Source organism: Rathayibacter sp. AY1A3, from assembly GCF_002930975.1.
Lineage (GTDB): Bacteria > Actinomycetota > Actinomycetes > Actinomycetales > Microbacteriaceae > Rathayibacter.
Window position 1 is genome coordinate 1 of sequence record NZ_PSTO01000028.1, and the last position, 48,239, is coordinate 48,239.

Below are 48,239 nucleotides of genomic sequence, written 5' to 3' on the forward strand. Positions count from 1 at the left end.
GCCCCCGCGGGCGCCCGCGAGCCCCGCGCAGCCGCCCGCCTCCGACGCGCCGCGTCAGCCGTCCCAGCCGCCGGGGAGGTCGCGGACCACCCGCCAGCGCGGGTCGAGCTGCGTCGCCGCCCCTCCGTTCCACGCACGGCTGTGGAACCACGGCGCGATCACGTCGGCTCCGCCGTGCACGTGGTCGCCGAGATGCGCGCCCCAGTACGAGAAGGTCGAGTTCGTCAGCACGAGGCGGCGGGACGCGGCCAGCAGGGCGAGCTGCTGCGGCACCGGCGTCCCCGCCCCCGGGAAGCGCACCTCGAGGCCCTCGAGGACGCGGGCCAGCTTCACCCGGCACCAGTCGAGGTCGTCCGACACGATCAGGACGCTGCGCACGGGCTCCCGCTCGCGGGCCAGGGCGAGCGCCGCGTCGACGTACTCGACCACGTCGAAGGAGTAGCGGCCGCGGAACGCCGGGACGCTGTAGTAGTCGCCGCGCCGGATGTTCACGGTGAGGTCCGCCTCCGGTCGCGCCGCCGCCACCAGAGCACTGAAGGGGCCGCCGGGCGGGAGCAGCATCGTCGCGACGAAGTCCGCCAGCTCGTCCGTCGTGAACTCCACGCCGAGCTCCTGGTGGACGCTCCCGAGCTCGCGGGGGCTGAAGAACGACATCTCCGCCGGGGGCACCACGAGCTCCTCGACGACCCGCGGGAAGACCTCCGCCCACTCCGTGGTCCTCCGCGTCGCGCGCACCGCGGTCGGCACCCCGCGGCTCCGACGGGCGTGGGCCTGCAGCCAGAAGTAGGCGAGGTTCCCGACCCCGAACGACTCGCCGGGCAGCAGCACCGTCGTGCCCCGTCGGCGGAGGGGCGCCAGCAGCGTCGAGCGGACGTCGCCGAGCGTCACCACCGCGGGCCTCCCCTGCTCACGAGAGCTCTCCGAGCGCCACGAGCTGGGCGAAGCCGGGGTGCGCGGCCCGCACCTCCTCGAAGGTGCCGGCCCCCTCGATCCGGCCGCCGTCGAGGAAGAGCAGCCGGTCGGCGCCGCGCACGGTCGAGAGCCGGTGGGCGACCACGAGGACGGTCATGCTGCCGTGCAGCTCGGCGACGGCCCGCGAGATCTCGTGCTCCGTGCGGTTGTCGAGCGCCGAGGTCGCCTCGTCGAGGACGAGGACGGAGGGGCGCCGGTACAGCGCCCGGGCGAGGCCGAGCCGCTGGCGCTGGCCGCCGGAGAGGCGGACGCCGCGCTCGCCCACGCGGGTGTCCAGACCCTGCGGCAGCCCGCCGACGAACTCCTCGAGCTGCGCCGTCCGCAGCACCTCGCGCACGCGCCCGTGGTCGACCTCGGCCGCCGGCACCCCGAAGGCGACGTTCGCGGCGACGGTCGCGTCCAGGAGGAACACGTCCTGCGGCACCACGCCGAGCCCCGCGTACCAGGCCGCCGGATCCTCGTCGATCGGCCGCCCGCCGCAGAGGATCCGGCCGCTCGTGGGCGGGAGCAGGCCGAGGACCAGGTCGAGGAGGGTGCTCTTGCCGGCGCCGCTGGATCCGACGAAGGCGGTCGTGGCGTTCCGCTGGATCACCAGCGAGACGTCCCGCACCACGTCCACGTCGGAGTCGGCGTAGCGGTACGTGACGTGCTCGAGCGCGATGTCGCCGGAGTAGCGGCCGCCCGGCCCGGGCGTCTCGTCGTGCGCCCCCTCGGAGGCGAGCTCCTCGGCCGCCTCGGAGACGATCCGCAGCCCCGCCTGCCCGCTGCGCACGATCGCGAACGTGGCCGAGACGCGGTTGAGCGTCGGCAGGGCGCGGAGGGAGGCGGCCGCGAAGACGCCCAGGACGGAGAGCGCCTCGGCGCCGGAGCCGGTGGCGACCAGGATCCCCGAGACGCCCACGACGGCGACGACGAAGCCGATCTCGAGCAGGTACTTCGGCAGCTCCGAGACGAGCGAGAGGGAGCGCAGAGCCTGGGCGCTGCGGCGCTTGGCCCCGCTGAAGCCGGCGACCAGGCTCGCCGCGCTCGAGGTCAGGCGCGCCTCGCGGAACCCGTCGAGCGAGGGGAGCAGGAACTGCCACGACTCCAGCGCGGCCTCCGCCATCTCCTCGCCGATCCGGCCCTGCCGCCGCCGCAGGAGGGCCTGGACGCCGCCGAGCAGCACCGCGAAGAAGGCGGCCGCGAACAGGGTCGCGACCGGCGAGGCGACCAGCAGGATCGCCACGATCGCGACGAGCACCAGCAGGTCGGAGGCGATGCCGATCACGCCGAGGAGCACGCCGGCCGCCTGCGCGCTGGCGTCGTTGATGGTCCGGTACACCTCGGCGAGGCGCCGGGAGCGGTGGACGGCGTAGGGCGCGAGGACGTACCGCCGGAGCAGCTCCGTCGCAGCGTCGGCCGATATCCGCGTGGTGCGGCCGAGCAGCCACCACCGGAAGACGATCGTCCCGGCGCTCTTGAGCACGAAGACGACCGCGACGAAGCCGGCGATGATCGGGAGGAGGGTCTGGACGTCGGTCGAGCCGAGGACGCCGGAGAGGACGCCGAGCGCGCCCGTGGTGGTGTCGGTCCCGGTGAGCAGCGCCATGAGCGGCACCATCGCGGCGACGCCCAGGGTGTCGAGGACCGCGAGCGCGAGGGAGCCCGCGACGGCGGCGGTGATCCAGCCCGGAGAGGCGGCGCCGGCCAGCGAGAGGAGGGTGCGCAGTCCCGGTCGCAGGGACCCGCCGCTCACGCCGCCACCCCCTCGTACACGGCGGCGATCCCGCCGCACATGGCGGCGACGTCCCGCACGGCGCGAGGAGCCGCGGCCCTCGACGCCTGCCGCTCCAGCGCCGCGGCCACCGCCTCCGGGTCGTCGGCGTCGACCAGCGAGTCCCGCTCGACGATCTCGGGGTTCCCGCCCACCGCGGAGGCGACCACGCCGATCCCGCGGGCTGCCGCGTCGAGCAGCGTGTAGGAGCAGTTCTCCCAGACCGAGAGCTGGGCGACGACGTCCGCCGCGGCGAGCGCCGCCTCCGGATCGGCGAAGCCGGGGAACGACACGGCGTCGCCGAGGCCGAGCCGCTCGGCCCGGGCGCGCAGGGCGCCGTCGAGCGGTCCCTCGCCCGCGACGGTCAGCGTGGCGCCGGGGACGCGCCGGTGCAGCACCGCGAAGGCCTCGAGCAGCGCGTCCAGGCGCTTCTCCGGCGCCAGGCGCGCGAGCGAGAGGACCCGGAGGGAGCCCGGCTCCCCCGGCTCGCGGTCGCGGGGCGCGGCGTCGACTCCGTTGAGCACGACCTGCACCGGCAGGCTCGGACGCCACTTCTCGATCATGGTGCGGCGGGTGGCCTCCGAGACGGCGATCGCGCCGTCGAACGACCGCAGCCGCGCGTGGTGCGCCGCCGCGGTCGTCCGCGCCCGCAGTGCGGTGCGGTGGTAGACGTCGGGCCCGGCGATGCCGTGCTCCGTCGTGACGCGGCGGACCCCGCGGGGCAGCGGGGTCGCCGCGGTCACGAGGTCGGCGTGGGCGAGGTGGGAGTGGACGACCGCCGGGCGGAGAGCCGCCGCGGTCGCGCGCAGGGTCGCCACGGAGGCGGCGGCACCGGCGGACACTCCGAAGCGCCCGGTCGTCACGGCCGAGCCCTGCTCCCGCAGCCGCTCGGCGAGCGCTCCCTCCGGGCAGAGCACGACGAGCCGGTGGCCGGGGATCCCGTGCCGGGCGGTGTCGAGGACGTGGCGGGCCACCCCGCCGAACTCGCCGACCGGCACCGTCCAGAGCGCGAGCGGGGTCACAGCCACTCCTCCAGCCGCTCGAGCGCGGTCCAGAAGCCCTCGCCGCTGTTGACGTGCCCCTGCCAGATCTCGGGGATGAACGGCACCCCGGGCGCCAGCTCGTCGAGCGACGCCGCGAAGTCCGGCCAGTCGATCTCGCCCTCGCCGATCTGCACCCCCTCGCCGTCGACACCCGTCGCGTCGACGAGGTGCAGGTGCGCGCTGAGCGGAGCGAGCAGCGCCACCGCCTCCGAGAAGGCGAGCCCGAGGTGGTTCGCCGCGAGCTTGGTGTGCGAGGCGTCGAGGCAGAGCGGCGTGCCGGTCGCGGCCGCGAACTCGGCGGTGTCGCGCGGGTCCACGAAGAGGTTGTGGAACTGCTGCCCGCCCATGAGCCACGGGTAGGGCGGGAGGGTCTGCGCCAGCACGCGGACGCCGCTCGCGTCGACCCGCTCGAGGGCGTCGGCGACGCGCTCGTAGAGGGGAGCGCGCTGATCCGGAGCCACGTGCGCGTGCCGGGTGAAGCCGCCCATCGTGACGACCATCATCGGGTCCTCCTCCTGGCGGAACCAGCGCGCGAGGCTCCGGGTGGTCTCGACGGTGCGCTGCACCTCCGCGATCGAGCGCTCCCACACGTCGTCGTCGAAGGAGGCGAGGTCGACGAGGAAGTCGCCCGCGAACAGGTCCGGCAGGTGGGTGGTGAAGCCGGAGTCGAGGCGGCGGGTGAACACGTCGTCCGGCTCGATCTCCAGGTCGCGGTACGAGAAGTGGAACTCGAGGAAGTCGGCGTTCGACTCCGCGGCGAGCGCCGCATGGTCGTGGTACCGCACCGGCAGGCCCCAGGGGCGGCGGAACCGGAACGGCCGGCCGGACGGCGTGCTCTCGCGCAGGTCGCCGGCGAAGAAGAACCCGCCCTCCTCGACGTCGCGGTGGAGCGCGCGGCCGAGCAGCTGCGGCAGCTCGTTGGGCTGGAGGCCCCGGCCGGGGCTGCGGACGACGACGTCGGCGGCGCGCACCACGTCCCCGATCGAGAGGTCGCGGGAGGCGACCAGCGACTTCGCGAGCGAGACGCGGTTCATCGACTCCCCCGTCGAGACCGATCGGGCGTCGCGCGTGCCGAGCGAGTCCTCGATGTCGCGGATCTCCCCGACCATGCGGCGGAACTCGTCCGGGAGCAGGGACACCGTGTGGTCGTTGCCCTCCATCCCCCGGTCGACCGTGAAGTGCTTCTCGACGATGCGGGCCCCGCGGGCGACGGCGGCGACGGGGACGTGCCAGCCCCGCTCGTGGCCGGAGTAGCCGACGACGCCGCCGCCGATCTCGGCGAGCCGGTCGAGGTAGGCGAGGTTGAGGTCGCGGTAGGGCGCCGGGTACGTCGACTGGGTGTGCAGCAGGGCGAAGGAGGTGCCGAGCGAGCGCAGCAGCGCGACCGACTCGAGGATCTCGGACTCGCGGGACATCCCGGTGCTGAGCAGCAGGGGCAGCCCCCGGGTGCCGGCGTCCTCGATCAGGCCGTGGTTGGTGAGGTCCGCCGAGGCGATCTTGAGACCCGGGATCCCGTAGTCGACGAGCGCCTGCACGCTCGGGGCGTCCCACGGGGTGCAGAGGACGTCGATCCCGGCCTCGGCCGCGTGGTCGAAGACCCGGAGGAGCGGCTCGGCGGGCAGCGAGAAGCGGCGCAGGAGGTCGATCGTGTACTGGGCGCCGAGGTCCTCCCCCGCGGTGGCCCCGCCGGCGCGCCGGTAGAGGGAGTCGAGGTCGCGCAGCTGGAACTTCACCGCGTCGGCGCCCGCCTCGACCGCGAGGTCGACCAGCCGCCGCGCCAGATCGACCGATCCGTTGTGGTTGTTGCCGATCTCCGCGATCAGGAAGGCCGCGTGGCCGTCGCCCACCTCGTGGCGGCCGATCCGCAGCGCCCGATCGCCCTCGACCGCGATCGCGACGAGGTGCCCGCGGTCGTCGACGAGCGGGAGGTGGCTGATCCCGTCGCGGCCGAGCCGGGCGGCGATCGCGGTGGCCGGCTCGTCCGCTCCCGCCGTGCGGACGGCGGTGTTCGCGACGGCGAGGGCCGGGACGTCGAGGGAGGCCGTCGGGTTCGCGATGATCCAGCGGCGGAAGTCGCCGTCGGACACCGACCCGCGGAGGATCCCGTGCCCGTCGACGCAGAAGACGATCCGCTGCTTGTTCGCGTTGATCTTGGCCAGCGCGGTGAGCACCGGATCCTCGGCGAAGACGATGAACGGGGCGAGGTGCCGGTCGATGATCATGCGCCGCCTCCCGCCGACAGGCTGAGGAGGGTCTGCTCGACCACCGCGAGATCCGCCTCGGTGTCGATGTCCCCGCCCTCCGCCTCGTCCATGACGAACAGGCCGACCCGGCCGCCGATCCGGTTGCGCTCGCGCTCGTAGACCTCGGTCCGGGTGAGGTAGAGGGACCCGGTCTCGCGGTAGAAGAAGTCGGCCTCGGCGAGGTCCTGGCGCCGCGGCCGGGCCGTGACGTCGTACTGCGGCACGGCGGCCCCCTCCTGCAGCCGCCAGAGGAACGGCGTCTGCGGGACGACGCCCACCAGCGAGTCGACCCCCGTCGAGGCGAACTGCTCGAGCGCGCGAGCGAGGGTGCCCGGGAGCCGGATCGGCGAGGTCGCCTGGAGCAGCATCACCGCGTCCGGGCGGCGGCCCAGCGCGGCCCGGTGCTCGATCGCGTGGAGCACGACGGGCTCGGTCGCCGTCTCGTCGCGCGCCAGCTCGGCGGGCCGGAGGAACGGCACGTCCGCTCCCGCCCCCTCCGCGATCGCGGCCAGCTCGGGGTCGTCGGTCGACACGAGCACGTCGAGACCGGCGGCGAGCGCCTGCTCGATGCTCCAGACCACCAGCGGGCGGCCCGCGACGGGGCGGGCGTTCTTGCGCGGGACGCCCTTCGAGCCCCCGCGCACGGGGATGACGCAGAGAACGGTCACGGGGTGCCTCCTTCGGCGATGGCGAGTGCCCGGCGGGCGACGGCGACGGCCGGCTCGACGGACGGGACGGGCGGAGCCGCGGTCGGCGTCTCCCCGCCCCAGCGCGCGAGCCGGTACCGGCTCCAGAACTCGAGCACCCAGGCGGGCGGGTCCTCGCAGACGACCCACGCGGGGATCCCGGCGGCCGCGGCCTCCAGGACCCCGGTCGAGAAGATCGAGGCGACCGGCCGGGCCTGCGCGGCGAGGTCGCCGCCGCGGAGCACCCGGATGCCGCGGCGCTCCCACCGCGCGTGCTGCCAGCGCGAGCGGCGGTCGACCTCGGCGGGGTGGGGGCGGTAGTCGGCGCCCGCCTCGCGGCAGAAGCGGGAGGCGGTGGCCGCGGCCGTCCGCCGGGGCAGCTCCGCGCCGTGCAGCTGGCCGAGGAACAGGGGCCGCTCCTCGAGCCGCTCGGGGCGCGGGCGGCGCGACGCGGTCCAGAGCAGCTGACTGCCGACGACCTCGGTCTCCACGTCGCTGCGACCGGAGGTCCAGAAGGCCGCGTCCTCCTCCGAGAACGCCAGCAGCGTCGCTCCGGGCGGGAGCGGCGGGGCGGAGGGGGTGAGCAGGCCGTGCTGCACGACCAGGAAGCGGGCGCCGAGGATTCCGGACCAGCGGTGGGCGGCCGCTCCCGCCGCGAGGAAGTGTCCGGTGGCGATCACGGCGCGGAGACCCCGCAGCTCGGCGGGCGGGTCCGCCTCCGGGTCGACCGGGTGCGCCCTCCAGCGGCCCGGCAGCAGCCCGGACAGCGCGTCGCCGGCTCCGGAGGGAGCGAGGACCGCCGCGGGAGCCCCGCCGAGAGGAGCGAGCGAGGCCGCGGTCGAAGCGAGGGCGCTCGCCGTCGACGCCTCCACCGCGAGCAGGACCGCAGGCCGGTCGCCGCGCACGTGCAGCACCAGGCGGGTCGGCTCGGAGCGCCGGAGCGCCGCCCGGGCGGTGCGCAGCGGGTCGCGGCCGCGCTGCCAGCGGCGCCAGGCCTTCAGATCGGTCGGGTGCGTCAGCGCCACAGGGCCCTCACCTCCCGCATCCGGTGCACGAAGGTGTGCTCGGCGCCGGTGCGGCGCGCGCCCGCCTCGCGGATGCGCCGCGCCCACGAGGGGTCCGCGCCCGCCCGCCGCACGTGCTCGACGAGCTGGTCCCGCTCCTCGAAGACGAGCACCTCGCTGCCCACCTCGTAGAACTCCGCCACCTCGGGGCGGTCGATCAGGGTCAGCGCCCCGACGCCCGGCGCCTCGAAGGCGCGCATCGAGAGCCCGCCGTGGCCCGCGCCGTGCAGAGCCAGGGTCGCGGTCGAGCCGGCCATCACTCCGTAGTAGCCCGCCCGCGGGACGTCGCGGCGGGCGGGGACGCCGGCCGAGCGCCAGCGGCCGGTGCGCGCCACGTCCCAGGGGTGCCGCGACCACTGCCGCCCGTACGCCTCGACCGCGACCCCGCCGGCCGCGAGCTCCCGCAGCACGCGCTCGCGCTCGGGGTAGCGGGCGCCGACGAAGGTCACCGCGGAGGAGGGGCGGGGGCGGAAGGAGAGGAGGGAGTCGAAGGCGTCGGGCAGGTGCCCGGCCGGAACCCCCGCGCGGGCGAGCTCGGCGACGTCGGCGGCGGAGTAGCTGACGATCGACACCGCCTCCCCGGCGAGGGAGCGCAGGCGGTCCACGGGGTGCCCCATGTTGCGGAGCTCGTCGTAGAGCCAGAGCACCACGGGGACGCCGGCGCGGCCGATCTCCTCCCACCAGGCGTCGCCGAGGGAGTCGCCCTTCACCACGAGGACGGCCCGGGGCCGGACGGCCCGCAGCGCCGCGATCGCGCGGTCGGTCTCGGCGCGCATGGACGAGCGCCGGAGCCGGCCCCCGGGGAGCCGGTGGCCGAGGGCGTCGCGCACGTGGCCCAGCCCGGTCGCGGCGTCGTAGCGGTGGACGACCACCTCGTCGCCCAGGTGGGCCAGCGCCGACCCGAGCGCTTCCCAGTAGCCGTGGAAGACCGGGCTCACCACGAGCACGGGCCCGCTCACCGGGACGCCGCCTCGGCCGCGGCGACGAGCCGGAGCTCGCGCCGGAGGACAGCCAGCGGGCGCACGTCGCTGCCGGCGGCGGCGCGCACCGCGTTGGCGGCGAGGTTCACGGCGGAGGCGGCGCGCAGGGCCGCGGCGAGGGCGGCGGGGCGCCCGCCCCACTTGCGGGCGTAGCGCAGGCGCGAGGCGACCAGCCAGACCAGTCGGCGCGCGGGGTCGGAGGAGCCGCCTCCCGTGTGCTCGGCGACGACGGAGCCGGCGAAGACCGAGGGCACGCCGCGCTCGCGCAGCCGGCGCTGGAGGTCGACCTCCTCGCAGTTCATGTGGAAGGACTCGTCGAACCCGCCGACCGCGCGGAACTCGGCCACCGGCAGCAGCATCACGGCGCCCACCACCCAGTCCACCGGCACCGTCGCGCCCGGGGCGCACCGGGTGTCGTGGCCGACGGCCGCGTGCAGCCGCGGGCGCCAGCGCGCGAGCGGAGTGAGCCACTCCACGACGTAGTGGCGCAGCCGTGGGAAGCGCCGGCCGACCCACTGCCGCTCCCCGCCCGCGTCGACGAGGTCCGGAGCGACGACCGCGGGCAGCCACGGCCGTCCCGCCTCGAGCAGGTCGCGGAGGAAGGAGGGCCCGACGACGAGGTCGCTGTTGAGCACCAGGAGCAGCGGGTGGCGCGCCCGGGCGGCGCCCGTGTTCACCGCGGCGCCGAAGCCGCCGTTCCGCTCGCGCCGCACGACCTCCACTCCGTCGGTCCCGGCCGGGAACGGGATAGGGGAGGCGTCGTCGACGACGACGATCTCGAGGGCGGAGGGCGACTCCTGGCTGCGGAGCCGCTCGACGAGGGCGAGCGCGGGCGCGGGGTCGCCGTAGTGCGGGATCACGACGCTCACCCCCTCGGCGGTCACCTCGCGACCGTCTCGGCGGCGCGGTCCCGGCGGAGCGAGCGGCGGGTGCTCCGGACGGTGGCGGCAGGGGGCTCCGCGCCGACGGGCAGAGCGCCGAGAGCGGGGAGGATCACCCGGAGCAGGGCGTCGATGTCCTCGACGGCCGCCGCGGCGACGTCCGGTCCGCGCCCGAACGGGTCGGCGAAGTCGTCCTCGGCTCCGTAGGGGGCGGTGTCGTCGGCGAGCAGCCGCAGGAGCGGGACGCCGGGGGCGGCTCCCGCCAGCCGCGCCGCCCGGCGGACCGTGGTGGTGCGGCGCGCGGCGGCCGGGAAGTGGCGGGTGACCCACTCCCGCTGGCCCGCCTCGAACACCAGCACGGGATCGGTGCCGGCGAGCATCCGGCCGTCGGCCTGGCGCGCGCGGTGCCCGGCCGTGGAGAGTCCGCGGGCCCGCAGCGCATCGCTGAGCTCGGGGTCGAGCCCGCGGCCGGCCTCCGCGTGCGTTCCCGCGCTCTCGACCCGCCAGTCGGAGCCGGCGCCGAGCAGGCGCGCCGCGATCAGCTCGGCCGAGGGCGACCGTGCCACGTTCGCATGGCAGAGCAGGAGCAGGCGCCCGCTCATCGAGCCGCCCGGCGGGACGTCTGCGGAGGCAGGGCCCGCGACTCCACCGGGGCGAGCTCGGACCGGCGCGGTGCCGCCGCCGCGCGCTTGCGCCCCGTCGCCGGCTGCGGCTCGGCGTAGTACGCGTTCTTGCGGTCGTAGTAGTAGTACCCGGTGTCGCCGTCGCGGGCGGTGACCATGTTGAGCACGGTGCCGAGCACGCGGGCGCGGACCTGCTGGACGATCCGCCGGGCGGCGACGACCTCGGGCCGGCGCGTCTGGTTCGAGGCGACGACGAAGACGACGCCGTCGACGACGGTCGCGACGATGGAGGCGTCGGTGACGGGCAGCACGGGCGGCGCGTCGATGATGACGAAGTAGTCCTTCGAGAGGCGCGCGACCAGGGCGCGCATCGCCTCGGAGCCGAGCATCTCGGACGGGTTGGGCGGGATGTGGCCGGCCGGGAGGGCGTAGAGGCCCGCGGTGCCGGTGGGGCGGATCGCGTCGTCCACGGGGATCTGGTGGCTGAGGACCTCGCTGAGGCCGATGGCGCCGTCGATGTCCAGCATCCGCGCCACGGAGGGCCGGCGGAGGTCCGCGTCGACCAGGAGGGTGCGCTGCCCGGACTCCGCGGTGACGCGGGCCAGTCCGGCGGCGATCGTGGACTTGCCCTCGGCCTGGTTGGCGCTGGTGATCACGACGCTGCGCGTCTCCTCGTCGACGCTGGAGAAGCGCAGGCCCGTCCGGAGCGAGCGGAACGCCTCGGCGGTGAGCGCGTCGGTGCCGCGGCGGCCGCCGGTCCGGCCCCGGCGTCCGGCCTTGGGGATGCGCCCGAGGACGCCGACGCCGAAGAGCTCGGTGAGGTCGTCGACGGTCCGCACGCGGATGTCGAGGGCCCGCCGGAGGAAGGCGAGACCGAAGCCGAGAACGAGCCCGCCCAGGGCGCCGAGCAGGATGTTCCGCACCCAGTCGGGGCTCGTCGGAGCGGCGGGCGGCTCCGCGTTCTCGAGCGGGACGACGGTGATCTGCGGTGTGCGGTCCGCGGTGGACTGCGTCTCGATGTCGGTGATGACGGCCGCCAGCGCCGCGAGCGCCCCGTTGGCCAGTGCTGCGGCGTTCTGCGCGGTCCCGGCCTCGGCGGTGACCTCGATCAGGGTGCTGCCCGGAGCGACCCTCGCGGTGAGGCGGCCGCTCAGGGCCTCTCCGCCGGGGTTCGCCTCCGGGTCGGCCTCGATCCGCTCGGAGACGGCGCTGCTCGAGATCAGCGGCAGGTAGGCGTTGGCCCGGGTCACCGCGGTCTGCGACCCGCTGATCGCATCGGCCGAGCTGCCGTCGCTCGCGGCGATCACGAATCCGGCCGAGCTCGACTCGTAGACCTTCGGAGTGAGGAACGAGAAGGCGGCCATCGCCAGGGCTCCGACGAGCACGGCGACCACGAGGATCCGCCAGTTCCGCCGGATGAATGCGATGAGATCGACGACAGTCACTGCGCACCTTTCTGCGTGCCGCGCATGCGCCGCACGACGATGCTGAGGTGTCGGTCACGCTAGCAATGCGGAGCGCCTTTCCCTAGGCGGCCCCCGACCCCTCGGGAGGCCCTTTCTGCGAGGATGACGACATGTCCGCGCCAGGGGGAGAGATCGTCGTCGAGAGGCGTTCCCCGCTCGTTCACGAGGCCTTTCCGATAGCACATTCCGCTCGGATACTCGATGCCGTCCTGATGGGCCTCCTGGTCTACCGGCTCCCCACTCCCTTCCTCCCGGGCAACGTCCCGCTGGCCCAGACGGCGCTGGCCGCCCTGGTCCTCGTCAGCCTCTTCCGGCGGCCCACCCGCCGTCTCGGACGGGCCGCCTGGTACCCGTGGCTGTGCCTCGCCCTGCTCGCCTTCGTCCTCGCCGGCTCGTCCTTCGACGGCCTCGACGCCCTGCGCCGGGCGGCGAACATCGCGCTCGTCATGCTCGCCGCGGGCTTCCTCGCGAGCGGGCGGATCGACGTGGTCTCGGGGCTCAAAGGACTCGCCGCGGCCCTGTCGCTGAACGCTGTGCTGTTCGTCGCGGGACTCGCCCCGGACAGCTACCAGGGCGCACTGACCGGCTTCCTCCAGGACAAGAACGTGGCCGGTCTCGTCTACGGAGCGGCGGCGCTGCTGGTCTCGGCGCTCAGCTCGCGGCTGTGGCTGCGGGTCGGCGTGCTCGCGCTCGGAGCCGCTGCGGTCGTCGCCACCGACTCCCGCACGTCGATGGCGGCCTACGCCTGCGCGCTGGTGTGGCTCGTCGCGGCGCCGTACCTGCGCCTGCTCTTCCGCGCGCTCCTCGGCGGCGGCCTCGTCCTGCTGTTCCTCTGGGCCGAGCGGAACCTGGCGACGGCGGGCGACTACGGGGTGGAGCGGGCCGGCTCCGACGCCCTGCGCGCCCGCATCCTCGACGCCTCGGTCGACAAGGTGGCGCTCTCGCCGTGGACCGGCTCCGGGCTCGGCGAGGCGACCGCGCGGGTCGACGGGATCGACTGGTTCTTCCACAACTCCTACCTGGCGCTGATGGCCGAGGGCGGCGTCGTGCTGCTCGTCGGCGTCATCGGCACCGTGCTCGTGGCCGGCTTCGCGACCACGGCCGCCGGGGCCGGGAGCCGCCCGGGGCACGCGGTCGGCGCGGCGAGCATCCTGGTGCTGCTGTGCGCGACGCAGCTGGGCGAGGTGTTCTTCGCCCCGATCTCGTTCGTCGTGATCGGCGCGGGTCTCGCTCTGCTCGCGGAGCAGTCCGCCCGCGTCCGCGCTCTGCCGCCGGAGTAGCGCCTCCCGCGTCCGCCCGATCCGGCGCGGATCCGCGGGTCCGGGGCGCGGAGGTCCCGGTCGGCGGGCCCTTCCCGGTGGGGCGGAGGTCGCCCGGTGCGGCCCCGGCCGACCGCCGCTCAGGCGCGGCCGCGCTCGCGGACCGCGTCGCGGAGTACCGCGCGGACGCCCGCCCACATGTGCCGCGCGTTCAGCTCGGCCAGCACCCGCTCCCGGCCCGCGCGGGCGACCTCGGCCCGCTTCCCGTCGTCGCTCAGCACCGCCTCCAGCACCGCCGCGATCCCCGCCGGATCGTGCAGGGGCAGCGAGAAGGACGTCTCGCCGTCGCGGAGGTAGCCGGTCATCGCGGCGCTCGCGGTGACCGCCGTGCAGGTCCCGCAGCCGGAGGCCTCCAGCAGGACGCTCTGGCCCGTCGGGTAGGCGAGGTCGTGGCTGGTGACGACGACGAGCTCGGCGTCGCGCAGGTTGTCGCGGTGCCGACCGACCGGGACGGGATCGTGCAGGACGACGTTGGCCGGCAGCGCCCGGGACGGCCGCCGCGCAGGAGTGGTCACGATGTCGAACCGCCGGTGCGGCAGGCGCTCGGCGGCGGCGACCAGCGAGTCGAAGTCGCGCCCGCGGTCGACCCCGACGGCGAGCACCTCGAACCGCTTCGGACGCGGCGGAACGGGCCGGTAGTAGTCGGAGTCGACCCCGAAGAGGACCGGAGCGATCCGCCGCTCGTCGACGCCGTGGCGGGCGAAGACCTCGCGCTGGTTCTCGCTGAGCACGACGAGCCGGTCCACGCCCTGGAGCAGCCGGACCACCTGTCGGCGCCGCTCCGGCGAGCCGGTGAGCAGCTCCTCCGCCCACCAGCAGGAGAGGACCACGAGCGGCGTGCTGCCGTACGGCCCGAGCCGCGCGCGCCGGAGCAGCGCGGGGAGGCCCGCCTCCGGCTCGAGCACGCAGAGCACCGCGTCGGCCGAGCGGACCGCCCGGAGCGCGCGCAGCTGCGTGTCCACGTTCAGCCCCGTGCGGTGCTCCACGACGTCGCGCAGCTTCACGTGCGCGGGCCGAGACGCGTGACCGGGGACGAGGAGCCGCGTCGAGTCGTCCCGGAGGAGGTCGGCCCGGTACGGCAGCCTCCCGCGGGCGAAGGGCTCGCCCGGAGCCAGGCGCAGTGTCGGGTGCTTGAGGAACAGTCCGAGCACTCTGAGGACTTCCGGTTCGCGGGTCATCGTCGTCCTTTCCCGAGGGAGGAGGAGAGGCTCCCCGCGGCATTCCCCGGAAAGCGGATCGGTCTCCTGGCGGGAGGATCAGGAATCATCGGAGAGGGCCATCCGCGCCAGAAGTCCGTCGATAGCCGACTTCCCGGAGGACGGGGAGTAGGAATCGTTCCAGCGGGCACGATCCCTCTCCCGCGACTCCGATAGTCCTCTCTTCTTCCGGGCTCTGATCAGCTCGGCCAGAGCCCGCGGATCCCCGGCTCGGAACGTGGCGTCGATCGACGGGCCGACGACCTCGGGGAGCGCACCGGCGTCGCTCACGACCACGGGGACGCCGGCCGACATCGCCTCCGTCACGACCAGGCCGAACGACTCCGGCTGCACCGACGGCACCACCAGGAGGTCGATCCGCGCGAAGAGGTCGCCGGGCTCGATCCACCCCGGCCGGTCCACCAGAGCGGCGACCGGAGCGAGGGCCGCCTCCACCTCGCGACGCTCCCGCTGCGCCACGAACCGGGGCTCGCCCGCCAGCACCAGGCGATACGCGCCCGGTTCCCCGGCGTCCAGCAGCGCCAGCGCCTCGGTGAGGACCCGCACCCCCTTCGCGAGCGAGGGACGCCCGAGGAAGCCGAGGACGGTCGTCCCGTCCTCCCGCGGCCGCGCCTCCGGCAGGTCGACGCGGCGGCTCCAGTTCGGCAGCACGGTCGACCCGGGGACGACCCCCGCGAGGTAGCGAGAGGGGACGAGGGTCGCCAGCGCGCCGCGGCGGGCCACGGGCGCGAGCAGCCGCTGCAGGCCGGACGGGCGCTGGTGCAGATGCACGATCCGCCGCGGACGCCCTGCGGTCGCGACGGCCGGCACCAGCCCGTTGCACCACAGCACGCCCTCGCGGGAGGAGGCGTCCCAGCGCCGCAGCGCGCGCATCCAGGCGGGTCTGCCCACGGCCTCGAGCTCGACGACCCGGTGGCCGGCGGCGAGGGCGGCGACGACGAGCGCACGCGGCTCCGAGGGGCCGACGACCACGACCGGGACCTCGAGCGCCTCGAGCGCCTCCGCGATGCTCAGCAGCATCACCTCGCCGCCGCCGATGTCGCCGTTGTTGGTCGCGAGCGCCACCGGAGGCCGCCCGGCGCCGCACGGAGGCGGGCGGGGCGGCGGATGATCCACGGGGGAGCGGGCGGCGCCCCCGCGGCCCGCGGGCCCATCCTCACCGAGACGAGCGCCCGGCTCCACCGCCCCGGACGGGCTCCGCGGGCCGCAGGAGCGCTGGAATACTGACCGGATGGAGCTCGTGGGCGTTCTCTGGGCCGACGAGGCCGTGCCGCTCGTGTCGGCGTTCGTCCACCGGCGGGCCGACGCGGCGGGCCTGCGCGCACTCGTGCTCAAGGGACCGACCGCCGCCGCCGACCGGCTCCGGCCGCCCCGCACCTCCGGCGACGTCGACCTGCTGGTCGCCCCCGACGACCTGCCCCGGATCCTGGCCCTCCTGGCCGCCGACGGCTGGACCGAGCGGCCCTGGCCGGACGGACCGACGCTCGCGGCCAAGCACTCGCGCTCCTACCGGCACGCCGCGTGGCCGGTCGACATCGACGTGCACTGGCGGTGGCCGGGATTCCTCGTGCCGCCGCGCGACGCCTTCGAGGCGCTGTGGAGCCGGCACCGGATCGTGGAGCTGGCCGGCCGTCCGGTCGCGACCGCCAGCGTCGCCGACTCGGCGCTCGTGCTGGCGCTGCACGCGCTCCGCGACGCCTGGCAGATCACCGACCCGCGCCTCACGCGGCCCTCCGACTACGACCTGCTCGTCGAGGCGGTGGCCGCCCGCGCGGAGCTGCACGCTCCGCTCCGGGCGGCGGCGGAGGAGCTCGGCGCCGTCCAGACCGCGCAGCCCTTCCTCGACGCGCTCGGCATCCGCGCGCGCGCCGGGGAGGTGCCCGCGGCCGAGCTGCGGGCGTGGCGGATCAACGCGAGCTCGCCCCACGCCTCCGCGGGGTGGGTGCAGGCCGTGCGCGCGGCCGGCTGGCGGCAGCGGCCGCTGCTCCTCGCCCGCGCCGTCTTCCCCGCTCCCCACGCACTGCGTGCCGCCGACCCCGCCATCGGCCCGCGCCGGATCGACGTGGCGGCCGGCTGGTGGCGGCGGCTGCGCCGCGGCGCCCGCACGGCTCCGCTCGCGTGGGACCACCTCCGACGAACGGACAGGACCTGACATGACCCGCCGGCTGATCCGCGCCCCCTTCGGTCTCGGCGTGCGCTTCACCTTCGACGACTCCGTCCCCGACCGCTTCGTGGCGGAGGTGGAGGAGTCGTGGAACGACGTGGACGACGACGCCGATCGCCCGGGCTCCGAGTACCGGGTGTCGCTGACCGAGCCGGTCGGGGAGCCCGGAGTGATCGCGCAGCCGACCGAGGACGCCCTCGCCGAGCACATCGGCGCCGCGCTCACCCTCGCGGCGGCCGACGCCTGCGAGGGCCGGCTGCTCAGCGTGCACGCCGCCGCGGTCGCCCTGCCCGACGGCCGCGTCGTCGCGTTCGCCGGCCGGCCCGGTGCCGGGAAGTCGACCCTCGTGAGCCTCGCCGCTCGGCGGTACGGGTACGTGACCGACGAGACGCTCGCCGTCCGCCGCGACGGGCGGGTGCTGCCGTTCCGGAAGCCCGTCGCCCTCCTCGACGGCGGCGACTGGAAGCGGCACCGCTCCCCCGCCGCGATGGGCCTGCAGCCGCTGCCGGACGCTCCGCTGCGCCTGGCCGCCCTGCTCCTGATCGCCCGCGACCCGTCCGGCCCGGCGGAGCCCCGGCTCGAGCCGATCTCCTTCGACGAGGCGCTCTCGGTGCTGCTGCCGGAGCTGAGCCACTTCGCACGGCTGCCCGCGGCGCTGCACCACCTCGCGGGGCTGCTCGACTCCGTCGGCGGGGCGCGGGTGCTCCGCTACCGCGAGGCGGAGACGGTGCTGCCGCTCCTGGAGCGCCTCGGGGAGCCGTCGCCGGTCGTCGCCGATGCACCAGAGGCCGATCCGGCGGCGCCCGGCCCGGGCCTGCTCGCGCGCGCCGCCGGCGTCGAGTGGGTCGAGCGCGACGGAGTGGTCAGCTGCCTCCTCGACGAGCGGGTCGAGACGCTGACCGGGATCGGCCCGGGGCTGTGGCGCGCTCTCGGGACGCCCGCGACGGTCGACGCGCTGACCGGGGTCGTCGTCGCCGAGCACGGCGCCCCGCCCGCGGGCGACCCCCGGGCGCACGTCGAGGCCGTGCTCGACGCGATGGTCGAGCACGGCCTCGTGGTCCGCGGCGCCTGACGGCGCCGAGCGGCTAGCCCGTGCGGACGTTCGGCCCGACGGAGCCGCGGGCGATGAACAGGTCGAGCAGGTTCACGAGCCCCACCGCGCGGATGTAGAGCGCCGCGACGTCGTAGCGGCCGACGGGGAGCGCCTCGAGGGCGGCCGGCCCGGTCGGGTTGGTGGAGCGGTTCTGCGCGTTGACGTCGATCTGGATGACGTCCCGCAGCGCGGTGAAGACCGGGGTGAGGACCGCGTTCTGCAGCGTCGTGAGCAGCGGCGTCAGGGCCGTGAGAGCGAGGTTCACCACGGTTTGAACAGCCCCCCCGAGAGCACTCGAGACCAGCGGCGTACCGTTGATGAGGATGAGATTCCCGAGACGCGTCCTCAGCGAAGCGAGAAGAGCACTCGTGAAGGACGACGCCGCCGTCCCTGGAACCCGGAGGCTGTTGTCGACGAAGAGGGTCGAGTTCGGCGGAAGGCCGTTGACGTAGGGCGAGGTCGTCCCCTGACCCGGTGCTCCACCGAGCAGAGAGAAGAGGTCGATCGTGATCGTCGCCGGGCTCGCCGACAGCTGAGCCTGGATCGGCTGCGTTCCACCCGGCAGGCTTCCCGCTAGGACCGCGGCTCCGTCAACCGTCACTGTGAGCCCGAAGACGGAGAGATCGAGCACGTCGCTCAGCAAGGTGTTGATCGCGCTCGTGATCGCGGTCAGCGTCGGCGAGGTCAGCACCAGGTCCAGGCGGCCGACCTGGTAGTCGCGCTGCAGATTGTCCGACCCTGGCACGCAGGCCGACTGGAGGGACGCGCGACCGGTCAGGGCACCGATCCGCAGGGTCAGGTCCGTCACGTTGGTGAGCAGAGCGGCCACTCCGGCGCCGCCGGACGCCGCGAGGATCGCCCGGAGGTTCACCGTCCCGAAGTCGGGGAAGCTCCCCGCCGTCGAGTCGAACGCCAGCTGGCCCGCGTCCGTGATCGCGCCGGAGGCGCCGCGGACGGTGCCGTTCGTGTTCGCCGACGCGTACTGGTTGAGGGTGCCGACGCCGGCGGGAGCCGCCAGCGTGAGGAGGGAGGAGAGCGTGCCGGTCAGCCCGGTCGCGTTCACGGCGATCGTGTTCAGCACCGTGGCGTTGACGCCGCCGGTCACGACGGCCGGGTTGCCCTGGTCGGGAGCGATCGCCGTCACGCCCGAGACGCCGGCGACGGTGTCGAGGTTCACTCCGCCGAGGAAGCCGCTGAGGAGGCGTCCGCGGGCGACCGCCTGGAAGACCGTGCCCACCGGGAAGCAGCTGATCGAGACGGCGGAGGCGGACTGCGCCAGCATCACCGCGGGCACCGACCAGACCGCTCCGGCCACGACCGTCCGCCGTGCGAAGACGCCCGCGGAATTCGCGCTCTTCTTCTCGCTCTTATCGCTGATATCGCTGGATGCGAGCGGATTAGACTCCGACATTGGCGGCCCTCCGGTGCTGTCGCTCGACGTACACCCCTTGGCGCGTCGGCGGCAAACATAGCGAGAGAGGCGTCGCGATAAGAGGCGCTGGCGGATTTCTACTCGCAGTGGCGGCGATCAGCGGAGAGGACTCGGAGAAGATGGCAGAGGACCCCCGGCTCCTTCTCTGGCGGCGCCGCCCGGACACGGCCTCCGTCGATCTGAACGGGCGCGTCCTGGTGCTCCCGCTGGACGTCTCCCCGATGGGCAGCCCCTACGCGCTGCGCGAGAGCGTGGCCGCGACCTGGCGGGCGCTCGACGACGAGCCGCAGGACTTCTCCGGCCTGGCCGACCGGCTCGCCCGCCTCCACTCCACCGATCCCGGCGCCATCGCCGACGACCTGGCGCGCGTGCTGAGCGGGCTGGAGGAGCTGCTCCTGGTCGAGAGCAGCCCGCGCGGCGAGGAGCCACGATGAGCGTCGCGAGCGTCGTCGTCCCCAGCTACGCGGGGGCGGCCCGCCTGCCCCGCCTCCTCGCCGCCCTCGCGGCTCAGACCCACCGCGACCTCGACGTGGTCGTGGTCCTCGACGGCGTCGTCGATGCCAGCGAGCGCGCCCTCGACGCCTCCCCCGTGCCCGTGCGCCGCGTCGTGCTCCCCGAGAACCGGGGGCGCTCCGCCGCGCTCACCGCCGGCTTCGACGCCGCGCGGGGCGACGTGCTGATCCGCTGCGACGACGACCTCGAGCCCGGCCCGGGCTGGGCCGCCGCGCACGTCGGGGCCCACCGGGACGCGGTCGTCGGCGTCGTCGGCCTCTGCCCCGACGTCGATCCGGGCACCGCCTACTCCCGCGCCTACGGCCGGCCCGCCGGCGAGCGCTTCCGCCGCGGCGCCTACGCGGCGGGCCCCGACGCCTCCTGGCGCTACTGGGGCGGCAACGTCTCGGTGACGCGGGCGACCTACGACCGGGTCGGCGGCTACAGCACCGACTACCGCGAGTACGGCTGGGAGGACGTCGACTGGGGCTATCGGCTGCACCGCCTGGGAGTGCCGGTGCGGATCGAGCCCGGCGCCGAGGCCCTGCACCACGGCGCCTCCGTCTCGGCGGCGGTCCGCAGCCGGCGCGCGTTCCTCTCGGGAGCGGCCCGCCGCACCTTCGAACGGCTGCACCCCGAGCAGGTTCGGGAGGCGGTGCCCGCGGCCGGCGCGTGGGACGCGGCCGTGCGCCTCCTGGCCCGCGGCGGGAGCGAGCGGCGGACGGCACTGGTCGCGGGAGTCGCGGACGCCGCGCTCGGAGTGGTGCCCCGCCCGGTCGGCGAGAAGCTGGTCGCGCTCGCCGTCGAGTCCGCGGCGATCGCGGGCTACGACCGCGGCAGAGGGCGTCCCGCGCACGGGTGACGGCGGCGCGGATCGACGGACCCGCGGGCCCGGCAGCGGCGCCGACGCCGCGCGGGAGCCGATCTAGGCTCCCCCGCATGCGAGTCCTTCTGGTGGGCGGAGCGGGCTACATCGGGAGCCACACTGCCGTCGCGCTCCTCGAGAGCGGCCACGAGGCGCTGGTCGTGGACGACCTCTCGCACGCGAGCGAGCGGACCCTCGACGCGGTGGAGGAGCTGACCTGCTCAGTGGTCCCCCGCCTGATCGCCGACGCGCGCGACACGGCCGCGCTGACCCGCTTCCTCGCCGCCCACGGACCGGTCGACGCCCTGGTCCTGCTCGCCGGGCTCAAGTCGGTCGGCGACTCGGTGCGGCGGCCCCTCGAGTACTGGACTGTCAACGTCGGGCTCGCCACCGCGGCGTTCTCGGTCGCGGCGGAGAGGGGGATCCGCACCGTCGTGTTCTCGAGCTCGGCGGCCGTCTACAGCCCGGGCGGCGCGATGCCGGTCGGGGAGGACTCCCCCGCCGGGCTCAGCGCGGCGAGCCCCTACGGCGCGACCAAGCGCGTGATCGAGGAGATCCTCGGCGACGCCGCGCGCGCCGATCCCCTCCTGCGCGGGGTCAGCCTCCGCTACTTCAATCCCATCGGCGCGCACCCGTCGGGGCGGATCGGCGAGGATCCGGCGACGGCGCCAGGGAGCCTCCTGCCCGTGCTGACGCGGGCCGCGGGCGACCCCTCCCGGTGCGTCGACGTCCTCGGCGACGACTACCCGACCCCCGACGGCACGGGGCTGCGCGACTACATCCACGTCTGCGATCTCGCGGCCGGGCACGTCGCGGCGCTCGAGCGTGCGCGGCCCGGGCACCGCGTCTACAACCTCGGCACGGGCTCGCCGACGAGCGTCCTCGAGCTGATCGACGAGGTCGAGCGGGCGAGCGGGGAGACGGTCCGGTGGCGGGTCGTGGAGCGTCGGCCGGGCGACCTCGCCGCGAGCTGGGCCGACCCGGCACGCGCCGAGCGGGAGCTGGGCTGGCGGGCGGTGCGCACCGTCCGCGAGGGCGTCCGCGACCAGTGGCGGTGGCAGACCCTGCAGCGCATCGGCGTCTCCTGATCCTTTCGGCAAGGCGTCACTGAAAGAGTGACTTCTTCTTCTCCGCGGCTCTTCTCCATCGTTGTGATCTCCAAGGGAATAGCGCCTCCGCGACGCACTCCAGACGATCCTCGCCATTCCGCTCGCGGCTTATCCGGATTATCGGACTCTCCTTTCCCCGTCGTTCTGCGACGACTCGTACTCGCCTTTCGATTCCTTCTCCACGAGCCGGTTAGCTTCTACTGCACTGCTGATCGGTCACCGACGACGGATAAGCATTCGGAGCCGCTCCCGTCTCCGGATGGCCGCCCGATCCTCACCGCACGCCCGGGGGAAGGGGCCCATCATCACTGCCGTCATCGACGCGACCACCCGTTCCCGATCCGTCCCGCCGGTCGGTCCCGGCCTGATCGTGCACGAGTGGGTCGAGCGCCGCGGAGGCGCCGAGCGCGTGCTCGAGGCGATGACCGAGGCCTTCGCCGACGCCGACGTCCGCGTCCTCTGGAGCGACTGCGCCGAGGTCGTCGGCAGGCCCGTCTCGGAGTCCTGGCTGGCGCGCACGCCGCTGCGCCGCCACAAGGTCCTCGCCCTGCCGGCGATGCTGCCCACGTGGCGGCTCCCGGTCGGCGCCTCCCGCGAGTGGGTGCTGGTCAGCTCGCACCTCTTCGCCCACCACGTCCGCACCAGCGGGCCGACCCGCAAGCTCGTCTACGCGCACACGCCGGCCCGCTACATCTGGGAGCCCGACCGCGACGGCCGCGGCAGCAGCCTCGCCGCCCGCACCGCGAGCCTGCTCCTCAAGCCGATCGACCGCCTCCGCGCCGCCGAGGCCTCCTCCATCGCCGTGAACAGCCTCTTCACCGGGCAGCGGGTGCGCGACGCGTGGCACCAGCCGTCGCGGGTCATCTACCCGCCGGTGAACACCGAGCTGCTCTCGACGATCACCGACTGGCGCTCCCCGCTCGACGACGACGAGCTGCGCCTCCTCGACTCGCTCGCCCGGCCGTTCATCCTGGGCGCCTCGCGGTTCGTCCCCTACAAGCGCCTCGAGAAGGTCATGGACGCCGGAGCCCGCACCGGGCTGCCGGTCGTCATCGCCGGGCACGGCCCCTGGGAGGCGCGGCTCCGCGCCTACGCCGAGGAGATCCGGGCCGACGTGACCTTCGTCATCTCGCCCTCCGACCAGCTGATCCGCGCGCTCTACGCGCAGGCGCTCGTGTACGTCTTCCCCGCCGTCGAGGACTTCGGGATCATGCCCGTCGAGGCGATGGCCTGCGGGACGCCGGTCATCGGGACCGACATCGGCGGAGTGCGCGAGAGCGTGTCCCTCGCCGGCGGGGGCGTCATCGCCGACCTCGAGGGCGATCCGGACTGGAGCGACCTGCTGCGCCGTGCGCTCGCGCTCGACGTCGACGCCTTCCGGGCTCGCACCCGGGTCTTCTCGCGCCGGCGCTTCATCGCCGAGATCCAGGACTGGGTCGCCGAGCAGACCGCCTGACGACGGCGCTCCCCGCCGCGGGAGGCCGTCCGTGCGCGCGTCACCGTGCGAGCGGACGACGCTCCCGCGGAGGGATCAGAACAGGCCGCGCGGGGGCTCGATCGAGGCGAGGACGCCGGGGGCGGCGATCACGCTGAGGCGGCCGACCTCCTCCGGGGTCAGCTCGGGCAGGCGCTGCGCGAGGTCGAGGAAGCGCTCGATCTCGGACTCCTCGAGCACGTCGGCAGCGAGCGTGCGGAACTTCGACACGTACTGCTCGCGGCTGAACGGATGCGCGCCCAGCGGATGCGCGTCCGCCACCGCGATCTCGTCGACGATCGTCGTGCCGTCCGTCATCAGGATCTCGACGCGCGCGCCGAACGCCTTCTCGCCCGGATCGGTGGAGTGGTAGCGGCGCGTCCACTCCGCGTCCTCCTGCGTGGTGACCCGGTGCCAGAGCGCGATCGTGTCGGCGCGGGCGGCCCGCTCGGGGGCGTAGCTGTGCACGTGGTGCCAGGCGCCGTCCTGCAGCGCCACCGTGAAGATGTACGGCACGGAGTGGTCCAGCGTCTCGCGGGACGCGGCCGGGTCGTACTTCTGCGGGTCGTTCGCGCCCGAGCCGATCACGAAGTGCGTGTGGTGCGACGTGTGCAGGACGATCCGCTCGACGCGCTCGGGATCGGCGGCCTCGGGGTGCGTGCGGTGCAGGCGGCGGGCGAGGTCGATCAGCGCCTGCGCCTGGTACTCGGCCGAGTGCTCCTTCGTGTACGTGTCGAGGATCGCGCGCTTGGCCTCGCCGCGGTCGGGAAGCGGGACGTCGTAGCTCGCGTCGGCGCCGTCGAGCATCCAGGCGATGACGCCGTCCTCGCCCTCGTAGATCGGCGACGGGCTGGTCTCACCGCGCATCGCCCGGTCGACCGCCTCGATCGCCATCTTGCCCGCGAAGGCCGGCGCGTACGCCTTCCAGCTCGAGATCTCGCCCTTGCGCGACTGCCGCGTGGCGGTCGTCGTGTGCAGGGCCTGCGCGACGGCCTGCTCGATCGTCGCGACGTCGAGGCCGAGCAGCGTGCCGATCCCGGCGGCGGCCGAGGGGCCGAGGTGCGCGACGTGGTCGATCTTGTGCCGGTGCAGGCTGATCGCGCGCACCAGGTCGACCTGGACCTCGTATCCGGTGACGATGCCGCGGACGAGCTGCGCCCCGCCGATGCCCGCGTGCTGGGCGACGGCGATCAGCGGAGGGATGTTGTCGCCCGGGTGCGAGTACTCGGCCGCCAGGAACGTGTCGTGGTAGTCGAGCTCGCGCACGGCGACCCCGTTGGCCCAGGCCGCCCACTCGGGCGAGACCCGGCGGGCCGGGTCGACGCCGAGGACGACCGAGCCCTGGCCGCCGATGGAGGCGGGGTGCGCGAGAGCCTGCGCGCGGGCGGCGACGACCGGGCGGCGCAGGAGCGACGCGGTGGCGACGGCGGCGTTGTCGATGACCCGGTTGACCACCATCTCGGCGACCTCGTCGTCGATCTCGACCGGATCGGCGGCGACCTCGGCGATCGCGTGGGCGAGCTGCCCGTGTCGCGGGAGCTCCTCGTCGCTGCGGTGGACGCGGACGTGGTGTTCGTGCACGGGCGGCTCCTTCGTCTCTCCCCCAGGCTATCGCCCGCCTCCGGCCCCGGCCGCGCGGGCAGAATGGGCGGATGTCCTCCCCCACGCGCGTCGCGGCGCTCGACTGCGGCACCAACTCCCTCCGCCTGCTGATCGCCGACGTGGAGGGCGGCCGCCTCCGGGACGTCCAGCGCCGCACCGAGCTCGTGCGGCTGGGCCGCGGGGTCGACCGCACCGGCCGCTTCGACCCGGCCGCGCTCGAGCGGACTCTCGCCGTCACCCGCGAGTACGCGGCCGCCGCGCAGGAGGCCGGCGCCGAGCACCTCCGCTTCGTCGCCACCTCGGCCACCCGCGACGCGGCCGACCGCGAGGACTTCCTCGCCGCCGTCGAGCGGATCCTCGGCGTCACCCCGGAGACGATCTCCGGCGAGGAGGAGGCGCGGCTCTCCTTCCGCGGCGCGGTCTCGGCCGTCGACTCCGCCCGGCCCGTGCTGGTCGTCGACCTCGGCGGCGGCTCGACCGAGCTCGTGCTCGGCGGAGCGGAGCCGGAGCAGGCGCACTCGATGGACGTCGGCAGCGTCCGCCTGACCGAGCGCCACCGCCGGGCCGCCGAACCGACGGAGGGCGAGCGCGCGGCGATGCGGGCGGACGTGGCCGCCGCGCTGGCCGCCTCCTCCGTCGACCTCTCGCAGGCCCGGAGCGTCGTCGGCGTCGCCGCGACCGTGCTCACGATCACCGCGCACGTCCTCCGCAGCACCGACCGCGCTGCGCTCGAGACGTCCCTCCCCCTCTCCGACGTCCTCGCCGCCTGCGACGAGCTCGCCGCACTGTCTCCGGAGGGGACGGCGGCCCTCCCCTGGGTCCGCCCGGGGCGCGAGGACGTGCTGGCGGCCGGCGCGCTGGTCTGGGGCGAGGTCCTCCGCGCGGTCCACGAGGCGTCGCCGGGCGTCGACCGGGTCCACTCGACCGCGCACGACATCCTCGACGGCATCGCGCTCGGCCTCGCCTGACGCCCGCGCGGGTCAGGCGGTGAGGGCGCTCCCGGAGTCGCGCGGGAGCCGGGCGGCGGCGGCGAGCGGCACGAGGGTCAGCACCGCGAGGGCGAGGAAGGCGACGCGGTACGGGACGAGGCCGGGCCCGATCGCGGTGCCGACGGCGAGCGCCACCGCGCCCACCGCGACTCCGAGGCCGGCCGCGATCTGCTGCGTGGTGGCGTTGAGGGTGTTCGCGCCCGACATCCCCGCCTGCGGGACCTCGGCGAACGTGACGGTGTTGTAGGCCGTGAAGCCCGCCGAGCGGGCCACTCCGCTCAGCACCAGCAGCGCGACCACGAGCGCCACCGGAGTCGCCGGCTCGAGGAACGCCATCGCCGCCATGCACGCGGCCCCGACCGCGCTCGCCGCGACCAGCACCCCGCGGAAGCCGAGGCGCCGCAGCAGCGGAGTCGTGGCCGGCTTGATCGCCAGGTTGCCGGCGAAGAGCGCCAGCACCACGGAGCCGGCCCGCACCGGGCTCCAGCCGAACGCGTCCTGGAACAGCAGCGGGAGCAGGAACGGCACCGCGTTCACGGTCGCCCGGTAGAGCGACCCGCTCGCGTTGGCGACCCGGAAGGTGCGGAAGCGGAAGGCGTCGAGCCGCACGAGCGGATGCTCGGCGCGGCGCAGGTGCCGCACGGCGAGCGCCGTCACGACCGCGCCGACGAGCAGCGGCGCCACCGCCCGCCCGTCGAGCTCGGAGCCGGTGAGGAGCCCCGCCGCTCCGACCAGCGCGCCGAGACCGACCGCGACGAGCGCCAGCCCCGTGACGTCGAGCGGGGGCGGCGCGCTCTCGGAGGTGGCGGGGACGATCCGGCGCGCGATCGCGAACGCGACGACCCCGAGGGGCAGGTTGATCAGGAAGATCCAGTGCCAGGAGGCGACGGTCGTGAGCAGCCCGCCGAGGAACGGCGCGATCACGGGGGCGACCAGTCCCGGCCAGACCAGGATCGCGATGGCATGGATGATCCCCTCCCGCGGAGTCGCCCGCAGCACCGCGAGCCGGCCGACCGGCACCATCAGCGCGCCGCCGACGCCCTGCAGGACCCGGGCGCCGACCAGCAGCGGCAGCGTGGGGCTGAGCGCGCAGAGCAGGGAGGCGAGGGTGAAGACGGCGATCGCGGTGGTGAAGACGCGGCGCACGCCGAAGCGCTCGCTGAGCCAGCCCGAGGCCGGGATGAGCACGGCGACGGTGAGGAGGAACGCGGTGACGGTGATCGAGACCGCGGCGGAGTCGACGCCCAGGTCGGCGGCGATCGCGGGCGCGGCCGTCGTCACGATCGTGGCGTCGAGGTTCTCCATGAAGAAGCAGCCGGCGACGAGCAGCGCGAGGGAGCGGTGGCGGGGGTCCGTGCTGTCCTCCTCGGCGTGGGGCTGTCGGCGGCGAGCGTAGCGCGGCGACGGCGCGGCCGCCGGGCGGGTACCGTCGCAGCATGAGCGCTGCAGCCGAGACCAGGACGATCCAACTCCGACGCTACGAGCTGATGGACGGGGTGATGGACGACTTCCTCGCCTGGTTCCCCGAGCGGATCGTGCCGGCGCGCGAGGCCCACGGCTTCCGGATCGAGTTCGCCTACGCCGACCGCGAGGTGAACGAGTTCGTCTGGGCGGTCAGCACGGCCGGCGACGCCGACGCGTTCGCCGAGGTCGAGCGGGCGTACCTGGCCTCGCCCGAGCGCGACGCCGCCTTCGCGGGCGAGCCGAAGCGCGTCGCGGTGCAGCACGTGCGGCTGGTCGAGCGGATCGTCTGACCCGGGCGGCGTCCGAGCCGAGCGGCGTCCGACCCGGGCGCCGTCGTCTCCGGGGCGCCGCCGACTCCGGGTGCCGTCGGGTCCGGGCCCGTCAGCTCCGGGCGCGCCGCACGGCCGCGAGGACGCCGCGGACCACGAGCGTCCCGACCGCGATCGACCCGATCGCTCCGGTCAGGCGCGCCCAGACGTGCTTCGGCCGGTCGATCCCGGCGCGGTCGGCGGGCGAGGGGAGCGAGGCGGGCGCGAGCGTGCGGCCCGCGGCTCCCGCCTCGGCCATGTGGGCGAGCCGGCGCACGGCCTCGCGGTTGCGGATCCAGAGGAACGAGTGCATCAGCGGCTTCGGGACGAGCGTGCCCGGGCCCTTCACGGGCGCCTCGTGCATCCGCACCTTCGCGCCGCGCGCGTGCGGCTCGACCTCGACGCGCACCCGGGCCTCGCCGAGCGGCCAGCCGGCGGCCTGGATGACCATCCGGCGCGGCGGGTCCCACTCGAGGACCGTGGTGCGGTCGTCGATCACGAGCGGCCACAGGCCGAAGGAGTGGTGCAGCTGCGAGCCCACGTGCGGGAAGTCGGCGTCGACCTTCCGCATCCTCGACGCGCCGACGACCCAGCTCGGGAACAGCCAGCCGGAGGCGAGCACCGCGAAGACGGACTCGGGCGGGCAGTGGACGACGCGGGTGGTGCGGGACATCGCGGACTCCTTCGAGTGGTGGTGGGGCGCGTGGCGGCGCCGTCCCTCAGCCTGGCAGGCCGGGGGCGGCGACGGGCGCAGCGCAACGGCGGCGGCTCAGGCCGGGCGCGCCTCCGGCGACAGGTCGGGCGACTCGCGCACCCCGAACTCGTGCCGCAGCGCGCTGCGGGCGGCGTGCCAGCCGGCCATGCCGTGCACGCCCGGCCCGGGCGGGGTGGACGAGGAGCAGAGGTAGAGCCCCTTCGCGGGCGTCCGCCACGGGTCGGTCGTGGGGACCGGGCGCGAGAGCAGCTGCGCGACGCTCGCGGCTCCGGCGGCGATGTCCCCGCCCAGGTAGTTCGGGTTGTAGGCCTGCATGTCGCGCGCGGTCATCGAGGAGGCGCCGATCACGCGGTCGCGGAACCCGGGGGCGAAGCGCTCGATCTGGGCGGTGATCGCCTCCTGCTGGTCGGCGGGCGAGTACCGGGGGACGTGCGTGTACGCCCAGAGGACGTGCTTGCCCTCGGGCGCCCGGGTCGGATCGGCGATCGAGGGCTGCGCCACCAGCACGTAGGGGCTGCGGCTGTGCCGGCCGCGCTTCACGTCGCGCTCGGCGGCCGCGATCTCGGCGCGGCTGCCTCCCACGTGCAGCGTGCCCGCGCCGGCGAGCTCCGGGTTCGTCCACGGCACCGGTCCGTCGAGGGCGAAGTCGACCTTGGCCACGCCGTTGCCGTAGCGGAAGCGCTGAAGGGCCGCCGCGTACGCCGGGGGCAGCCGGTCCCCCGCCATCGCGAGCAGCGCCGTCGGCGTGCCGTCGACGAGCACGGCGCGGGCCGGGGGCAGCTCGGAGAGCGAGGTCACCTCGACGCCGGTCTCGATGGTGCCGCCGTGCGCCCGGAGGTCGTCGGCGAGCGCGTCGACGATCGACTGGCTGCCTCCGATCGGCACCGGCCAGCCGCGCGCGTGGGCGTAGGCGCCGAGCGCCAGGGCGGCCGCGGCCGTCGACGGGCTCGGCATCGGGCGGATCGAGTGCGCGGCGACCCCGGAGAACATCGCCGGGGCGACGTCCTCGCGGAAGCGCAGGTTCCACACCGGGGTGCCCTGCTCGAGCACCCGCAGTCCGAAGCGGATCAGCACGCTCGGGTCCGTCGGGATCCGCAGCAGCGCGTCGTTGGTGAAGCCCGCGACGCGGTCGGCCCGCTCGGAGAGAGGTCCCATCAGGGCGCGCCACGCCGCCCCGTCGCGGCCCAGCGCCTCGGCCGTGCGGTCGAGGTCGCGGTAGGCGATGCCCGCGCGGCCCCCGTCGAGCGGATGCGCGTACGAGATCTCGGGGACGACCAGCTCGATGCGCCGGTCGAGCCCGAAGGCACGGAAGAAGCCGGACGCGAGCGCCATCGGGTGCACCGCCGAGCAGACGTCGTGGTGGAAGCCGGGCAGCGTCAGCTCCGCCGTGCGCGCGCCGCCGCCGATCGTCTCGTTGCGCTCGAGCACGGTGACCGAGAGCCCGGCCCGCGCGAGCGTGACCGCGGCGGCGAGGCCGTTGGGCCCCGCCCCGATGACGACGGCGTCGACCACGGTCACTTCCTCCGCAGGGCCGAGACGACGCCCGCGGCGCCGGCGGCGAGGGCCGCGGCGGCCCCCGCGTAGCTCAGGGCGCGGTGGCGGATCATCCAGATCTGGGGCGTCATGGTGTGCGCGCGGTCGCTGAAGAGGCCGCGGGCGCCGTGATCGCCGGGGACCGGCTCGTAGACGTTGTTCGGGAGCATCGGCTCCGTCTTGTCGGGGGCCTGCTGACCGTCGAAGGCGCTGCGGGCGAGGTACCAGTCCATGAAGCGCCCGGCGAAGCGGTCGCCGAGGATGGTGCCCGCGGTCGGCTCGCCGACCCAGGTGCGGCGGCGCGGCTTGTCGGCCACGTCGGCGATCGCGATCGCGCCCACCTCGGGCTCGTAGATCGGCGGCACGGGCTGCGGGTGGTGCGGCAGCTGCGACTTCACCCAGTTGAACTGGATGGTGTTGAGCGCCGGCATGTCGACCTCGGACAGGCGCACGCGGCTCTTCGCGTGCAGCAGCTCCGCGGTGACGGCCTCGGTGAAGCCTCGGGCGCCGAACTTGGAGGCGCAGTACGCGGCCTGCAGCGGGATGCCCCGGTGCGCGAGGGCGGAGCCGACCTGGATGACGTGCCCGCGGTCGCGCGGGGTCATCCGGGAGAGGGCTGCGCGGGTGCCGTTGACGAAGCCGAAGAAGTTGACGCCCACGGCGCGCTCGAAGTCGGCGGGCTCGGTCGAGAGGAACTCGCCGAAGACGCCGACCATCGCGTCGTTGACCCACAGCTCGATCGGGCCGAGCTCGGCCTCGACCCGGTCGGCCGCCGACTCGACGGCCTCGCGGTCGGCCACGTCGGTCGGGATGCCCAGCCCGCGCCGGCCCTTCTGCTCGATCTCGGCGACCGTGGCCGCCAGTCCGTCCTCGCCGCGTGCCAGCACGGCGACGTCCCAGCCGCGGGAGGCGAGCTCGCGGACCGTGGCGCGTCCGAGCCCGGCCGTGCCGCCCGTGACGACGGCGACTCCGCGGCTCATGCGCGGGCCTCGCGGGAGGAGGTCTCGAGGCGGGGGTGCTGCGTCATGGTGCGGGCTCCTTCGTGAGGGCGCGGTGTGCGTCGGGAGTCCCACGCTAGGCGGGAGCGGCGGCGCGGCGCGCGGGGTTGCGCCCGATCGGTGGAGAGCTCGGTGGATCCGCGCCCGGGGAGGAGAATCGCTCCCGACAGCTCCCGGCTCTCCTCCAGAGACCGCCGCCAGACTGACGCCCGCCCGAGCACCCTCCGACCGGATCGACGCATGACCTCTCTCCTCGACCTGAGCCTCGTCTCCGGCCCCCTCGTCGTCGCCGTCTACGTGCTCGCGATCGGAGCGCTCCTCCTCCTGCTCGCCGCCCACGTCCGCGCTCCCCGCCGCGGGCGCTCCCGACGCGGCGGGATCGCCGTCGCGGTCCTCCTCCTGGGCCTGATCGGCGGCGCCGCCCTGGCCGCCCTCGTCGACGGGCCCGACGGCCCGTTCGGCGTCGACTTCACGCCGGTCACCCGGGTCGCGATCGGCCTGGGGATCGGCGCGCTGGGCGTCGCGCTGGTCGTCCTCGGCCATGCGATCGCCCGCCGGCGCGTGCGGGGGGTGCTCGCGTCGCTCGCCGCCGGAGTGCTCGTCGTCGCGGCGGCCGCGATGACCGTCAACATCGACTTCGGCCAGTACCCCACGGTGCGCAGCGCGCTCGGGATCAGCGCGTACTCCGACTCCTCCGTGCCGGTCGCCGCCGCGGACGGACCGCACTCGGACCTCGCGACCTGGACCGCCCCGGCCGGGATGCCCGCCGTCGGCTCGGTCTCGACGGTCGCCATCCCCGCCACCGCGTCGGGCTTCCCGGCCCGCGACGCCGTCGTCTACCTCCCGCCCGCGGCCCTCACCGCGACCCCGCCGCTGCTGCCGGTGATGATCATGCTCTCGGGGCAGCCGGGGTCGCCCTCCGATCCCCTCTCGACCGAGAAGTTCCAGCAGACCCTCGACGCCTACGCCGCCGCGCACGCCGGCCTCGCGCCGATCGTCGTGTCGCCCGACCAGCTGGGCGATCCCGACAGGAACCCGATGTGCGTCGACTCGCCGCTCGGGAAGTCGGCCACCTATCTCACCGTCGACGTCCCGAACTGGATCCGCGCCAACCTGCCGGTGCTCGGCGACGCGCAGCACTGGGCGATCGGCGGCCTCTCGCAGGGCGGGACCTGCTCGATCCAGCTCGGCGCCGGCCACCCGTCGCTCTTCGGCAACATCGTCGACGCCTCGGGCGAGCTCGCGCCGACCCTCGGCAGCGAGGCGGCGACGGTCGCGCAGGGGTTCGGCGGCGACCAGGCCGCCTACGAGGCCGCGAAGCCGGTGAACGTCCTCGCGGAGAACGCCCCCTACACCGGCACCGTCGCGATCTTCGGCGTCGGCGCCGAGGACACCTCGTTCCTCCCCGGGGCGAAGACCGTCTACGCCGCGGCCGTCGCCGCCGGCATGAGCGCCACCTACCTCGAGGTGCCGGACAGCGCCCACGACGTCACGGCGTGGTCGGCGACCTTCGACAAGGGCCTCGAGATCCTCGCCGACCGCTGGAAGCTCGTCCCCGCCTCCTGAGCGGCTCCGGGCCTCAGGCGCTCTCGACCAGCCGGACCGCCGCCTCGATCCCGCCGCTCCACGGCGCCCCGTGTCCCGGTACCACCCAGCGCGCCCTGGTGGGCAGGAGCGCCCGGAGCGACGCGAGCGCCTGCTCCGGCTCGTCTGTGAAGGGCGCGGGCTGCGGACCCGTGCGGCCGGTGAGCACGTGGCGGGTGGTCAGCCCGTCGCCGACGAAGACCGCGTCGGCCAGCGGCACGTGCACGGCGATGCTCCCCGGGGAGTGACCCGGGAGCGCGATCACGCGGGGAGCGCCCGGCAGGTCGAGCGTCTGCCCGTCGTGCACCTCGACGACCTCGGTGAGCGGCGGGACCGTCGCGATGCCCTTCCGCAGAGCGTAGGCCGCGAAGCCGAGGAGCGGCAGGACGCGCAGCCGCGGTGTCGCGGTCCTCGGCTTCGCCCCGCCCTTCGCCCGCTCGGCGTCGGCGGCGTGCACGTGGACCGGCACGCCGTGGTCGCGGCGCAAGCGCTCGGCGAAGCCCACGTGGTCGGAGTCGCCGTGGGTCAGCACGACGCCGCGCACGTCGTCGAGGGTGCGGCCCATTGCGCGCAGCTCGGCCAGGAGCTCCGGCCAGAGACCCGGCAGGCCGGCGTCGATGAGCGTGACGCCCTCGTCGGTGTGGACGAGGTGGACGGCGACGATGTCGGTGCCGATGCGGCGCAGGTGGGGTCCGAGTTCCATGATGGCTACGCTAGTTAGCCATCATGGCTACTGTCAATAGCTATACTCGGCCCATGCCCACTCCCGACCGCACCTCCCTCGAGGCGATCGTGCGCGCCGCCGGCGAGCTCCTCGAGCGCGACGGGCTCGCCGGGGTCACGATGCAGGCCGTCGCGCAGAGCGTCGGAGTCCGCGCCCCCTCCCTCTACAAGCGCGTCGAGGGGCGCGAGACGCTGATCCGCCTCGTCGCCGCGGACGCCCTGACCGTGCTCGCCGACCGCCTCGCCGACGCCCCGGACGCCGCCGCGCTCGCCGACCGCCTCCGCGCCTTCGGCCACGAGCGGCCGGCCGCGTTCCTCCTCGTGATGGCCCCCGCTCCCGGCACGCCCGTCGCCGCCCAGGAGTACCGCGACGCGGCGAGCGCCCGCCTGCTGGACCTCACCGCGCAGCTGGCGGGCGAGGAGGACGCCCTCGAGGCGGCGCGCACGCTGACCGCCTGGGCGACGGGGTTCATCGGGATGGAGATCACCGGCGCCTTCACCCTCGGCGGCGATGTGGAGAGCGCCTGGCGCTTCGGGCTGGGGCGGATCGTCTCCGCGCTCGCTCCGGCCGCGTCGCGCTGAGCGCCGCGACTCAGGCCCGGCGGAACGCCGCCTCGTCCTCGAGGAACCGCGGACGGCACGCGACGATCCCGCTGACCAGCAGCACCGCCACTCCGGCGAACAGCAGCGCGTACGCGCCGCTCCAGTCCCCCTGCGCCTCGTAGAGCACGCCGATCAGCAGCGGACCGAGGCAGGCGAGCCCGTAGCCGAGCCCCTGCGTGGCGCCGGAGAGGGTCGAGGAGCCGGTGGTCGTCCGCGTCCGCGCGTTCACGAGCGTCAGCGTCATCGGGAACGTGCTGACGCCGAGCCCGAGGCAGACCACCCACGCCACGGCTCCCTCCAGCGGAGCGACGACGAGGCCGGCGTAGCCGACCGCGAGCAGCGCGCAGCACACCACCACGACCACGACCGGGTTGCGCATCCCCAGCGTCAGCGGCGGCACCACGAAGGCGGCGGCGAGGCCGAACACCGAGAACAGCGCCAGCAGCGCCCCGCCTTGCGCCGGATCCGCGCCCGCGTCGACGAGGATCGTCGGCAGCCAGGTGATGATCCCGTAGGTGTGCAGACCGGTCATCCCGAGCATCAGCACCATCGCCCAGAGCAGCGGCGTGCGCCAGGCCCCGTCCACGCGGCCGCCGGCGGCGGCCGGAGCCGCCCCGCCTCCTCCGCGGGCCGCGAGCGCCGCCCAGAGCAGGCACGCCGCGGCCGTCATCACGGCCCAGATCCCGATCGCCCAGCGCCACCCCGCCGTCGAGGCCAGCGGCACCGCGACCAGCGGAGCGACGAACTGGCCCACCTGCAGCAGCGCCAGGTAGAGCGAGCTGACCGTCTTGATCCGCTCGGCGAAGTACCGCTTCACGATCGGCACGATGAGCACGTTCGTGGTGCCCACGCCCGCGAAGGCGACGACGGTCGAGAGCACCAGAGCGACCGGGTTCGGGCTCAGCGCGCGGAGGGCGATGCCCAGCGTGGTCACCAGCGTCGCGATCGCGAGCGTGCGCTCCAGGCCGATCCGGCGCGAGACGGCCGCGGCGACGAAGCCGAAGACGGCGAAGGAGGCGGTGACGATCGTCCCCAGCGCCCCGTAGAGCGAGGGCCCGAAGCCGAGATCGGCGCCGATCGTGTCGAGCAGCGGGCTGAAGCCGGTGACGGCGGTGCGGAGGTTCAGCGCGGTGATCGCGATGGCGGCGAGGGCCAGGAGGGCGGTGGCGCGGAGCGTCGGTGCTGCGGTCATGGAGTCCCCGAGAGATAGGATGATGGGATGAATCCTGGCGAGTCTAGCCCCGCGGCGCCGTTCCAGCGCGAGAGCGTGATCGACCACGTCACGGCGCTGTTCCACGAGGAGATCCGCTCGGGCCGCTGGGCCGTCGGCGAGCGGATCCCGGTGGAGGCCGAGCTCGCCCGCTGGACCGGCGCCGGACGCAACTCCGTCCGCGAGGCCGTCCAGGCCCTCGTGCAGGCGGGCCTCGTGCGGCGGGAGCAGGGGCGCGGCACGTTCGTCACCGCGCGATCGCAGCTCGCCGAGTCGCTGCGCCGCCGCATCCCGAGCGCCGCCCGCCGGGAGGGCCTCGAGCTGCGGTTCGCGATCGACGGGGCGACGGCCGCGCTGGCGGCCGAGCGCCGCACCGGGGAGGACGTCGCCTCCCTCCGCGCCCTGCTGGCCCGCCGGGCCCGCTCGTGGGAGGCTCCGGAGCTCGCCGAGCGGATCGCCGCGGACACCGCGCTGCACCGGGCCGTCGTCGTCGCGACCCACAACGACCTGTTCGTCGAGCTCTACGACGGCCTCACCGGCATGTTCGAGTCGGTGCTGGAGGAGGACGTCGTCGGCGAGGAGGACGTGCACGCCCGCCAGCACGCCGAGCTGGTCGAGGCGATCGCCGCGGGCGACGCCGAGGGGGCGCGGCGCCGGATCGAGGAGCTGCTCGCGCCGCTGCTGGCCGAGGCGCAGCACGACGTCTGACGGGAATCCTCCGCGGCCGGCGGCGGACGGCACGCGCTCGCGGCCGGTTCCGTGCCGCCCGCCGAGTGGGATCAGCCCCGCGGACGCCGGGTCGACCAGAGCGCCCACGCCACCAGCAGCGGCTGGAACGCGAGGCGCACGGCGCGCTTGCGGTCGGTGTCGAGGCCGAAGGCGCTCGTCCGCGTCACCCACTGCGAGACGTTGCCCGGGAAGATCGCGGTGAAGAAGGCGGCGGCCGCGGCTCCGACCAGCGGCGCCCGTCGGCGCGCGAGCACCAGCGAGGCGCCCAGGCCGATCTCGACCACGCCCGAGGCGAGCACGACCGCGTCCTTGTCCAGCGGCACCCACTCGGGCACCTGCGCCTGGAACTCCTCCCGCTTGCGGGTGAGGTGGCTCACCCCCGCGAAGAGGAGGGCGGAGCCGAGGAGCACCTTGGCGCCGGTGCGGAGGAGGGAGGGGGAGGAGGATGTCATGCGCTCCATCGTTCCCGATGCGGGCCGCCGCCGCCGCCGTGGCGCGGCCACTGCGCACGAACGTGCCGGTGTCGGAGGCGGCGCCTAGTCTGATCGCGTGACTGACCGCATCCTCGTCCTCACCACCGGTGGCACCGTCGACAAGGAGTACTCGCTCGCGGGCGAGCTCGAGATCGGCGCCCCGATGGTGCCGCGCCTGCTCGCCCCGGTGCTCACCACGCTCGAGTTCCGCGTCGAGGAGGTCCTCGCCAAGGACAGCCTCGAGCTCGACGACGCCGATCGGGCCCTCATCCGCGAGCGGGTGCTCGCCGCCGAGGAGGACCGGATCGTCCTCACCCACGGCACCGACACGATGACCGCGACGGCCGAGGCCCTCGGCGTCGTCCGCGATCGGGTGGTCGTCCTCACCGGCGCGATGCAGCCCGCACGGATGCTCGACAGCGACGCCGCGTTCAACCTCGGCACCGCGGTGGCCGCCGTGCAGCTGCTGCCGCCGGGCGTCTACCTCGCGATGAGCGGACGGGTGCTGCCCGCCGGCTCCGTGGTGAAGGACCGGTCGATCGGCGTGTTCCTTCCGGCCTGAGACGGACGCCGGGCCAGGGTCGCCCGCGGACGGGCTTCCGGCCGGACGGGCCTCAGGCCTCGGCGAGCTCCGCGGTGCAGGCCGCGCAGAGCCCGAAGACGTCCACGACGTGGTGCGCGTCCGTGAAGCCGTTCTGCGACGCGACCGAGCGCGCCCACTCCTCGACCTCGTCGGCCGCGATCTCGACCGTCAGCCCGCAGCGGCGGCAGATCAGGTGGTGGTGGTGCGTCCCCGGCGTGCAGGCGCGGTAGAGGCTCTCGCCCTCGGGCGACTGCAGCGAGTCGGCCTCGCCCTCCACGGCCAGGTCCGAGAGCGCGCGGTAGACCGTCGCGAGCCCGATCGGCGAGCCGGAGGCGTGCAGCGCGCTGTGCAGGCCCTGGGCGCTGACGAAGTCCTCGCGACGCCCGAGGGCCTCGCGCACCGCCTCGCGCTGCCACGTGTTGCGCTTGACCACTGGACCACCTCCACTCCGCACGACCCGGGCCACGCTACCGCCCCCCGCCGACGGCGAGCCGGGAGCGCCGGACGCCCTTGCGGCCGATGATCCGGCAGACCGCGTAGATCGCGAACGAGATCGTCGTCACGTAGGGGCTGATCGGGATCGATCCGCCCAGCGCGAGCAGGATGCCGCCCACCAGCGCGCCGACGGCGAAGAGCACGCTCAGCAGCGGCACGACCACCGGCGAGGCGGACAGGCGCAGCGCCGCGGCCGCCGGCGTCACCAGGATCGCGAGCACGAGCAGCGAGCCGACGATCTGCACCGAGACGGCGACCGCGAGGCCGAGCAGGAGCATGAACGCGATCGAGAGCGCCCGGGTGGGGATGCCGCGCGCGGCCGCCACGTCGGCGTCGACGCTCGCGAAGGTGAGGGGGCGCCAGATCAGCGCGAGACCGACGAGGACGACCACCGAGATGCCGATCAGCCACCCGAGCTGCGGGTCGTCGACCGCGACGATCTGACCCGTGAGCAGGCCGAACTTGTTCGCGCTGCGGCCCGGGTAGAGGGCCAGGCAGAGGATGCCGATGCCGAGTCCGAAGGGCATCAGCACCGCGATGATCGAGTTGCGGTCGCGGGCGCGCGAGCCGAGCACGCCGATCAGGACCGCCGCGATCAGCGAGCCGACGATCGATCCCTCGACGACGCCGACGCCCAGCAGCAGCCCCGCGGACGCCCCCGCGAACGAGAGCTCGCTGATGCCGTGGACCGCGAAGGCCATGTCGCGCGACATCACGAAGACGCCGATGAGCCCGCCGACCACTCCGAGGACCGCGCCGGCGATCACCGAGTTCATCAGGAGCGACAGCAGCGCTCCGTAGTCCGAGAAGTCGAAGATCTGCGACCAGACGTCCGTCACGACTGCCCCTCCTCGTGCTCGTGCACGTGCGAGTGGTCGGGGGCGCCGACCACGATGACCCGGCCCCGGGCGCGGATCACGTCGACGGGTGCGTCGTAGAGCTCGCTGAGCACCTCCGAGCGCAGGACCTCGTCGGGGGTGCCGATCCGGAACCGGCCGCCGGCGAGGTAGAGCACGCGGTCCACCATGCCGAGCACCGGATTGACGTCGTGCGTGACGAAGAGGACGCCGAGGTTCCGCTCGCGGCGGTGCCGGTCGATCAGCTCGCTGACCGCTCGCTGGTGGGCGAGGTCGAGCGCGATCAGCGGCTCGTCGCAGAGCAGGAGCGCCGGGTCGCCCGCGAGCGCCTGGCCGACGCGGACGCGCTGCTGCTCGCCGCCGGACAGGCTGCCGATGGGGGCGTCGGCGAAGGCGGTGGCGCCGACGGCCTCGAGCAGCGCGTCGACGGCCGCGCGCCGGGAGCGGGAGGGCAGGGGCAGGCCGAACCGGTGGCCGTCGATCCCGAGCCCGAGCAGATCGCGCGCGCGCAGCGGCGTGCCCTCGTCGGCGAGCTTCTGCTGCGGGATGTAGCCGATGCGCCGGTTGCCGCGGTGCACGGGCTCGCCGAGCACCTGCAGCTCCCCCGCGCTCAGCTGCTGCTGGCCGAGCACCGCGCGCAGGAGGCTCGTCTTGCCGGAGCCGTTCGCGCCGAGCACCGCGACGAACTCGCCGGCGCGCACGTCGAGGTCGACGCCGCTCCACAGCTCGCGGTCGCCGAAGCGGAGCCCGGCGCCGCGCAGCCGCAGCACGGACGCCGAAGGGCCCGCCTCCGGAGAGACGGGCCTGGTCGGGGAGTCGTGCCTCACTGGGAGAGGGCTCCCTCGATCGCGTCGAGGTTGGCGGTCATCCAGCCGGTGTAGTCGTCGCCCTCGGGCAGCGTCTCGGTGACGGGGACGGCCGGGATCCCGGCGGCCTTCGCGGCGTCGAGCACCGCGTCCGTCTGCGCGCCCTCGGTCTGCTCGTTGTAGATCAGCGCGTCGACGGCCTCGCCGGAGAACAGCGCCAGCGTCTCCTGGAGCGTGGTCGCGGGGACGTCGGTGCCCTCCTCGACCGCCTCGCTGAAGGCCTCGGGAGTCGCGTCGGTCAGGCCGAGCGCATCGGTCATGTACAGCGGGACGGGCTCGGTGATCGCGATGGAGCGGCCGGAGAGCGTGCCCTTCAGCTCGCCCTCGCGGGCGATCAGAGCGTCGAGCCCCTCGTCGAGGGTGGCGAGATTGGCGGAGTAGGCGGAGGCGTTGTCGGGGTCGAGCGCGGCGAGCTCGTCGCCGATCCGCCCCGCGACCTCCTTCATCACCGAGAGGTCGTACCAGACGTGCTCGTTGAACTCCGCGTGCTCGTGCCCGCCCTCCGACTCCTCCTCCTCCTCCGCGTGGTCGTGGACGTCCTCCAGGCCGGCGATCACGGTGGCCGTGATGACGGGGGCCTCGGTGCCGGCCGCGCTGATCATGGTGTCGAGGAAGTGGTCGTAGCCGCCGCCGTTCTCGATCACGAGGGTCGCGCCGGACACGGCGAGCTGGTCGCGGGCGGTGGCCTCGTACTCGTGCGGGTCCTTGTCCGGGCTGTCGATGATACTGGTCACCTCGACCAGGTCGCCGCCGATGCTCGAGACGAGGTCGCCGTAGACGTTCGTCGACGCGACGACCTTCACGGGCCCGCCCGCGGCGGCGGCGGAGGAGCTGTCGGAGGCGCTGCCCGCTCCGGAGCAGCCGCTCAGGGCGAGCGCGGTGCCGCCGAGGAGGGCGGTGAGGGCGAGGAGGCGGGTCTTCACGGTGAGCCGATCTGGGTCAGGGGCCGGGCGGGTGCCCCCACGCTAACGGCTATTGATAACGATTGTCAAAATCGTGCGGAGGCGCCCGCCGGTCATCCGCGGACACACGCGGACACGGGGCGACACGCGCCTCGCTCCGGACACCTCGCCCCTGGCACAGTCGCTGCACACCGCCCCCGACGAGACGAGGACACCGTGACCACCACCGCACCCACGACCGCCGGCGCCGACGCCGCGACGACGATCGGCGCCGCCGCCGAGCACTGGTCGGCCGCACCCCGGCCCGACTCCCCTGACGCCTGGCTCGTCCGCGCCGAGGAGGTCGCCGCCGTGCTCGCGACCGACGCCCTCGAGCGCGACCGCGCCGGCGCCGCCCCCTTCGCCGAGGTCGCCCTGCTCAAGGCGGCCGGCCTCGTCACGCTGCTCGGGCCCGCCGAGCACGGCGGCGGTGCCCAGGAGTGGACCACCGCCCTCCGCGTCGTCCGCACCGTCGCGCGCGGCGACGGCTCGATCGGCCAGCTGCTCGGCTACCACTACCTCTGGGCCTGGGCGGCCCGCCTCGTGGGGACCCCCGAGCAGATCATCGCGGTCGAGCAGCTCGCGACCGAGGGGGACCTCCTCTACGGAGGCGCGGTGAACCCGCGCGACTCCGACCTCACCGTGCGGGAGGAGGGCGACGAGCTGGTCTTCACCGGCCGCAAGTCGTTCTCGACCGGCGGCGTGGTCAGCGACCTGACCGTGCTCGAGGGGGTGCTCGAGGGGACGGACACCCACCTCTTCGCGATCGTCCCCACCGATCAGGAGGGGATCGTCTTCGGCCGCGACTGGGACAGCCTCGGCCAGCGGCTCACCGAGTCCGGCTCCGTCGAGATCCGCGGCGTCCGCGTGCCGTGGGCGGCGGCGGCCGGCTTCGTCGACAGGGTCTACCGTCCGCTCGTCTACAACACCCTCAACGTGCCCGTCATCCAGCAGGTCTTCGCCGAGTTCTACCTCGGCATCGCGCAGGGAGCGCTCGAGCGCGCGGCGCAGTACACCCGCGAGCGCACCCGGGCCTGGCCGTACGGCGGCGACGACAAGGAGCGCGCCGGCGACGAGTGGTACGTGCTCGAGGGATACGGCGACCTGCAGTCCCGGCTCTGGGCCGACGAGGCGCTGATCGACGCGACGGGGGCCGCGCTCTCGGCCGCGCTGCACGCTCCGCGCGAGGAGCTGACGCCTCGGCGCCGCGGCGAGATCGCCGTGCGGATCGCCGCGGCCAAGGCGCGGATCGTGGAGGACGGCCTCGCGACGGCGACCCGCGTCTTCGAGCTGACCGGCGCCCGCGCCTCCGCGAGCTCGGTCGGACTCGACCTCTACTGGCGGAACCTCCGCACCCACTCCCTGCACGATCCGCTGCCCTACAAGCGCCGCGAGGTCGGCGTCTTCGCCCTGCTCGACACCGTCCCCGAGCCCAGCTGGTACACCTGATCGGCCGCGGGGCGCGTCCTGCTCCGGCGGCGCGCCCCGCCCGCACGCCGCCCCGGCGTCGATCCGCGACAGGCCGGAGCGGAGCCCCGGGGTAGCGTGAGGGCCGAGCGGAGGGAGGACCGTGGCCGTCACGCTGCACGATGTCGCCCGCGCCGCCGACGTCTCGATCAAGACCGTCTCGAACGTGATCAACGACTATCCGCACGTGCGCCCGGCCACCCGCTCCCGGGTGCAGGCGGCCATCGCGCAGCTGGGCTACCGGCCCAACCTCTCCGCGCGGAGCCTGCGCCGCGGCCGTACCGGCGTGATCGGCCTCGCCCTGCCGGAGCTGAGCCTCCCCTACTTCGCCGAGCTCGCCGACAGCGTGATGCGCGCCGCCGACGAGCGCGGCCTGACGGTGCTGATCGAGCAGACCGGCGGCGACCCCGAGCGCGAGCGGAGCGTGCTGGCGAGCGAGCGACGGCAGCTCACCGACGGGCTGCTCTTCAGCCCGCTGGGCCTCGCCGACGAGGACGCGCTCGCGGTCGGCTTCCCCCTGGTGCTGCTCGGCGAGCGGATCTTCACCGGGCTGGTCGACCACGTCACCATGCAGAACACTGCGGCGGCGCACGCGGCCACCGCGCACCTGCTCGCCTCCGGAAGGCGCCGGATCGTGGCGCTCGGGACCCACCCCGACGCCGCCGTCAGCTCGGCGTCGCTCCGCCTCGAGGGCTACCGCGCCGCGCTCGCCGAGGCCGGCATCGCCTACGACGAGCGGATGATCGGCGTCTCGGGCCCGTGGCGGCGCTCCGGCGGCGCCGAGGCGATGCGCCGCGTGCTCGCCTCCGGGCTCGACTTCGACGCCGTGTTCGCGCTCAACGACACCCTCGCACTCGGCGCGGTCCGCGCGCTCCAGGAGGCGAGGGTCCGCGTGCCCGAGGAGGTGGCGGTGATCGGCTTCGACGACATCGACGAGGCGGGCTACTCCTCCCCCAGCCTCTCCAGTGTGGACTCGGGGCGCGACGAGATCGCGCGGACCGCGGTCGAGGTGCTGCAGGCCCGGATCGAGGGCACCCGCACCGGCCCGGGGACGCTCCACGAGGCGGCGTTCACCGTGGTAGCCCGGGAGTCGACCGCGGGCCGTCCGATCGCGGAGGACCCGGCGGTCGGCCGGGCGTCGGCCGGGGCCTAGGCGCAGGTCCCGCTGCCGCAGATCTCGCGGCGGATCCACGCTCCCGCGTCCACGACGGCCAGCTCGCCGCGGCGGAGGAGCCGACTCCACTCCACGGCCCGCGTCGTCAGCCGGTCGTCGGCCGAGCCGCGGACGTCGCCGCCGACGGTCCGGAGGAACAGGTGCGCGAGCGGGCCGCCGAGGTACAGCGTGGCGCCCGCGACGCCGGCGAAGTGGCGGGCCTGGCCGCGGGTGCCGTCGTCGTAGGGGCGGCGGAAGCCCTTCCCCCGGACCCGGTTGCGGCCGCCGTGCGCCAGGTCGAGAGCGCCGAGCGGGGCGCTGCGGATGCCGGCGACGTCCTTCGCGACGGCCGCGAGGAACGCGCGCGGGCGGGGATGCGACGCCGCGAGGGCGTCGGCGCGGTCGGCGAGCTCGGAGCAGGCGTCGGTGACGGCATCGGAGGAGGGCACCCGCCCAGTCGAGCACAGGTGCGCTGAGCGGCGGCGGGGAGACGCGACGCCCGAAGAGGTCTGCCGCCGTCGGCAGCGGCGAGCAGCGAGGCAGGAGGGGGCCGGTGCCGCTCTTGACAGCGGCCGAGCCGGGGCGGACCATCGTGTACAACGTTAGAAAGACCGCTCGCCGCCGAGCCCGCTGCGGGAGCCCGAAGCCCGAAAGGCCCTCATGACCGACGCCCCCGCCGCCACCGCGCGCATCAGCCTCGACCCCGCCGCGGTCGTCGCCCCCGTCACTCCGCGCCTCTTCGGCTCGTTCGTCGAGCACCTCGGCCGCTGCGTGTACGACGGCATCTACGAGCCCGGCCACCCCGCCTCGAACGAGGACGGGTTCCGCCTCGACGTGGTCGAGCTGGTCAAGGAGCTGGGCACCACGACGATCCGCTACCCCGGCGGCAACTTCGTCTCGGGCTACCGCTGGGAGGACGGCGTCGGCCCGCGCTCCGAGCGCCCCCGCCGCCGCGACCTGGCCTGGCACTCGCTCGAGACCAACGAGGTCGGGCTGGACGACTTCGCGAAGTGGGCGGAGCTGACCGGCAGCGAGATCATGTACGCCGTCAACCTCGGCACCCGCGGTGTCCTCGAGGCGCTCGACGTCCTCGAGTACGCCAACGGACCGGCCGGCACCGCTCTCGCCGACCAGCGCATCGCCAACGGCGGGACCGAGCCCTACGACATCCGCATGTGGTGCCTCGGGAACGAGATGGACGGCCCCTGGCAGGTCGGCCACATGAGCGCCGACGACTACGGCAAGCTCGCCTCCCGCACCGCCAAGGCCCTCAAGATCGCCGACCCCTCGCTCGAGCTGGTCGTCTGCGGCTCGTCGAGCTCGTCGATGCCGACCTTCGGCGAGTGGGAGCGCGTGGTCCTCGAGCACGCGTACGACGACGTCGAGTACGTCTCGTGCCACGCCTACTACCAGGAGTACGACGGCGACCTCGGCTCCTTCCTCGCCTCCTCCCTCGACATGGAGTACTTCATCGCCACCGTCGCGGCGACCGTGGACCACGTGAAGTTCAAGCTCAAGAAGACGAAGGACATCAAGCTCTCCTTCGACGAGTGGAACGTCTGGTACCTCGAGGAGTGGCAGGCCAAGGAGAAGGCCGACGCCGAGGGCGACCAGAGCACCCGCGAGTGGGCCTACGCCCCGCGCCTGCTCGAGGACGTCTACTCCGTCGCCGACGCCGTCGTCCTCGGCAACCTGATGATCACGCTGCTGAAGAACTCCGACCGGGTCACCTCCGCCTCCCTCGCGCAGCTCGTCAACGTGATCGCGCCGATCATGACCGAGCCGGGCGGAGCCGCCTGGCGCCAGACCACGTTCTTCCCGTTCTCGACCACTGCACGCCTGGCCTCCGGCTCGGTGCTGCGCCCCCGGATCGACGCGGGGACCTATTCGACCGCCCGCCACGGCGACGCTCCGCTCATCGACTCCGTCGCCACCGTCGACGAGGGCCGCGCGGCCGTCTTCCTGGTGAACCGCTCGCAGACGGAGCCGATCGAGGTCACCGTCGACGTCAGCGGCCTCGGAGTCTCGAGCATCGCGGAGGCGGTGGCCCTGTTCGACGAGGACCCCTACGCGAAGAACACGCGTGACGACCAGGACCGCGTGCGCCTGCGCGAGGCCCCGGCGACGCTCGAGGACGGCGTGCTGACGCTGACCCTCCCGCCCGTCTCGTGGACGGCGGTCGCCCTCACCGCGTAGCGGCGTCCGACCCTCGGGACCGCGTCCGGCCTCCCGGAGCCGCGCGGTCCCGTCGGCAACCGTCTCGGCTCAGGCCGCGGGCCACTGCACGGGCACCGGCAGGCGGCGGCGCTCGGGAGGGGCGTCACGACGGGCGAGGCGCTCGATGAGCAGCTCCGCGGCCGCCCGGCCCAGCTGCTCGCCGTCCACGTCGACCGCCGGGACCCCCACCAGCCCGAGCGCGTCGACGATCGACCGCTCCGAGCTCACCACGAGCCGCTCCGGGAGGCCGCCGGAGGCCAACAGCGCGTACTGCACCCCGAGCCCGAGAGCGGTCGCGTAGGGCACGACCGCCGTCGCTCCGGACTCGCGCACCGCGGCCGCGGCCGAGACGCCGGCCGCGAAGGTGGCCGGGAAGGGCCCGAGCACCGTGAGCTCCGCTCCTCCGCTCGCCGCCGCCTCGTGCACGGCCGCGGTGCGCTGCCTGTCCTGCCACGAGCCCTCCGGCCCGCCGAGGTAGAGCACGCGCTCGTGCCCGTCGGCGGCGAAGCGCGCCACCAGCGACCCGAACGCGGCGGCCGTGTCGGCGACGACGGAGGCGAGACCGTCGACCTCGCGGTCCACCAGCACGGTCGGCTTGTGCGATCCGGCCGCCAGCAGCAGCTCGTCCCCGCCGCGGGGAGCGACGACGATGAAGCCGTCGACCTGCCGCGAGAGCCGGTCGAACGCGCCGAGCTCGCGCACGGCCTCGAGCGGGTGCACGGCGACGGTCAGCTGCAGGCCGTCCTCGTCTGCGCGGCGCTGCGCCCCTCCGATGATCGGAGTGAAGAAGGCGTTGTCGAGCGTGGGGACGACCAGGGCCACGACGCCGGTGCGGCCGCGGGCGAGCTGGCGCGCGGCGGAGTTCGGGATGAAGCCGAGCTTGGCCGCCGCGGTCAGCACGCGGGCGGCCGTCTCGGGCGAGACGACCTCCGGGCGCGAGAGCGTGCGCGAGGCGGTGGCCTTCGAGACGCCGGCGAGGGCGGCGACGTCGGCGAGCGTGGCCATCCGACTCCTCCCTGCGGTCCTCCCGCGATCATAGGGGCCCGCCTGCAACCGGTCGCACCGGCGGCGCGAAGCGGTCCCGGATTCCGAAACACGGAATTTACACGGGCGACGCAGACCGGGTACCGCCGCACCCGTAGGGTCGATGCAACCGGTTACATCCGCAGCCGGCCACCACTTGCCCCGGAAGGAGCCACCCGTGAGGACACGATCCGCTCCCCTCCTGCTCCTGCCGGGACTCGGGTTCCTGCTGCTGTTCTTCGTGGTCCCGTCGCTCGTGATGCTGTTCGCGCCGCCCGGCGCCACCGCCGCCGACGTGATCGCGAGAGTCGGCCAGATGCTGACCGACCCGTACGAGCTGCGGATCATCGGCCGCACCGTCGGCATCGGCCTCGTCGTCACGCTGATCTGCGTCGTCCTCGGCTTCCCGATCGCCTACCTGCTGGCCCGCTCCACCTCGCGCTGGGCGGGCGTGCTGCTGGCCCTCGCGATCTTCCCGCTGCTGCTCAGCAACGTGGTGCGCACTTTCGGCTGGCTCGTGGTCCTCGGCTCGAACGGCGCGATCGGGCAGCTCCTCGTCGCCACCGGCCTGGTCGACGAGGCGCCCCAGCTGCTCTACACCGAGCTGGCGATCGTGCTCGGCCTCACGCAGCTGTTCCTCCCGCTCGCGATCATCTCCTGCTACTCCGCCGTCTCGCAGGTGGACGCCGGGCTCGACGACGCCGCCCGCGGCCTCGGCGCGAGCCCGACCCGGACCTTCTGGGACGTCGTGGTGCCGCTCTCGCTCCCCGGCGTCGTCGTCGCGGCGACCCTCGTCTTCGCCGGCTCCGTGACCGCGTACACGACGCCGTACCTGCTCGGCGGGTCCTCGCAGCGGATGCTGAGCACGCAGCTGTTCTCGTACTCCAGCGTGACGATCGACTGGGCGGGCGCGTCGGCCACGGCGATCGTGATGACGATCCTGGTCTTCCTCGTCTCCGGGCTCTCCTCGCTCGTCGCCCGCCGGGGGGCCGTCTCGTGAGGACGCGCCGCCTCGTCGCCGCGACCCTGGCCGTCGCCGGCTACGTGATCATGATCGTGCCGATCCTGTTCGTCGTCGCCACGGCGTTCACGGCCGGATCCACTCTGCGCTTCCCGCCGGAGGGCTTCTCGTTCCGCTGGTTCGGCGAAGCGCTCTCGTACGACCCGTTCCTCGAGTCGCTCGCCACCAGCGCTCAGCTCGCCGTCCTCTCGACGGCGATCGCGCTCCTGCTCGGGATCCCGGCGACCCTCGCCATCCACCGCGGGCGCATCCCGGGGAAGGGGATCGTCGAGGGGCTCTTCCTCTCGCCGCTGATCGTGCCCGAGCTCGTCGTCGGGCTGGCCCTCTTCCAGCAGCTCGTCGTGACGCTCAAGGTCGACAACGCCGCCGTGCTCCTCGTCGGCCACACCGCGCTCCTGCTCCCCTACGCGGTGCGCGTCACCGGCGCCTCGCTCGCCACCAGCGACCCGGCGCTGGAGGAGGCCGCCCGCGGACTCGGGGCCGGACCGCTGCGCACCTTCTTCACGATCACGCTGCCGATCCTGCGCCCCGGCGTCTTCTCGGCCGCCCTGCTCGGCTTCGTGACGTCCTTCAACAACGTCCCCCTGTCGCTCCTGCTGCAGAGCCGCGACGCCAGGACCCTGCCCGTCACGATGCTCGACTACGTGCAGCAGAGCTACGACCCGATGGTCGCGGCCACCTCCACCCTCATCCTCGCGGCGACCGTCGTCATCGCGTTCCTCGCCGAGCGCAGCGTCGGCTTCGCCCAGATCTTCGGAGGCATCAACCGATGAGCGCCGCAGCGGAATTCGTCAACGTCAGCCAGGTCTTCGGGGACTTCACCGCCGTCGACCGCATCGATTTCGCGATCCCCGCGGGGCGGCTGACCACCCTGCTCGGCCCCAGCGGCTGCGGCAAGACCACCTCGCTCCGGATGCTCGCGGGCTACTCGGCCCCCAGCTCCGGCCGCATCCTCATCGACGGCCTGGACAGCACGAAGCTGCCCCCGGAGAAGCGCGGGCTCGGGATGGTGTTCCAGTCGTACGCGCTCTTCCCGCACCTCAGCGTCGCCGAGAACGTCGGCTACGGGCTGAAGCTGCGCGGAGTCGGGCGGGCGGAGCGGCAGGCCCGGGTCGTGGAGAGCCTCGAGATGGTGGGCCTGGCGCACCTCGCCGCCAGCCGGCCGAGGAAGCTCTCCGGCGGCCAGCAGCAGCGGGTCGCGCTCGCACGGGCCATCGCGATCCGGCCGCGGCTGCTCCTGCTCGACGAGCCGCTGTCGAACCTCGACGCCCGGCTGCGCGTGCAGATGCGCTCCGAGATCCGCCGCATCCAGGCGGAGACCGGGCTGACCGTGGTGCTCGTCACCCACGACCAGGACGAGGCGCTCGAGATGAGCGACGAGATGGTCCTGATGCGCGCCGGGCGGATCATGCAGCAGGGCGCCCCGAGCGCCGTCTTCGGCTCCCCCGCGAACCGCTTCGTCGCCGACTTCCTCGGCTACGAGAACTTCCTCGTCCTCGCGGACGGGTCGCTCGCGACGGTCCGGCCCGAGCACCTCGCGGTGTCGGCGACGGCCCCCGCCTCGCCCGGGCTCGCGCTCGACGGCGTGGTCGTCGACGTCGCCTACCGCGGCGTCGACGTGCTGGTCACGGTCGCCGCGACCGACCCCTCCGGCGCCCCGGTGCGCCTGGTGTCGGACGTCCGGGCCGACGGATCCGCCGCGCTCTCCCCCGGCGACGCCGTCGTGGTCTCGGCGCCGGCCGCGCGGCTGGTGCCGCTCGCCGCCGACGTCCCGGCCTGATCCGCGGTCCTCCCGCCCCTCGCTCCTCC

General features: G+C 74.7%; 46 protein-coding genes. 19 read left to right on the forward strand and 27 right to left on the reverse strand.

Annotated features, from left to right (window positions below):
* Positions 1-54: 54 nt before the first annotated feature.
* From C5C10_RS12695 to C5C10_RS12740, 10 genes are read right to left on the reverse strand one after another with little or no spacing between them, the layout of a single operon-like run.
* A complete protein-coding gene (locus C5C10_RS12695; RefSeq protein WP_104329395.1) occupies positions 55-891 on the reverse strand; it encodes an alpha-1,2-fucosyltransferase in 837 nt (278 codons plus the stop codon).
* Between the two features lie 16 nt (positions 892-907).
* A complete protein-coding gene (locus tag C5C10_RS12700) occupies positions 908-2,707 on the reverse strand; it encodes an ABC transporter ATP-binding protein (RefSeq protein ID WP_104329396.1) in 1,800 nt (599 codons plus the stop codon).
* A complete protein-coding gene (locus C5C10_RS12705; RefSeq protein WP_104329397.1) occupies positions 2,704-3,747 on the reverse strand; it encodes a glycosyltransferase family 4 protein in 1,044 nt (347 codons plus the stop codon). The genes C5C10_RS12700 and C5C10_RS12705 overlap by 4 nt, the downstream gene beginning before the upstream one ends.
* Positions 3,744-5,990 (reverse strand): N-acetylneuraminate synthase family protein, encoded by a 2,247-nt coding sequence (locus C5C10_RS12710; RefSeq protein WP_104329398.1) that lies wholly within the window; start codon positions 5,988-5,990, stop codon positions 3,744-3,746. The genes C5C10_RS12705 and C5C10_RS12710 overlap by 4 nt, the downstream gene beginning before the upstream one ends.
* On the reverse strand, positions 5,987-6,679 hold the full coding sequence (locus C5C10_RS12715) for a cytidylyltransferase domain-containing protein (protein WP_104329399.1): 693 nt from the start codon (positions 6,677-6,679) through the stop codon (positions 5,987-5,989). Before C5C10_RS12715 ends, C5C10_RS12710 begins: the two co-directional genes overlap by 4 nt.
* The gene (locus C5C10_RS12720; protein WP_104329400.1) at positions 6,676-7,722 is read right to left on the reverse strand and encodes a hypothetical protein; all 1,047 of its coding nucleotides are present in this window, start codon (positions 7,720-7,722) and stop codon (positions 6,676-6,678) included. Before C5C10_RS12720 ends, C5C10_RS12715 begins: the two co-directional genes overlap by 4 nt.
* Positions 7,713-8,720: a glycosyltransferase gene (locus C5C10_RS12725; RefSeq protein WP_104329401.1), complete on the reverse strand. Its 1,008-nt coding sequence runs from the start codon at positions 8,718-8,720 to the stop codon at positions 7,713-7,715. The genes C5C10_RS12720 and C5C10_RS12725 overlap by 10 nt, the downstream gene beginning before the upstream one ends.
* Positions 8,717-9,625 carry a glycosyltransferase family 2 protein gene (locus C5C10_RS12730; protein WP_104329402.1) on the reverse strand — a complete coding sequence of 303 codons (909 nt, stop codon included), beginning with the start codon at positions 9,623-9,625 and terminating at the stop codon, positions 8,717-8,719. Before C5C10_RS12730 ends, C5C10_RS12725 begins: the two co-directional genes overlap by 4 nt.
* On the reverse strand, positions 9,622-10,224 hold the full coding sequence (locus C5C10_RS12735) for a hypothetical protein (RefSeq protein WP_104227202.1): 603 nt from the start codon (positions 10,222-10,224) through the stop codon (positions 9,622-9,624). The genes C5C10_RS12730 and C5C10_RS12735 overlap by 4 nt, the downstream gene beginning before the upstream one ends.
* Complete coding sequence (locus tag C5C10_RS12740) at positions 10,221-11,690, reverse strand: polysaccharide biosynthesis tyrosine autokinase (protein WP_104329403.1); 1,470 nt, start codon at positions 11,688-11,690, stop codon at positions 10,221-10,223. Before C5C10_RS12740 ends, C5C10_RS12735 begins: the two co-directional genes overlap by 4 nt.
* Before the next feature lie 233 nt (positions 11,691-11,923).
* On the opposite strand from C5C10_RS12740, the gene C5C10_RS12745 reads away from it, so the two are divergent.
* Complete coding sequence (locus C5C10_RS12745) at positions 11,924-12,991, forward strand: O-antigen ligase family protein (RefSeq protein WP_104329404.1); 1,068 nt, start codon at positions 11,924-11,926, stop codon at positions 12,989-12,991.
* A 119-nt stretch (positions 12,992-13,110) separates the two neighbouring features.
* Here the strand turns inward: C5C10_RS12745 and C5C10_RS12750 are convergent, their stop codons facing one another.
* Complete coding sequence (locus tag C5C10_RS12750) at positions 13,111-14,208, reverse strand: glycosyltransferase family 4 protein (protein WP_104329405.1); 1,098 nt, start codon at positions 14,206-14,208, stop codon at positions 13,111-13,113.
* Between the two features lie 78 nt (positions 14,209-14,286).
* Complete coding sequence (locus tag C5C10_RS12755) at positions 14,287-15,312, reverse strand: glycosyltransferase family 4 protein (RefSeq protein WP_104329406.1); 1,026 nt, start codon at positions 15,310-15,312, stop codon at positions 14,287-14,289.
* 166 nt (positions 15,313-15,478) lie between these two features.
* Between C5C10_RS12755 and C5C10_RS12760 the strand changes: the two genes are divergently transcribed.
* Positions 15,479-16,399, forward strand: coding sequence for a nucleotidyltransferase family protein (locus C5C10_RS12760; protein ID WP_104283082.1), 921 nt, complete (start codon positions 15,479-15,481; stop codon positions 16,397-16,399).
* A 1-nt stretch (position 16,400) separates the two neighbouring features.
* On the forward strand, positions 16,401-17,483 hold the full coding sequence (locus C5C10_RS12765) for a hypothetical protein (protein ID WP_104329407.1): 1,083 nt from the start codon (positions 16,401-16,403) through the stop codon (positions 17,481-17,483).
* Positions 17,484-17,496: 13 nt separating this feature from the next.
* Here C5C10_RS12765 and C5C10_RS12770 read toward each other — a convergent pair whose 3' ends face one another.
* Complete coding sequence (locus C5C10_RS12770) at positions 17,497-18,915, reverse strand: choice-of-anchor G family protein (protein WP_146082163.1); 1,419 nt, start codon at positions 18,913-18,915, stop codon at positions 17,497-17,499.
* A 140-nt stretch (positions 18,916-19,055) separates the two neighbouring features.
* On the opposite strand from C5C10_RS12770, the gene C5C10_RS12775 reads away from it, so the two are divergent.
* From C5C10_RS12775 to C5C10_RS12790, 4 genes are all read left to right on the forward strand, one after another.
* A complete protein-coding gene (locus C5C10_RS12775; protein WP_146076975.1) occupies positions 19,056-19,370 on the forward strand; it encodes a hypothetical protein in 315 nt (104 codons plus the stop codon).
* Positions 19,367-20,290: a glycosyltransferase family 2 protein gene (locus C5C10_RS12780; RefSeq protein WP_104329410.1), complete on the forward strand. Its 924-nt coding sequence runs from the start codon at positions 19,367-19,369 to the stop codon at positions 20,288-20,290. The genes C5C10_RS12775 and C5C10_RS12780 overlap by 4 nt, the downstream gene beginning before the upstream one ends.
* Positions 20,291-20,367: 77 nt before the next feature.
* On the forward strand, positions 20,368-21,381 hold the full coding sequence (gene galE / locus C5C10_RS12785; RefSeq protein ID WP_104329411.1) for a UDP-glucose 4-epimerase GalE: 1,014 nt from the start codon (positions 20,368-20,370) through the stop codon (positions 21,379-21,381).
* Between the two features lie 280 nt (positions 21,382-21,661).
* Positions 21,662-22,858, forward strand: a complete 1,197-nt coding sequence (locus C5C10_RS12790; RefSeq protein WP_104224527.1) for a glycosyltransferase — start codon at positions 21,662-21,664, stop codon at positions 22,856-22,858.
* 75 nt (positions 22,859-22,933) lie between these two features.
* Here the strand turns inward: C5C10_RS12790 and C5C10_RS12795 are convergent, their stop codons facing one another.
* Positions 22,934-24,457, reverse strand: a complete 1,524-nt coding sequence (locus tag C5C10_RS12795; RefSeq protein ID WP_104227214.1) for an MmgE/PrpD family protein — start codon at positions 24,455-24,457, stop codon at positions 22,934-22,936.
* A 71-nt stretch (positions 24,458-24,528) separates the two neighbouring features.
* On the opposite strand from C5C10_RS12795, the gene C5C10_RS12800 reads away from it, so the two are divergent.
* Entirely contained in the window at positions 24,529-25,446 is a 918-nt protein-coding gene (locus tag C5C10_RS12800; protein WP_104329412.1) for an exopolyphosphatase, read from the forward strand.
* Positions 25,447-25,458: 12 nt separating this feature from the next.
* Here the strand turns inward: C5C10_RS12800 and C5C10_RS12805 are convergent, their stop codons facing one another.
* Positions 25,459-26,772, reverse strand: a complete 1,314-nt coding sequence (locus C5C10_RS12805; protein WP_104329413.1) for an MFS transporter — start codon at positions 26,770-26,772, stop codon at positions 25,459-25,461.
* 131 nt (positions 26,773-26,903) lie between these two features.
* On the opposite strand from C5C10_RS12805, the gene C5C10_RS12810 reads away from it, so the two are divergent.
* Complete coding sequence (locus C5C10_RS12810) at positions 26,904-27,221, forward strand: NIPSNAP family protein (RefSeq protein WP_104224531.1); 318 nt, start codon at positions 26,904-26,906, stop codon at positions 27,219-27,221.
* Between the two features lie 91 nt (positions 27,222-27,312).
* On the opposite strand, the gene C5C10_RS12815 is transcribed toward C5C10_RS12810, so the two are convergent.
* The 3 genes from C5C10_RS12815 to C5C10_RS12825 form a co-directional block, all read right to left on the reverse strand.
* On the reverse strand, positions 27,313-27,912 hold the full coding sequence (locus tag C5C10_RS12815) for an SRPBCC domain-containing protein (RefSeq protein WP_104233566.1): 600 nt from the start codon (positions 27,910-27,912) through the stop codon (positions 27,313-27,315).
* Positions 27,913-28,008: 96 nt separating this feature from the next.
* Positions 28,009-29,466, reverse strand: a complete 1,458-nt coding sequence (locus C5C10_RS12820; RefSeq protein WP_374953351.1) for a phytoene desaturase family protein — start codon at positions 29,464-29,466, stop codon at positions 28,009-28,011.
* Positions 29,467-29,468: 2 nt separating this feature from the next.
* Complete coding sequence (locus tag C5C10_RS12825) at positions 29,469-30,467, reverse strand: SDR family oxidoreductase (RefSeq protein WP_104233564.1); 999 nt, start codon at positions 30,465-30,467, stop codon at positions 29,469-29,471.
* A 258-nt stretch (positions 30,468-30,725) separates the two neighbouring features.
* On the opposite strand from C5C10_RS12825, the gene C5C10_RS12830 reads away from it, so the two are divergent.
* Positions 30,726-32,051, forward strand: coding sequence for an esterase family protein (locus C5C10_RS12830; protein WP_104329415.1), 1,326 nt, complete (start codon positions 30,726-30,728; stop codon positions 32,049-32,051).
* A 13-nt stretch (positions 32,052-32,064) separates the two neighbouring features.
* Here C5C10_RS12830 and C5C10_RS12835 read toward each other — a convergent pair whose 3' ends face one another.
* On the reverse strand, positions 32,065-32,772 hold the full coding sequence (locus C5C10_RS12835; protein WP_104329416.1) for an MBL fold metallo-hydrolase: 708 nt from the start codon (positions 32,770-32,772) through the stop codon (positions 32,065-32,067).
* 53 nt (positions 32,773-32,825) lie between these two features.
* On the opposite strand from C5C10_RS12835, the gene C5C10_RS12840 reads away from it, so the two are divergent.
* Positions 32,826-33,374 carry a TetR/AcrR family transcriptional regulator gene (locus tag C5C10_RS12840; protein ID WP_104329417.1) on the forward strand — a complete coding sequence of 183 codons (549 nt, stop codon included), beginning with the start codon at positions 32,826-32,828 and terminating at the stop codon, positions 33,372-33,374.
* 10 nt (positions 33,375-33,384) lie between these two features.
* On the opposite strand, the gene C5C10_RS12845 is transcribed toward C5C10_RS12840, so the two are convergent.
* On the reverse strand, positions 33,385-34,587 hold the full coding sequence (locus tag C5C10_RS12845; RefSeq protein ID WP_104329418.1) for an MFS transporter: 1,203 nt from the start codon (positions 34,585-34,587) through the stop codon (positions 33,385-33,387).
* A 27-nt stretch (positions 34,588-34,614) separates the two neighbouring features.
* Here C5C10_RS12845 and C5C10_RS12850 point away from each other — a divergent pair, with 27 nt between their 5' ends.
* A complete protein-coding gene (locus C5C10_RS12850; protein WP_104238380.1) occupies positions 34,615-35,313 on the forward strand; it encodes a FadR/GntR family transcriptional regulator in 699 nt (232 codons plus the stop codon).
* Between the two features lie 71 nt (positions 35,314-35,384).
* Here C5C10_RS12850 and C5C10_RS12855 read toward each other — a convergent pair whose 3' ends face one another.
* Complete coding sequence (locus C5C10_RS12855) at positions 35,385-35,795, reverse strand: hypothetical protein (protein WP_181027249.1); 411 nt, start codon at positions 35,793-35,795, stop codon at positions 35,385-35,387.
* 88 nt (positions 35,796-35,883) lie between these two features.
* Here C5C10_RS12855 and C5C10_RS12860 point away from each other — a divergent pair, with 88 nt between their 5' ends.
* On the forward strand, positions 35,884-36,369 hold the full coding sequence (locus C5C10_RS12860; RefSeq protein WP_104224541.1) for an asparaginase domain-containing protein: 486 nt from the start codon (positions 35,884-35,886) through the stop codon (positions 36,367-36,369).
* 52 nt (positions 36,370-36,421) lie between these two features.
* Here C5C10_RS12860 and C5C10_RS12865 read toward each other — a convergent pair whose 3' ends face one another.
* The 4 genes from C5C10_RS12865 to C5C10_RS12880 are packed head-to-tail and all read right to left on the reverse strand — an operon-like array spanning position 36,422 to position 39,531.
* Positions 36,422-36,823, reverse strand: a complete 402-nt coding sequence (locus tag C5C10_RS12865; protein WP_104238381.1) for a Fur family transcriptional regulator — start codon at positions 36,821-36,823, stop codon at positions 36,422-36,424.
* Between the two features lie 34 nt (positions 36,824-36,857).
* Complete coding sequence (locus C5C10_RS12870; protein ID WP_104224551.1) at positions 36,858-37,661, reverse strand: metal ABC transporter permease; 804 nt, start codon at positions 37,659-37,661, stop codon at positions 36,858-36,860.
* Between the two features lie 59 nt (positions 37,662-37,720).
* On the reverse strand, positions 37,721-38,569 hold the full coding sequence (locus C5C10_RS12875; protein WP_104247996.1) for a metal ABC transporter ATP-binding protein: 849 nt from the start codon (positions 38,567-38,569) through the stop codon (positions 37,721-37,723).
* Positions 38,566-39,531 (reverse strand): metal ABC transporter solute-binding protein, Zn/Mn family, encoded by a 966-nt coding sequence (locus tag C5C10_RS12880; protein WP_104329419.1) that lies wholly within the window; start codon positions 39,529-39,531, stop codon positions 38,566-38,568. Before C5C10_RS12880 ends, C5C10_RS12875 begins: the two co-directional genes overlap by 4 nt.
* 195 nt (positions 39,532-39,726) lie before the next feature.
* Here C5C10_RS12880 and C5C10_RS12885 point away from each other — a divergent pair, with 195 nt between their 5' ends.
* Together C5C10_RS12885 and C5C10_RS12890 are read left to right on the forward strand one after the other, a co-directional pair.
* Positions 39,727-40,998 carry an acyl-CoA dehydrogenase family protein gene (locus C5C10_RS12885; RefSeq protein WP_258060570.1) on the forward strand — a complete coding sequence of 424 codons (1,272 nt, stop codon included), beginning with the start codon at positions 39,727-39,729 and terminating at the stop codon, positions 40,996-40,998.
* A gap of 121 nt (positions 40,999-41,119) precedes the next feature.
* Complete coding sequence (locus C5C10_RS12890) at positions 41,120-42,169, forward strand: LacI family DNA-binding transcriptional regulator (RefSeq protein ID WP_104329420.1); 1,050 nt, start codon at positions 41,120-41,122, stop codon at positions 42,167-42,169.
* On the opposite strand, the gene C5C10_RS12895 is transcribed toward C5C10_RS12890, so the two are convergent.
* Positions 42,166-42,618, reverse strand: coding sequence for a hypothetical protein (locus tag C5C10_RS12895; RefSeq protein ID WP_104267827.1), 453 nt, complete (start codon positions 42,616-42,618; stop codon positions 42,166-42,168). The genes C5C10_RS12890 and C5C10_RS12895 overlap by 4 nt on opposite strands.
* 211 nt (positions 42,619-42,829) lie before the next feature.
* On the opposite strand from C5C10_RS12895, the gene C5C10_RS12900 reads away from it, so the two are divergent.
* Positions 42,830-44,365, forward strand: a complete 1,536-nt coding sequence (locus tag C5C10_RS12900) for an alpha-N-arabinofuranosidase (RefSeq protein WP_104233557.1) — start codon at positions 42,830-42,832, stop codon at positions 44,363-44,365.
* A 69-nt stretch (positions 44,366-44,434) separates the two neighbouring features.
* Here C5C10_RS12900 and C5C10_RS12905 read toward each other — a convergent pair whose 3' ends face one another.
* The gene (locus C5C10_RS12905; protein WP_104283064.1) at positions 44,435-45,391 is read right to left on the reverse strand and encodes a LacI family DNA-binding transcriptional regulator; all 957 of its coding nucleotides are present in this window, start codon (positions 45,389-45,391) and stop codon (positions 44,435-44,437) included.
* Between the two features lie 196 nt (positions 45,392-45,587).
* Between C5C10_RS12905 and C5C10_RS12910 the strand changes: the two genes are divergently transcribed.
* Genes C5C10_RS12910 through C5C10_RS12920 form a run of 3 tightly spaced genes read left to right on the forward strand, consistent with a single transcriptional unit; the run spans position 45,588 to position 48,210 of the window.
* On the forward strand, positions 45,588-46,409 hold the full coding sequence (locus C5C10_RS12910; protein WP_104283063.1) for an ABC transporter permease: 822 nt from the start codon (positions 45,588-45,590) through the stop codon (positions 46,407-46,409).
* Positions 46,406-47,203, forward strand: coding sequence for an ABC transporter permease (locus C5C10_RS12915; RefSeq protein ID WP_258060571.1), 798 nt, complete (start codon positions 46,406-46,408; stop codon positions 47,201-47,203). The genes C5C10_RS12910 and C5C10_RS12915 overlap by 4 nt, the downstream gene beginning before the upstream one ends.
* Complete coding sequence (locus C5C10_RS12920; protein ID WP_104329422.1) at positions 47,200-48,210, forward strand: ABC transporter ATP-binding protein; 1,011 nt, start codon at positions 47,200-47,202, stop codon at positions 48,208-48,210. The genes C5C10_RS12915 and C5C10_RS12920 overlap by 4 nt, the downstream gene beginning before the upstream one ends.
* The last annotated feature ends 29 nt before the right edge of the window (positions 48,211-48,239 follow it).

What these genes read in the sequence shown, in the direction of transcription:
- C5C10_RS12870 (WP_104224551.1), bottom strand. Translation starts at nt 37,661, where the DNA reads ATGAACTCGGTGATCGCCGGCGCGGTCCTCGGAGTGGTCGGCGGGCTC.
- C5C10_RS12750 (WP_104329405.1), bottom strand. Translation starts at nt 14,208, where the DNA reads ATGACCCGCGAACCGGAAGTCCTCAGAGTGCTCGGACTGTTCCTCAAG.
- C5C10_RS12770 (WP_146082163.1), bottom strand. Translation starts at nt 18,915, where the DNA reads ATGTCGGAGTCTAATCCGCTCGCATCCAGCGATATCAGCGATAAGAGC.
- C5C10_RS12810 (WP_104224531.1), top strand. Translation starts at nt 26,904, where the DNA reads ATGAGCGCTGCAGCCGAGACCAGGACGATCCAACTCCGACGCTACGAG.
- galE (WP_104329411.1), top strand. Translation starts at nt 20,368, where the DNA reads ATGCGAGTCCTTCTGGTGGGCGGAGCGGGCTACATCGGGAGCCACACT.
- C5C10_RS12845 (WP_104329418.1), bottom strand. Translation starts at nt 34,587, where the DNA reads ATGACCGCAGCACCGACGCTCCGCGCCACCGCCCTCCTGGCCCTCGCC.
- C5C10_RS12900 (WP_104233557.1), top strand. Translation starts at nt 42,830, where the DNA reads ATGACCGACGCCCCCGCCGCCACCGCGCGCATCAGCCTCGACCCCGCC.
- C5C10_RS12780 (WP_104329410.1), top strand. Translation starts at nt 19,367, where the DNA reads ATGAGCGTCGCGAGCGTCGTCGTCCCCAGCTACGCGGGGGCGGCCCGC.
- C5C10_RS12815 (WP_104233566.1), bottom strand. Translation starts at nt 27,912, where the DNA reads ATGTCCCGCACCACCCGCGTCGTCCACTGCCCGCCCGAGTCCGTCTTC.
- C5C10_RS12855 (WP_181027249.1), bottom strand. Translation starts at nt 35,795, where the DNA reads ATGGAGCGCATGACATCCTCCTCCCCCTCCCTCCTCCGCACCGGCGCC.
- C5C10_RS12905 (WP_104283064.1), bottom strand. Translation starts at nt 45,391, where the DNA reads ATGGCCACGCTCGCCGACGTCGCCGCCCTCGCCGGCGTCTCGAAGGCC.
- C5C10_RS12800 (WP_104329412.1), top strand. Translation starts at nt 24,529, where the DNA reads ATGTCCTCCCCCACGCGCGTCGCGGCGCTCGACTGCGGCACCAACTCC.
- C5C10_RS12735 (WP_104227202.1), bottom strand. Translation starts at nt 10,224, where the DNA reads ATGAGCGGGCGCCTGCTCCTGCTCTGCCATGCGAACGTGGCACGGTCG.
- C5C10_RS12825 (WP_104233564.1), bottom strand. Translation starts at nt 30,467, where the DNA reads ATGAGCCGCGGAGTCGCCGTCGTCACGGGCGGCACGGCCGGGCTCGGA.
- C5C10_RS12745 (WP_104329404.1), top strand. Translation starts at nt 11,924, where the DNA reads ATGGGCCTCCTGGTCTACCGGCTCCCCACTCCCTTCCTCCCGGGCAAC.
- C5C10_RS12710 (WP_104329398.1), bottom strand. Translation starts at nt 5,990, where the DNA reads ATGATCATCGACCGGCACCTCGCCCCGTTCATCGTCTTCGCCGAGGAT.
- C5C10_RS12765 (WP_104329407.1), top strand. Translation starts at nt 16,401, where the DNA reads ATGACCCGCCGGCTGATCCGCGCCCCCTTCGGTCTCGGCGTGCGCTTC.
- C5C10_RS12775 (WP_146076975.1), top strand. Translation starts at nt 19,056, where the DNA reads ATGGCAGAGGACCCCCGGCTCCTTCTCTGGCGGCGCCGCCCGGACACG.
- C5C10_RS12920 (WP_104329422.1), top strand. Translation starts at nt 47,200, where the DNA reads ATGAGCGCCGCAGCGGAATTCGTCAACGTCAGCCAGGTCTTCGGGGAC.
- C5C10_RS12760 (WP_104283082.1), top strand. Translation starts at nt 15,479, where the DNA reads ATGGAGCTCGTGGGCGTTCTCTGGGCCGACGAGGCCGTGCCGCTCGTG.
- C5C10_RS12805 (WP_104329413.1), bottom strand. Translation starts at nt 26,772, where the DNA reads ATGGAGAACCTCGACGCCACGATCGTGACGACGGCCGCGCCCGCGATC.
- C5C10_RS12790 (WP_104224527.1), top strand. Translation starts at nt 21,662, where the DNA reads ATGGCCGCCCGATCCTCACCGCACGCCCGGGGGAAGGGGCCCATCATC.
- C5C10_RS12835 (WP_104329416.1), bottom strand. Translation starts at nt 32,772, where the DNA reads ATGGAACTCGGACCCCACCTGCGCCGCATCGGCACCGACATCGTCGCC.
- C5C10_RS12840 (WP_104329417.1), top strand. Translation starts at nt 32,826, where the DNA reads ATGCCCACTCCCGACCGCACCTCCCTCGAGGCGATCGTGCGCGCCGCC.
- C5C10_RS12830 (WP_104329415.1), top strand. Translation starts at nt 30,726, where the DNA reads ATGACCTCTCTCCTCGACCTGAGCCTCGTCTCCGGCCCCCTCGTCGTC.
- C5C10_RS12850 (WP_104238380.1), top strand. Translation starts at nt 34,615, where the DNA reads ATGAATCCTGGCGAGTCTAGCCCCGCGGCGCCGTTCCAGCGCGAGAGC.